Here is a 56195-nt window from a genome sequence, read left to right on the forward strand (position 1 = left end):
AAATTGATTTCACTTGGTCTTCCTTACAAGTTTTTTAGTAAAGATTAATACTCGATTTTAAGAAATATCTTATTCAATTAAATCACATTCGTGATATCCATTCCTCCATGATAAATTTTAAATAATTCGGATGAAATATGCGGATTTGTTTATTTGCATTTATAAAAACCTCCAATCATATTATTACGACCACTTCATTTTTTATTATACAAAGCACAAGTTCTTATTTAGGGAGCGGGTGCCTGTATGAGTTGTGTAATGCTAAATATTCATATTTATTCAAGTTACGGAATCCTTTTGAACTGGGTTGTTCGTGGCTTTCGTTTTTATGAATCTATTTATGTTAGACATTTTAATTGGAAGTGGAATCTAAAATATATGGAGATAATAATGAAACTTAACGTAGTAATTCCAATATCCGCATTGGCGATGACTCCACTCATTGCTCTTGCAGCAAGTGAAACCGATGTGAATGCAGGTGTACCGACTATCGATACTCAGCAAACTCATATTATAGGAACAAATGATCTTGTTTCTTACGATGTTAAAGCGCTAGAAAACGGTAACACCGCTGTCTTCCAAGGCGATATCATACTGGGTAATGCCAAAGATGTTCAGAACTTGGGTGTTCAGCCCATGCGTTTTGCTGATGAAGGTGAAGTGACGGGATATGCATCGTGGAGTGGTCACGCTAAGTGGCCAAATGGTGTTGTTCCATACACCATCGCAAGCAACATTCCTGCCCATGATGTTACTTCTATTAAGGAAGGAATGCGTTGGATAGAAAATGTATCCAAAGTCCGTTTTGTTGAAAGAACCAATCAAGCAGGTTACGTACGCATTATTCGCGATAACGGTTGTTACTCACAGGTTGGTTATACAGGGAGATCTCAAAACTTATCTATTGGTCGAGGCTGCGGAACACCAGGCATTGCCGCTCACGAATTTTTGCATGCGTTGGGTTTTTGGCATGAACAATCGCGTGCCGACCGCGATCAGTATGTGAATATTCATTGGAATAATATTGAGCAAGGTAAAGAGCATAATTTCCAGAAGAAGGGAGCGGTGACAACATCGGTTGGTCCATATGATGTTCGCTCTATCATGCATTATTCTTCGGGTGCGTTTGGAAATGGTCGAGTCACTATATCGTCTAAGGATCCATCAGTACCCAATAGCCAACTTGGGCAACGTCAGCGCTTAACGGAGCATGATATCGCTGCGCTGCAAGAAGTTTATGGGGGAGGAGGTACGACACCACCGCCTACCGGCGGACCAGACCCAATCAATGAAACCCTTACAAACGTGAGCGTAGCGCAGGGCGGATGGCAGCACCACGTTCAGGAACTCGCCAGTGGTTATAAAACGCTGACCATCACCACATCTGGTGGGCAAGGGGATGTGGATTTGTATGTAAGAAAAGGCGCTCAACCTACTCTAAACTCATACAATTGCCGCCCATGGCGTAATGGTAATGCAGAAACTTGTGTGATCAATTCACCTGCAGCAGGAAAGTGGCATATAGGGGTAAATGGTTATCGCGCCAGCTCTGGCGTAACCGTGACGATTAAAGCGGAGTAACGATTCTCTCACTTAATCTGTCTATACAAAAAGCCAGCTTCGTTTTGATGAAGCTGGCTTTCTTTGTTCATGATACTTACTTTTGAGCTGACGACTGCTTTGAGCTGGCAAACTGTTTTGAGCCGGCAGACTGAATACACGAGTGCCGTTTAAATCTTAGATACGTTATATCCAGACTCGCGCAGCAAATCTCTTTCTTGTTTTATCAGTTGTGCTCTATCTTCGATGAGCTCATGAAGTGCTTGAGAAGGCTTGGAAGCCAGTTCTTTAAATTGATCAAAAGAAGAGGCTTGCTCAACGCTTTTAAGCATTTTGCTTACAGCGTTACGCGCTTCACATGGATCAGTTTCTGTTTTGAAATAGTCAACGCTGTGTACGGCTTCTTTCATTTCGGCAAGAAGCTCGGCTGGGCTATTGTCTAAAGCAATTAACATGTAGTTATCGAGAACACGTTTAGCAAACAACAGCTCTTTCAAGGGAATATCGCGCCCACTTACAATTAGGGACTGGCTCAGAATGGGACTAGAACTCATGGTTTTTCCTTAAACGAAAACAAAGGTTGGGCTAGGCAAAGGAAGCAAAAGTGAATAGATTTGTGCTTCATTTCAATATTTATACAGTGTTTGAGTCGATGTCAAAGGAAATGAACGGAAAAAGAAAATTTTTTCTGATTGAAGGGCGGGGGTATCCTTTCCCCCTAGAGACGTTACCTGACCGTTAAGTCGAGTTTAGGCATATAGACTAACGAGTTACCAACGATTACCAGCGGTAAGGGTAAGCAAAGATTTCGTTAATATTGTAACGTTCATCGACAGGTTTCACTTTTTGTTCCACGCTCCACTGCTCAACAATTTCCCCTTGATTATTGAAACGGAAAATATCGATGTAACCCGTACCTAGATCGTTTTCGATATCACGATCCACCTGCTTGGAATGGACAAGTACCATATCACCCATCGCAATGGTTTGAGCGGGTGTACGGACAAAACGCTTCCCATTTTGCGCCATACCTTGAAGGTGGTTGATAAAGGCTGCTTTACCATTTTGCGCTTCAGGTGTGTGCCCAACGAAGTTAGCACCGACAAAACGTCTCACATCTTTTAGATCGTTGAGGTTGTTGTAGGTATCGATAACTCGAAGCGCTTTTGTGCGATTGAGATCTTGGTTCTGTCTTGCGTACACATCAACCTCAGGACCCGAAAGCTCTGTGCTAGGCTCTACGCCTTGATAGTGATCCCAGTGCTCAACCAATTTACCATCTTCGACACGCCAGATATCAACATAAACATCTGTACTGCCGTTGTTCGTCCATGCCGAGTGAATGGCAACGTATTCTTTTTCTGCAATTGTTCGCAGAATGTCTACTTCAATGTTTGGGTTGTCGTCTAGATACTTCAAGAGCTCGACGCGTAGTGGTTCGGCACCATCTGGGTAATCAGGTGCATGCTGAACGTAAACTTCACCAATGTAGTCGTAGTAAGTGTTGTAATCTCTGTTGATCAACGTGTCTGTATAGAAACCTTCAGCAACATGTACCGACTCCATTGTTTGGAAGAAATCCTGACGAGCCTTAGATTGTTGATAGCGACCCTTATAAGATTGAACTGCATAAGAACGGCTCGGGAAAACGATGGCATTTTTTTGTGCTTGAGAATGTTGAGGAAATTGAATCGAACGTTGTTGTTCATTAAATTCACCTGGGAAAACGATCGCTTGTGAATTTTGAGCAACAGCAGCACCTGAAAGGGATGCCATAATTAGACTTGATAGTATGAGTTTTTTAGACATTTTGTCTTCCTTCTTATCTTCCTGGGAGAAAACACATCCTATTGACTGTCTGAATGGCGAACAATATGACCATATGAATAGGTAATATGCACAAAACCGATTATTTAGCGATAGATGGCAAGTTGCTGACGCAATTTCTCGCCATTTACGATTTTCAGTCTGTATCGCGGGCTGCCCAGCATTTGAACATTAATCAATCTTCAGCCAGCCATGCACTTGAGAGGCTCCGAAAAATTCTGGATGATCCACTGTTTGTTCGAAGTGGGAGAGGGCTTATCCCCACTGAAAGAGCAGATACAGTGGCGCTGGATGCAAGATTAGTCCTTGCCAAGTTAGAAGCCATGTCGACAGATATGACTTACGATCCTTCTACTGATAAGGGGGAATTTACGATCATGGCGAATGATTACGAAATCGAACATATCTTAAAGCCCGTCTTTCCTCTTTTTCAGCAGCAAGCACCTGAACTGACGATTCGAATTATTCACGCGATTTCTGGTTTGGATATTCCAACCGCACTGAGGGAAGGAGTGGCGGATCTTGCAATAAACCCAGACATTGATATCGACGCCACTGATATACGTCAAAAGCGTTTGATTTCAGATTTTGATGTTGTTTATTACGATCCAAGCCATCGCAGTGCGCCAAGCAGTGTAGGGGAATATTGCAATGCAAGACACGGCATCATTGTGTTGGGAGACATAAAAAAGACTGAGGCCGACAACCAGCTAGTGGCTCGCGGTAAGGAACGGAAAATCGCGATTAAAACCAGTTCTTTTAATGTACTGGCTAGTCTAATTCGTGGCACTGACATCATTACTACCATGCCTTCTCGACTTTCAGAATCCATCTTTAACGGTTTGGCTCAATGCCCTCCACCTGTTGATCTTGCCCCGTATTCCATTGTGCAGCTATGGCACCAGCAAAACAGCCACTCCGCTCGACATAAATGGGTGCGCGAAACCATACAATCTCCCTTTTAGCCAGCACCTTTGAGTGCGCTTTGTGAAAGGAAAAAGTACTGAATGTGAGCATCACGATGTTCATTTCTTTAGATAGATGACATCAGTTTCATACCATGTACACTTTGCCGTTTACCGACAAATCAAAGGATTGTTTAATGAAAGTTGCCATTGCAGGTGTCTCTATTCTTATGCTGGCTGGGTGTGTGAACCAGCAAAACGTTGAAAAAGCACCACTCACTCCAGCTACATGTGAAGGAAGCGTAGAGCTGCCTGCACATCTCGCTGATCACTTTGAAGCAGTGGAAGATACAGCTTTACTAGAAAGCGCGTTAGGAGCACCTGAAGAAGGTAAGTTGTGCCAAGGTAAAGTGTACATGAGCAAGGAAGTCTCAAACGTTACGCTCTTCCGAGCATGGAATAGTACGAATCCATACAGCCAATTTGGCCAATGGTGGGCACATGAAGTTCCTGCGGGAAATGTCGCCAAATACCGCGAAAACTATGAGATTTGTTATCAATGGTCGCCATTGGATAAGCTGGTGACGTGTAATTTAAAGCCGGGAACAAAAGTAGTCATAGGTACAGGTCAGAGCGCGAAGTGCTCAGAATATCTCACCTACGATGTTTCCGCCTCTCAGCAGGTTTACATTGAAAACAGTGCCGATGTGGTTGCAAACTGCAGTGTGAAAGACGGCGTATTTGAATGGAAATGAGCCCTGTTCCTGCGCTTTAGCGGAGTCACTGACAGAACCTGACACAGCGATGTGGTATACCTTCTCGATTCTAGTGACCACCAAAAGTAAAATAGCAAGCAGGAACATATACATGGAAAGGTTGAGAGATCTAAAAGGGTTCGGGCCAAAGAGTGAAGAAATCCTTGCGCAAGTCGATGTTCATTCAGTCGAAGACTTTCTTAATACCGACAGCTACGAGCTTTACGCGCGACTTAAAACCAAAGTGAAAGGAACGGGCTTAAACTCCATTTATGCCATTATGGGCGCTAAAGAAAACGTTGATTGGCGCGTTATCGCTAAATCCAGAAAAACGGAAATTTTAATGCGGCTAGATGAAATGGGATTGGCACCCAAATAAAGGTAACAAGACACAAAAAAAGCACTTGAACGGTGCTTTTTTTGTGTTTGGTCACAATGTATTTCTTTTCCCGGAGTTTCATTTTGTTCTGATGTCTCGACTCAGGCAAAGTTGGAAGATAAATTGAATTTTCAATGCGGTAAAGTAGTGAAACAAACCATCTTAGGGCTCTTACTGGCAACCTTCGCTTTTCCTTCAATGAGCAAACCGAGCACGTGTTATGGAACCACGTCGAATGGGTATTTGGAGAACGGGGTAAAATTGCCATTGTATGGCGACAATTTCGAATCCTATAGCCTACTCGCAAGCGCAGCAGGGAGAACGTATGTGCATTCCTCAGTCAGTGAAATCATGCTCTCTGCGTATCAAAACTTAGTGCAATCCCACCCCGATAAAATCTTCAAATATGCCGAAACGGGATTTGAAGAAGGCGGGAAATTTAGCCCTCATAAGACCCATCGTAATGGGTTATCAGTCGATTTCATGACTCCCATGATCAATCAAGATGGAGAGTCCGTGCATTTACCAACGAACCCACTGAATAGGCTGGGGTACGACATCGAGTTGGACGCGAAAGGACGATACGACGACTTAGAGATAGACTACACTGCTCTAGCTGCCCATCTAGTCGAGCTCCATAAAGAGTCGAAAAAACGAGGTCATGATTTATGGCGCGTTATTTTCGATCCCAAACTGCAATCAGGGTTATTCAAAACCACCTACGGCCCATACATCAAGGAAAACATTCGGCTTTCCAAAAGACGTTCATGGGTAAGGCACGACGAACACTATCACGTCGATTTTATCATTCCATGTGAAAAGTAATGGGCTGTTTCTGTATAGCTGGTTGAGCTATATCAAAATAAGGAATAAACAACTTAACAGTTTGTTGTCCTATTAATTTATATGAAAACTTATGAATGATTATTATAGAAAATTACATTGTATGATTTTTTTGCTTTGTTTCAATCCCCTAAATATTTATACCAAGTTAATTTGGAATTTCTTATTATTTGAAAACGTTCACCAATGCCTAACCTAGACATTATTTGATCTTTGTTCATATTCTTATTTTTAAGACGGAGGATGATGTTCTAATTTAGGGTCGTTTGTGTTTTATGTCTTAGGTGTGGATTGTTCCCCTATAATATTGTACGCATATAATACTAAAGAGTGGTTATTATGTTGGGTCTCTAACGACTTTCTCACCTTTAAACTCAGGATTTTCAACTATGTTAAAAACGGTTTCTACTTTTGCTCTTTCTATGTTCTCTATATTCAGTTATGCCGCGTCGTGGACGAATGGGGATCAAACCGTTAAAGATATTGTCTGGGCACCTGACCAGCATGGCTTTTACGTTGAAAACGAACAGTTTCATGATCCTGAACGATGCCGTTGGTCGTCGAAAGAGAGCTTGTATTTGTTTTCCTCTAACTTTGAAGTGACACAACCTCAGGCTGTAGAACGCCTTTTCTCACTGATTTTAGAGTCTCAATCCTCTGGAAAATCACTCGCTGTGTTAGTCGATGGTTGCGTTGGTCAGCATCCTAAAATTGTTGGATTGAAACTAAGCGCTGTTTAAAAAACGCTAGCGTATCAGTAGGGGGAGAGCAGCAATGTCTCCCTCAGATTAACTGTTTCACAGTGAGTGGAACATTCCATGAATAGAATGAGCAGTCATACAACTACAGAACTTTTTACCTGATAGTAATTAAGTATTTACCTTGAATTATATAAGCGACTAATTATTGTTGTAAAATTCTTGTATTATCTAACTATTTATTTTATACAGTGTATTATTGCTTGGGCTTTGCTTTCAAAAACATTTGAAAATAGCGAGTTATTCAAATTTATTTTTATTGAATTCTACTTTGATAAAATACAATGAGACTAAATGAATATTGAATTATAACTCGAATTTCTAAGGTTTTTATTCATATCAAACGTTATTTCCTCATGTCTTGAGGATTTATTTCCCACTTGGGAACTTATTCATCCGATTTTCGGTCGGATGAGTGTATTTTTTTGTAAAATTTTCGGAAGTCATAAACAGTGAAGTATTGGATCTTATTCATCAGTGTGATTGCCCTTTTAGGGTACGGGGTACACTCATATCTCAATTCAAATCAAGATACACCAACCCTGCCCATTCTGATCGTAGAGAAAGGAACAATCAAAAAAAATGCAGTTGCTGTGGGAAACATCGTCCCAGCGCACTCCGTTTCAATTAAATCTCAGATCAACGGCATTGTCGGTGAACTGTATGTTCAGGTAGGTGACCGTGTCTCTGAAGGTCAGCCTTTGCTTAAAGTAAGGCCTAACCCTACACCTCAGGACCTGACTGAAGCATCAACGACATTTATGCAAGCAGAAGCTGAAATGGAATCAGCCAAGCAGGAGTACGCCAACTTGCAGAGTCTTGTCGAGCAGAAGGTGATCCCAACTAATTACAGCGACTATGTGAAAGCGCGTTCTGCTTTGAAATCCGCAGAAGCGAAAGTGCTCCAGACTAAACAAAACCTTGCGTTGATTCGCAGTGGTGAAGCATCGGTTGGTAGCGCTCAGCTGACTTCTATAATTTATTCCCCAATTAATGGCACCATATTGAATAAAAAGGTAGAGGTAGGAGCGCCAATAATCTCTACCGAATCCAATCAGACAGCGACGGAAATGATGTCGATTGCAGACTTACAGCAGATGGTATTCAAAGGCAGTGTGAGTGAGCATGATGCAGCAAAGCTTCTTCCTGGTATGCCTGTTACGCTTACCATTGCTCCATTCCCTGATACTGAAATTCACGGCGTGCTTTCTAACGTAGCAATACAGTCTGAAAAGCTGAATTCCCACTCAGGCTCAGATAACAAATCCAAGAGCTTTAACAACGGATTTGAGGTTGAAGTCGACGAGTTAGTCATTCCTGATACAGTCAGGCTTCGTTCAGGCTTTTCTTCCACTGCAACCATTACGCTGAAAACAGCAGAGAATGTGTTGGTGGTGCCTGAGCGAACACTACAGTTTGAAGGAGAAGTTCCCCATGTACTGATACAAGATGAATCCGAGTCAGGATACCGAACTCAAACGATTGAGTTAGGTATGTCTGATGGCATTTTGGTTGAAGTATTGAGCGGGGTCAGTGAGTCCGATGAGATCATTGACGCGAGTATGATGGGAGTACCACATGGCTAACAAAAGACTATGGGTCTTGAGCTGTATCGTGGTATTTGGTCCAGTACATGCTCTTTCGATTGAGGAAGCTTGGCAGGCGGCGAAAGCGAATAATCCGGAGTTTGAGAAAGCTACGCTCGCCATTGCAAAGAAGGAGAATGCTCTTGCGTTAAGCCGCAGCGATAGATTGCCTTCACTCAATGTCTCGGCTGACGCGAGTTGGCGTGAAGGTAGTTCGACTAGTTATAGTTTAAACACAGCCCTCAACTGGACAATTTGGGATAGCAGTCTTTGGGCAAAATTAGACCGTGACGAAGTGGAGGTTATTATCTCCCAACTTGAGTTGGTGAAAATCCAAAATAAGCTTGCTAAACAACTGGTTGAGGCTTATCTCAATGTGGCAAGTGCGCAGGGAGATTTGCAACTGGTTGAAAGCAAATTGAAGGAAACACGCAAGCAATTGATCATTATCCAGCAGCGATACAAAGCTGGGAGAGTAAAGTCTATCGATGTGGAACAAATGTTTGCCAGTGAAATTTCGGACAAAAATAATATTCTGATTAACCAGTCTAAACTTGCTCAAATGCGATTAGAGCTGGATGCCTTGATTCTTCGTCAGGTGGATGAAGTAGATCAAATACGCAACGATTCATTGAACGAACCTGAAAGGCTTGTGCAGTTTGAGTCGGACTGGATTGAGCTGGCAAAAGATAGCAGCCCGGCACTCTTGATTGCAGCTCAAATCGTACAAGCTCGGAAACATGATAAAGAGGCTGCAATAGGTGGCTATTATCCTAAGTTGACTGGCAACTTTGGTGCTAGTCAGAGTACTTCAGATTTATCTGATAATGACGTTAATGCTGGGTTGAGCTTAAGCATTCCAATTGATCTTAACGGAACCATACAAAACAAAGTTGATGCCACGTCTCTCAGCGTCCGAGATGCTGAGTTGGATATGCGAAAGCTAGAAATCGACATTCGAAAAAAGGTGCAACTCGCGCACTCTCAGGTCGAGATCAAATGGCAGCAGGTGTTGGCGTCCAAAACTCTGATTGGCTCTCGAGAAAAGGTACTGAAAATGCAGCAGACACTGTATGACGCGGGGATGAGCGACACATCAAAACTCATCGATGCACACAATGAGCTGTATGACGCTAGGCATAAACTAAAAAACAATCTATATCAGTACTGGCGTCAGAGAGTTGCGCTACTCGCCATTGCTGGTCAGTTGGACGACGATACTATGATGTTGATTTCTCAAGCTCTAGAATCATGAATTCTCTACTTAGCCAAACTTGGCAGACTCTGATAGCTCATAAAATTAAAAGCCTGTTAGCTATTCTTGCCATCGCCTGGGGTGTGATCGCTGTGGTGGTGTTAATTGCACTGGGTGAAGGCTTTTATCGCCAACAAAGCCAGATGTTTTCACAACTGGCTGGTGATACCCAGGTAGTCTGGCCATCGCAAACCGGTAAGCCTTGGAATGGATTGCCCTCTGGTCGCGAAGTGCACTTTCAGGAAAGCACATTAGAGCAGCTCTCAAAGGCTGTCTACATTGATCGCCTTGCCGTGGTATATGAGCAATGGGATGCAAGTATCTCCAATTTGCAAGGGCATCAACTGACCAGTTTTCTTGTTGGGGTAGATGAGAATTATTTTCCATTGTCCTATCTGAAGTTTCAGCCGGGCTCACGTAATTTTTCACCACTAGACCAGGTTAATCACCGAAGGGTGGTCATTATTGGTGAGGCTATTGCCATGATGGGCGGTATCCAGGTGGGTGAGTTTATAAAAATCTCTGGTATTCCGTTTAAAGTGATTGGAGTCCTAAATCGAGAAGATGCAACCCAATCTTTTGGTGAGCACCGTAAGGTAATGATTCCGAGATCTACATACTTGGATATCTGGTCGGGCAATCCTAGCCGTTTATTAGTAAAGCCAACAGCTGAGGTGAGTGCAGGTCAACTTCGTCAACAACTTCTGAATTTTTTTGCACTTAAAATGCAGTTTGACCCGTCGGACCATCAGACGCTCGGCATGCCGGATTACAGCGGAAGCGTTGCAACTTTCAACAGCATTCTGAGAGCCATTCAAGCTTTTTTGGGAATAAGCGGTGCGATGACTCTGGCTGTAGGGGCATTAGGGGTTGCAAATATTATGTTCTTGTCGGTGACTGAACGCACCAATGAAATAGGTGTACGATTAGCCATCGGGGCTACTCAAAGAGCCATTCTGATTCAGTTTTTAACAGAAGGTCTGGTACTCGTACTCACTGGTGCGGTTGTTGGTCTGCTTGTCTCCTATGGTGTCGTGATGCTATTTGAAACAAACCACTTCCTATTACCTGAGTGGATTGGCATTCCAACCATCACTGCAAGTTCAGTGGCTTTATCGTCTAGCGTCGTAATTTCAATGGCGCTACTGGCGTCGTTTTTTCCTGCGAGAAAAGCGGCCCGTTTAACTCCCGTTATCGCGCTAAGTTCGAGGGGGTAAACATGCAATTACCAATGAGACAGATCTTTCAGGAAATGGCAGCACAAAAGTTGAGGCTTGGGCTGACGATTCTCGCGGTGGCTTGGTCGACACTATGCATTGGTGTGATGTTGTCTGTAGGGGAGGGCATTCGACAAGGGGTGATCAGTACGGCTGAACGGGGAAACGGTCAGCTTATTTACGTTACCGGAGGGATTGCAACCGTCAACAACAACCAGTTTTTTCAAGGCAAAGCACTGGATCTGGAATTAGAGGACGCTGACATAATTGCTGCGCTGCCAACTGTTGAACGTGCTCTACCTACAGCTCGATGGGATGAAAATCTACAGACTGAAAAACGCACGATATGGTCCCAGCCCCTTGCAGTTCGACCGGAGTATGCAAACCAAGTGGGGTTCGAACTATTAGCAGGAGGTCGTTGGATAAATCCTAATGATGAAGATGAACTGCGTAACGTCATTGTATTGGGGTATTTGGCAGCAGCTGAATTATTTAATGACAGCGTAGAAATGGACTGGTTTGCCTCGGTGGAGCTAAATACCGATCCCGTTGGTAAAACCGTTAAAGTTGGTTCTCAGACATTTACCGTTGTGGGGGTACTGGCAAAAAACAGTGCTCGTATTGAACAGGGCAACTCTATTGATTACGCCAGTTTTGTTCCTTTGGCTAGTTGGAAGCGCTTTCATCCACACGAACCCGTACGTGCGATCAATGTGCAACCGAAAAAGTCAGTCGACAGAGTTCAGCTTGCAAGCGTGATTCGTCAAATACTTATACGCAAACACGGTGCGTCCTTACAGGATGAGCAAGTTATCCAAGTAGACGACATGTATCTGAATCAAAAGACAATGCGCCAGTTTTTAGTTGGTTTACAAAGCTTTTTAGGGCTTGTGGGGCTGCTGACTTTGGTTGTGGCGGGTATTGGTATTGCCAACATTATGTATGCCATGGTCAAAGGGGCGACACGCAACATTGGCGTCAGGATGGCAGTTGGGGCAACCCCAATGGCGATTCGAATGCACTACCTTACACAATCCATCATGACCATGTTGATTGGTGGCGGATTGGGGCTGTTACTGACTTTTGCGGTGGTGTCACTATTCAGTGCGCTGAATCTGGAGGGAAATATGGTGTACGAAGACTTAGGTAAACCCGTACCAGAATTGTCCTTCATTGTGGTGAGTGTTGTAGTCAGTTCTTTGATGGTGATTGGTGTGTTGGCGGCTTGGCTACCAGCAAATCGTGCCGCTAGCGTATCGCCTTTGGAGGCTCTTCACAGTGAATAATAACGAAAGTTTTGGAAATAAAATGTCTGATAGTCCTTTGGTAAAACTGAAGAAAATCTGTAAATACTATGCTAGTGGAGAAACCGAAGTCAGGGCGTTGGATGGTGTGGATCTTCGTATAGAAAAAGGTGAGTACTTGTCTATTCTGGGTCCATCTGGTTCAGGAAAATCTACATTAATGAACGTGTTGGGGTGTTTAGATATACCGACAAGCGGAGAATATAATTTGGATTCTGATGACGTGTCGTCATTAACCCCCAATGCATTGGCTGCTATTCGTAACCAGAAAATTGGCTTTGTATTTCAGAGCTTTAATTTACTTGAATATGCTACTGCTCTGGATAATGTAGCACTGCCCTTAGTGTATTCGGGGATAAGTGCCAAAGAGCGGAAGAAAAAAGCCGCGCACTTACTTGAACAGGTGGGGTTAGGTGAGCGTTTGCATCATAAGCCAAGCCAGCTTTCTGGTGGGCAAAAGCAGCGAGTCGCCATTGCACGTGCGCTGGTCAACGATCCTCAGATCTTGCTCGCGGATGAACCTACCGGTGCTTTGGATTCAAACTCGGGGACGGAAATAGAAAAGCTGTTCAAACAATTGCATTCACAAGGGCGTACCATTGTTGTGGTGACTCACGATCAGGCGCTAGCCTACCGAACCGATAGGATCATCACGATAAAAGATGGGCTGATAGTTTCAGATCAGATCCCCCATTCCACAAGCCTTTAGTGCAACGCAATGATGCCGACTTCATCATTCCATGTAATCGCAAAAAGTAACATCATATTTATCTGAATGGGGTCCAATATTTCATTTGCATTCATTGGCTTGATGAATCGGTATGTTAGTGTTTTCTACTTCATAAATTCTAAAAACTAGGTTCACAAAGATGATAAAGGCAAAATGTACTCTGTGGTTGCTAATGGCGATGCTGCCGTTCAGCACTTGGGCTGCGCAAGATCGAGTTCATGTTCCAGGCACTTCCGCCAGTATGGAGCAACCAAATGGGTTTAAATTATCGGATTCTTTCGCAGGCTTTATTAACGCAAAAAACAATTCCAGTGTTGTGGTTATGGAGTTACCGCTAGAAGCATTTGACCAACTATCAGCGTTATTTAGCGACCTCGACATGGCTAAACAAGGCTTCGGGAAACAAGGCCTTGCTGTGCTTGAACTGAGCTCTGTGGAATTAGATGGATACAAAGCGCCAATTGTCATCGGTACACAAGCGATATCTGGAGTGAGTGTGGGCAAATACATCGCCCTATTCAAAGGTCAGAAAACGGTGATGGTCACTTATAATATTATGGGTAAAGATGCGCTGAATAAAGCGGCGGTATTGAACTCAATCAAGAATATTCAAATCGGAAATGCCGCTAGCGTTCCTGAAAAAATAGCGTTGCTTCCTTTCACTTTTGAACCAGAAAGCCCCTTCAAAGTAGCGGACGTAATGGGGAATTCCACCGTCTCACTCACCACATTTGATGGTATGGATAAATCGGGTGAGAAACCATTATTGATCATCGCAAGTTCAATATCTCAAAGCCAAATTCCAGATCAATCCAAACACGCCAAAACACTTTTAAAGTCAATCAAAGGGTTTGAAGGACACAAAATCATATCTGAAGACAAGGTCAGTTTTGCTGGCAAAAATGGTTACCGAACGGTAGCAAAAACAAACAACCAAACCGTTATTCAATACATAGGTACGCTAGATAATGGCTATTACATTCGTCTGGTCTCCATGGGAAGCCCTGAAGAAATCGAGAAAGTGACGAAAACGGTCGATACCATTGCGAAATCGGTGACGCCGAAAAAGTGATCATCAAGTATCGGAGTTCAATAACTTGTTTAGCTAAAGAATCTTCATTATTTTTAATGTATTAAAAATGAACCATAAAATATAATTTATTTGCTTTATGTGTTATTTTTAAACTATTATTTTTTAGTTTGTACTGTTATCTCTTTATCATCTCATTTCAATAAGAAAAGGTCGATTTATGTGTTGATAGTGCAACATAAAGCTCAAGATATGGTTACTATGTTACACAAATGGCACGTTAAGGTTTTGATGTGAAGTATTCAAATATGTCTGCCTCTGCTCTAGCTGAATTGATTGGCGAGCGCATCAGGCAATATAGGCTAAACAATAACGTCAGTCAGGAAGAGTTGGCGGACATCACGGGTGTATCGCGTCAAAAAATAGCGCGAGCCGAAAATGGCAAAGGTACTCTTGAAACTATCTTGTCATTGATGTTGGCGCTTGAAGTGGTGGATCATCTCGATCAATTTCTTCCTCCTACCCCAATTTCACCAATACAATTGGCGAAATTGCAAGGGAAGAAAAGGCAAAGAGCCTCAAGCCCAAGAACTCAAAAAGACACCGATTCTAACGAGGACGATCTGGGATGGTAAAGCAGTTCATTGAAGTTGAATACAATGGTGCATTTGTTGGGGCAGCTAGCTACGACACTGAAAACCAGCAAAGTGCGTTTGAATACGATAAAAGCTTTATCGATTCAGGAATCGAGCTTTCACCACTAATGATGCCGCTTCAAAAAAAAATCTACACGTTTCCGAACCTAGACCATGCCACCTTTAAGGGGCTTTCTGGCTTATTAGCGGATTCATTACCGGATGACTTTGGTAATAGCGTTCTAAATGCATGGGTTGCTCGCAATGGTCGTTCACCAAATAGTATTACTCCGCTAGAGCGGCTCCAATATACGGGTAAACGAGGTATGGGGGCGCTCTCCTATTCCCCTCCAACTAAAACGACAGGGTTTGATAAATCGAACGAGATAGAGATCAGCTCGCTCGTTTCTGTCGCTCAAGAAATATTGAATGAGCGCCAAGATTTTGGAGTAGGGATCGATAGAAAAGGCTGTGAAGACAAAGATGCCATGTTAGCACTTATGTCTGTGGGGATGAGCGCAGGCGGAGCACGCCCTAAAGCCGTTTTAGCTTTCAACGACAACTTCAGTCAAGCGCGTTCTGGGCAGGTTGAAGTGCCAGATGGCTTTTCTCATTACTTGATGAAATTCGATGGTGTTAGCGAGCACAATAAAAATGAAGAAACATTTGGCGATCCTCTTGGTTACGGTGCAATGGAGTACACCTATTACCAATTGGCGCATAAGTTTTGCGGCATTAACATGATGCCAACGTTGCTTTTAAATGAAGGAAATCGAAGGCACTTTGTGACTAAGCGTTTTGATCGCATAGGAAACAAGCGAGTACATACGCAGACTCTTAATGCAATGGCGCATGTAAGCTACAAAAAAGCCGGAGAGTATTCATACGAAGAGCTGTTTAGTATCGCTCGGCAGCTGAGATTAAAAGCAACGGATGCAGAAGAACTGTTTAAACGCATGGTGTTCAACATAGTCGCACGCAATCACGATGATCACTCCAAAAACTTTGGATTTACAATGAGTGATAAAGGGGAGTGGTCTTTAGCACCAGCTTACGATATTGCTTATTCTTACAAACCTGGCAGTAAATGGGTTGCGCAGCATTGGATGACGCTGAACGGTAAACGGGATAACTTTACTCGCGACGACTTTTATAGTTTGCGCCGGTTGAGTCCGAAGTTTAGTAAACAGATGGTTGATACTATCATTGAAGAAACTATCGAGCATGTATCCAAGTGGCGAATGCTGGCGACTGAAGAAGAGGTTCCGATGAGCTTGATTGATGAAGTAGAAGCCAATCTTCGTTTGAATATTTAACTTATCCAACCTCTAGTTAACCACAGCTCGTATCACACCTTTGCGTACAAAAGAAAAAAGCCAGTCGCAATATAGAGTGCGGCTGGCTATACAATTGTGAACAAATCTATTCACTAACAACGTCAGTTGGCTAGGTGACCCCGGCTTAAAAGGGTCACACTTACTAATACAATTCGCATGCCAATTTTAAACCCTTGAAAATACGCTGACGAAAACGTTTGCTAACCACTTTGTTGCATATTTGCATTTTCAAATCGCAAAGTAATTGCAAAATGCAGTAAGCGCGTTGGTTTCTTGTTCGAACAACCCGTCCATCAAACTCGATAAACCATATTCAGTACCATAGGTTGGTTTCTGAGTTGCCTCGCAAAATACTAGAAAAATTAAGAGCCTGTACAATCTATACCTAGTGCAATGGTTATAGGTGCGTATTATGTCCGCCCCAATTTTAAAGCTCACATATCGCAGGTGAACTGCGTAAGCAAAAAAAAGGATTTGAAGATGAAAGAGCGTTACCCAGTTATTGAGCCATTTAATTCAGGAATGATCGAAGTCGGTGATGGGCATCGCTTATATTGGGAAGAAGTCGGAACCCCTGTTGGAATACCCGCGCTTTATCTTCATGGTGGTCCGGGAGGCGGTTGTGGAGCAGGCTCAAGGCGCAGTTTTGATCCAAAAGCCTATCGAGCAGTATTATTTGACCAACGTGGCTGTGGGCGCAGCCGCCCGTTGGCATCGGAGCCAAATACTGACTTAAGCACAAACACCACGGATCACCTCATTGCCGATATAGAAGCCTTACGTGAATACCTTAATATCGATCGCTGGGTTGTAGTGGGCAGCTCTTGGGGTGTTACGTTGGGTTTGGTGTACGCCCAGCGTTATCCAAACCGCGTACAAGCCATGGTATTGGGGGCTGTGACATCGGGCACTCGACAAGAAATAGAGTGGATAACTCGAGATATTGGGAGGGTGTTTCCCCATGAATGGGAACGTTTTTGTTCGCATGTACCCGAAGAAGAAAGAGGCGGCGACTTGTCTGCCGCGTATGCTCGCTTATTGTCAAACCCAGATCCTGCCATTCACAGCAGAGCAGCGATAGAATGGTGCTTGTGGGAAGATACCCACGTTTCCTTAACACCGGGTTGGGCACCTTCACCCCGTTATCTAGAACCCGAATTCAGCCTAATTTTTGCTCGCCTTGTGACCCACTACTGGAGTCACGGTTGCTTTCTAATAGATGGCGAAATCATGGCTGGAATGCACCGCATAGCAGACATACCTGCGACCTTAATTCATGGTAGGTGGGATATTTCTGGTCCATTGGATACCGCCTTAACCTTGCACCGTGCTTGGCCAAATAGCGAGCTGATTGCTTTAGAAGAAGCAGGTCACGGCGGTGTTGGCTTCCCTGAAGCAATGACGGCTGCGTTAAATAAATATCGAGATTAGAAATGTGGGCGACCAATCCAGTGGACGCCCAAAGGCTGAATGATTATCTAACTGGCAACTAAAGCGTGCTTTTCACGTTCATCAAATAAACGAAACGTGAAGAATACTATTAAGCCAGTGGGACCATACAAAAATGTCAGTGGTAAGCAGGGAATTAATCGCCATTTGGGTAGGTTAGCGCGTGTAACCTCATCAATCATCCAGCGACCAACAAACAAGTCAAAAATAAGGAAGTGAAGCCAACCTGCGGCTAAATTTCCTTCTGATTCAAACAGCTTACTCACCCCGATTAGGCTAGAAAAATTCCCCTCTGGTGAACTGCCCCAAAACCGAAATACTAAAAACAAGTAAAGGCCCGATAAGACAAGAGGAATAATTCGCCCGCCGAAAAGTAGTACCCCATAACGAATCCGAGTTGATGAAATGAAGATCCCCAACACTAAAAATAGCCAACCTAACAACGCAATACCGCTACCTATTTCAAAGGTTAAATGTGCCATCATTGAACCTCTCCGTGAGCGTTTCTTGGTATCACTACTGCTTGTTCGCCATATTTCAACACTTCACCGCCATGTTGATCGGCATAAGACTGAGCTTCTTGTTCCGATGAAAACCAGAGATTCAAAGTCGAAAGAACTTTCCTACCAAAGTCAGGCGTGTGAGAGGTGCCATCCTTTTGTGCCATCAGTACAGGTTTATACGCTTCCCAGCTTTGATAGCCCGCTTCAATGGCTAACAACCGTAAAAAGTGTTTACGCTGCAAGGTGCGACGTTCGTTATATAAAGAAGAAATGGATTGACCAAAACACACGCCCGCTTTTTCGATTCTGCGGATAATGGGCATGGCTTCTGAAACACTGCCAGATTTAGCGACACGGTGTAACCTTCGAGCCTCACGCAGCAAGGATTCGACAGCAGGAATGGTTTTCGGAGATTTCAGTGATTTGGCATCACTAGGGGATTTTTGATTACGCATACAAACTCCATCGAGTGGCTGGTCTGTCTCGTTTAGGACCATAGATAAGAGTCAGTAATTAAATTGTCTTATTACACAGGTGAGTGAACTTTCACGAGCTGGGCGTCCTGCAAACCCGCGAGAAGAATAGCAACACATGGCATGAGTTGTAAATGGGTTTTTATTATTAGACTGTTGCGTTTTACATGTTGGTGTTCGCTCAGGAGGATGAAATATTAATCTGGGAGCTGATGCCTTGACTCCCAGATTGATGTTTGTCGAGTAAAGCTAATTACTCTAATTCAGCAGAAGGCTTACCTTTTTGCTATCGATGTGTTCAAATTTGTTTAACGTCCAAGTGACTGCCTTTAGGTATTCTTCAATGAGTACTTCGTTATCAGTGTTAGGGCGTATTTTATAGATGAGCTCAAAGGGGGTAGGTGCAAACTCAATATCTTTCCACATACTTCTTTTGATACTCGCTTCCAGTTTAGAGTCCAATTCTCCTGAGTTGATAAGAGATTCGATAACTGAAAAATTGCTAACAGCCCACAATTGTCTGTAGCTTACTTCCAGAGTATGCAGATTCGAAAGTAAATGACCTTCACTTGATGCGAAATATGCCTTTAATATTTTAGATGTACTGTCTATCCATAATGCTTCAGGCAGCTTAGTTTTTAACTCTGCGAGCTGCTGTGGAATGAAGAATGTGAATTCATGCTCCCTAACTGCAGCTAACAAGCTGGGTATATTGCCTAAGTATTGTTCAACCGTATTTGTATCTAAGTTCTCTTTTGAAGAGTTTTGAATCATTCCACGCACGAAACCAAAATAGCCTAGCGCACAGTAAGAGATGTCTCGGAAATTACTACTTATGGTTTCAGTCACTTCTTCCATCAGCTTTTCCTGTCCTTTTAAATCGGTCTGAAAAATTAACTGTGACAGGCTGAAGTACCCATAAAAGAGAGAGTAGGGGGAGTTAACTTGCATGGCTTGTAATAGCGCGAAATACAAATCTTGAGATACGGACTTTTTCGAATTGATAAGGTACGCAAGTATACTTTGTATGGGCTGTACTCCATTTTGAAGTCCGTTCGGGCGATACTTTCCGTTATTCACTGATGGAAGAAGGTCGGTTGCAAAATCAATGTCATCAAGAAGCAGAGCGACTTCGATCAAATCACATCTTTGGATGATGTTTTTTTGGAATTTCTTCAAAGACATCGACTTTTGAATTGATGCTCTTAAGCCTTCGTTTTCGGGGTGCTTCTTAAGCAGTTGATAAAGGTCTTGTGCTGTTTTGCAACTTTTAACCAAAAGATCTGAATCAATATCTTCTATGTTTTGCGATTTGCACGGGTCAATTGGCAGAGATGGTTTTTCACATACGGTGAATATTGGTCTTTTCGCGTTATTGCCACGTTTGTAAAAGGGAACCCAATCATCACAAGACGTAGGGTTTCCTAGATCATTAGCAAGGTTAGCTACCTTAGACAGTTCGTTTTTCTCAAAGTGATGAAATATTAAAGAAATCAAAGCCGAATTGTTTCCCATCTTTGAGTGGAATTGTTGTGCTTGGTCAATTAAATTCGGGGTTAAAATAGGAAGAAGCTGCTCTGTGAATGATCCTCTGTCGTCCCCTTCAGGGTAGGCACCAAGCAAGTAACTTATTGCACGATGGGGTTGAGCTGAGAAGCCATAGGCGGCTCCCTCAACCAATGCAGATTTCTTATCTTTCTCTGGTACTTGCTCGAGCAATTGCGCTAAGTGATTATCTGGTAAGCAAAGTTTACACCCCATAACAAAGACTCTTAGCTCTTTTCTATAGACATTTTGAGGCAATTCTTTAAGTAGAAGGCGCTCTTCGACTTTATCTTTTACATCTTCTCCCTTGATGACGGAACGCGCCAACATATATTCGTCGTAACAAGCTTTTTCTCGTTCATCTACGAGGTGTTTATATAGCTGAGAAATATCTGGGGATTTGTCTTCCCACTCTATACCGATGAACTTTGCGTGTTTTTTCAAATTTGAAAGGTCTTCGTCACCTCTCGAATACTTGGAGAGTTTTAAGGCAAAATCAGCAGAGTTTTTTAGGTGAGGTTCCACCAAACTAGCGAATAAAGATTCAGCAATTGCGAACCAGCCATCGTGGTTAGTTTCTCCCGCTCGCCATGCAGAAGAGACGATCGCTAAAAATACACCATAAGAGCTCTCTAAGTTGTACTTTTTACTGTAGGAAATGAACGTGAGATTTTTAAAGCTTTTTTGCACACAAGGGTGGTCGCTATCCAACCCCATGGAGCAAAAGGTTTTTATCGCAACACCATGCGCATAAGCTTCTTGATGACCTTCAGCCACCATTGGTCTTGCCAATCCGATTGACGCGAGTTCGTCAATATAGTCATATGCAAATGGGTCATACATCATTCCATTGACAATCTTTGCCCAAGAATCTGCACGAGTATCAGGGAAATTATGATTGAGGCGATACGCCAGAGGAATAGCTTCACTGTAGGTTCCCGTTTTACAGTGCTCTTCAATCACTTCTGAAATCAGAGAATCCCCGATGAAGTAATCGTTAAGGGAGACAATATCGTCTGTGTCTAAGTGGATACCAACGATGGAAACCCATGATTTCAATATTGGAGTACTGCATGACCCTCGTACGGAATTAACTGGGACTTTCTCTCGCAGTGGTATTATGAAATCTCTAAGCTCTTCTTTTCCACCTTCATTTTCTATCCACTTTATCGATAATAAAAGTATGATGAAGAAGTATTGGATCTCGTTGAATTCCTCTATTTCAGAGAGTGCTTTATTGATATTCAGATTTTCGATATGTTCAAAAGCTCGAAGAATCTTCTGGTTGTTTTTTCCACTGTCATTTTCAATAACCTCTTTGACAACCTCATACCAATCAACACTAGAATACTGCATCACCAAGTCCTATAACCATGAAGGATAAATTGCAAGTTACCCGCATATTAACTTATGCACCTCAGTAAGTTATAGAAAAATAAATGTATTAATATCGGTTATATGAACTGTCTGGATTTGACAGTCAACAAGCCTGCTTTACCGCATCAATCAATACGTCCAGCTCTTCTTTTACCTCTTTGGTGAGTTCAAAGCCAAAGTTAATCCTTAAACAGTTGTTGTAGAGGGACAAGGTACTGAATAGGTGACCTAAACGGATATCAATTTTTTTTTCTTCCACAAGTTCAGCGAACTTGGAGGCATTAAGGGTAGGGACTTGTAACCAGAGCACCATTCCCCCTTGAGGGTGGCTGATGTTAACGTTTTCTGGAAGGCGTTCAGTCAAATAGCTGAGATACGTCTGCCTCAAATTAAGTAGAGTATTGCGTCGACGTTTGAGTTGTTTTGTGTAATGACCTGACTCAATGAAATCTGCCATAGCAAGCTGCATAGGAAGGGATATACCAAAGCAGGATGCTGCATGCTTTTGGCGATAACGATCCGTGTAACGCCCAGGCATACACCAACCTAAGCGGTAGCTCGGCGACAAACTTTTGGAGACAGAACCACACCAAAGAATATAGCCACCTTGATCATAATATTTAGCGGGTAAGGGCGTGTGGTCGGAATAAGAGAGTTCTAGATAAACATCATCTTCAATGATGGGAACCTGGAAAACGTTAGCCAGTTCAGCCAATCTTTGTTTTTGCTCTACAGACATGGTTATCCCTTGTGGGTTCATGTGCGAGGTACAAAATACCCCCGCTTTAACCACGCCTTTCTGCAAATGTGTTTCAAGCTGAGACAAATCGATCCCATCATCTAAAGAAGGGATCTCGACAATCTTTCTTCCCATCTGCCCAAGCAAATCCAAAATGCCACTAAAACAAGGCGAGCTGATAGCAATGGCATCGCCCACCTGAGTACAAGACTCCAGCGCAGCTTTAATGGCGGGCATACAACCCGATGTAATCACCAGTTCATTGGGGTTTATATGCAGCCCAAGTTTCGAGAAATGATCGCTCAATGCATTACGCAGTAGGGGGTCGCCTTGTGTATTCGGGTATTGATTGAGGCGGTTACCTATCCGTTTGCTTGCTCGTCGAAAACTGCGTTCCAGTTCGTTCAGAGATACCACGTCTATATTGGTACTGGAAACGCCTAGCGGACCATTATGTAGAGAATGAATGGCGAAGTTTTGAGTCACCGAAGACACCTTGCTCTCAAAGCGCGCCCACTCTGGAGCGTTATGCTTGCTCAGTTGTGGAGAAACGTAATACCCAGCTTGGGGGCGAGCATGTATCCAACCCTGTGATTCCAGTTCTTGGTAACAGCTTACCGCCGTCGACATGCTCACCGATTGCTGCTTTGAGAGCTGCCTAAGTGATGGCATTCGGCTGCCTTCAGGGAGCTTACCTACCTCAATTTCTCGTATAAACCGACTGGCTAATGTTCTGTACATACTCATAGACATAACTGTACTGCTTTTTGTGAGAATAATTGTATCTGTACCGATAACTGTACTCGAGTAATACTCTTTTTCAAGAGAAAAGGAGGACAGTTATGAAAAGAAACGATCTATTGTTGGCAGTCTTTGTCATGGCGATATGGGGCTTTAACTTCTCAATGATAAAGATGGGCATTACCGATGTTCACCCATTACTGGCAACCGCTGCCCGTTTTACTTTGGCAGTGATACCGGCCATATTTTTTATTCGTAGACCAAACGTAGCATGGGGTTACTTGACTGGTTACGGCGTCGTATTCGGTGTAGGGGTATGGGGAATGGCATCTTGGTCTATCACGGCGGGGCTCTCTTCCGGTATGTCTTCGGTACTGCTTTCATCGAACGCGCTAATCAGCATGGCAGTTGGCGTGTTTATCCAAAAAGATACCGTTTCAAAACGCAAAGTCATTGGTGCTGTCGTTGCATTGGTCGCCTTGTTGGTATTGATCTCGGCAACCAATGGTAACCTTACGGCGGAAGGTGTGTTTCTTATTATGATCGCCGCTGCCAGCTGGACAGTGATGGGCTTGATCGTGAAAGCATCGAAAACCACTCAGGCATTTGCCTTTAACGTATGGGGGATGTTCTTTGCACCGATTCCACTGGTGTTGTTCGCGGTGAGCATTTATGGTCCCAATATAGTGGCACACGCCTTTGAAGTATGGGATATGAACACCACCATAGCGGTTGCATTCCAAGCTTACCCAACCACATTATTTGGTTACTGGGTTTGGAGCAATCTGTTAATTCGCTATCCGCTTAGCACTACCGCACCTTTAACCTTGTTAGTCCCAGTATTTGCGCTCATTTCTGGTTATTTTATGTATAACGAGATGCTCAGTACCGCACAAATGATTGCCTGTGTATTGTTCCTAGTCGGTATTGGTTTAATAGTGAAACCTGCGACAAGCAAAAGCGTGTTAGAACCTAAGCCAGTAGTGAACTGAGATATCCGCAACGTGACGAGTTGAGGGATGACTTAACCTTTATAAATCCGAGCCTAAAAAGGGAAGGGGACTCACGAAATGTAGTCCCTTTTTTAATCATTACTTCGCGAGTAGCGCCTTGATTTGTGGCATTACTTCTTTTGCGGCAAGGTAACCTGCCTCAATGGATTTCGCTCTATCATTAAACGACACGTCGCTGCTTGGTTCGTAGTTCGGTGTGATGAGCACATCTGCGCTAGCCATCTCTTGTTGCGACAGCCTACAGCTCTGCATTCTGAACGTCGCCAGCAACACTTTACTTACAGTCAATTCCGGTGCGGGTTGATTGTGGCAAAAAATATCGACCGCGATGACCTTTTTAGCACCGAGATCTTTTGCGGTATAAACCGGCACAACACTGAATACGCTGCCATCAATTAAGATATCACCTTGGTTTTCAACGGGAACAAAAGTACCTGGCACAGTGGAAGAGGTTTGTACTGCATGCCCAGGGTTGCCAGAACGGATAACCACAGTCTTACGCGTCGTCATATTGGTGGCAGTCACCGCTACAGGGATGGGCATGTCTGCCAGATCGTTATACCCGACATGCGCGTTGATCCAGTCGGATAAGCGTTTACCATTTACGAACCCTTTGGACGAAAGCACAATGTCCGCTACGTCAGATACTCCGAGCTTTTCAATGGCGGCTTCCATGTCTTTAAAACTCATTCCAGAGGCATAAAGCGTCGCCGCAATCGAACCTGCAGACGCTCCACTGACCACATCCGGCTGTATTCCTTCTTCTTCCAACGCTTTCAACACGCCTAAGTGCATAAAGCCCCGAACACCGCCACCTCCAAAAGCGACCCCCAATTTATGTTCCCCTGCGACAATGGGCTCAGAAACATTCAAATCGTTGTAGACATTTGGCGATGAGCAAGCCATCAGCAATAGCGATAAAGAGGCAGGAATCAGTGTTTTCAACATGGGAGGCTCGGTTTATTTGAACAGATCAAAGCGATACAGAATCCAGTTTCGGCGCGTATTTTCAAGTGATTTATCCCAAAGCATGATGGATATCGCGATATCACACGCACTTTAAACTTGTAATTGGGAGGAGGGATTTTCTTGAGCTGAAAAAAGAAACTGTGAACAAGGTGCTCCAAAACATTCCGGTTAGATTGACAAATATAACCTTGATAAATATATTCAACCGATTGATAGGTCATTCGTCGTTTAGAGTTGGCTCTAACCATTAGAACTGCAAGATAAAAACGACATGCTTAGCCTTTAAATTTTTTGAAAGCCCACAAGATTACAATTAACGCGGAGATAGATAATGAGTCATTGGACAGATTTTTTCCCTTATGTAGCTATGGCGATTAAGGTCATCGCGTTAGCCGTGGCTGGATACTTCGCTATCAAATGGCATTTCGACCAAGATAGGAAGTTGAAAAAAGAAGCCGAGGAAAAATAAAACTTTGGGCGATAAGCTAACCCGATTCTTAACGAATTCGTTAAGAATCAATAAACACCGCTTATCGCTTGTATTCAAAAGAAAGCGGGTGTCGAGCTTCTGATTACTCGATTCTCAAAAAGCGTTCTTTTCTTGAGCTCTCTTCATTAACTCCCATTTTCAGTAAGTTTTTAATTCTCCGCCCACTTAACAAATAAGAACACTTTTAAAAAGCTACTCTTACAAATCCTTAATTCTTCGTTCTTATATTCGGTTACTCTATTCTTGATGAGACGCTTATAACCGCATAATAGATCGCTTGTGCATTGCTCTTTATTTGTAGTGAACTAACCGAAAAACTCGCGACGATATAGTTAATAGAATGAGTTACGTGATACGCACTTTGATGTCCATCTCAAATACATCGGTGATCGTGACTTTAGTAGTACGTTAAATTGACTAATAATCAGAGAAATTCGAAAATAAATGAAGAAGAAATAATATTATTGTCAATATATTCAGTTTGTTAGGTTTACATATGTCAACAGCCACATCAATTAGAACGTTAGAGAAACTTGAAAAGCCACTAGACTACAAAGTTCAGATAAGTAAGTTTGTTTAAGAATCTCCAAAGTCAGTGTTTACCAATCTAGGGTTGAATCCAAATAAGTTCGTGTTGGAACTTAGGGATAGAATTGAAGCTCCTTGGAAAATCAATCAGGGAGCTGCTTCACTATGCAGTCCAAATGCTTTCATGACTTGTGTTGCGGCAAGACATCCCAATGCATACGCAAGTTATCTTATACAGCTTTGGAAACATGGAGAAGCGTACTTAGGTGGTCTTAAAGTTACGCCGTCAGCAAAATGTTTGTCAGCATCAGTTTTATCCTCTTCTGGTGGAAAAGGTGAAGCAATTAGAGCAATAGACTGGATGGCACTCGCCAGCTTACGAGACTCTTCCAATAAATTTTTCAATTACGATCATTTTAGTGATCAGATGGGAGGGATCACGTTACCAGAATCTTTAGCCGGGTGGTTCAAGTCCACTTTGTTTGGGAGTGCCGTTAACAAGACAAGTATTTCATCTCCCAGAAGTATTGAAAACCTTCAAAGTGCCCAACGTGAATTCACAGCAAATAAGAGTGTATGTCTATTTATAAGTACAAAAGTGACTAAGGGTTCATTTAAAATTCAAGCAACACCCAATCACTGGGTAGTTCTGTCTCAACCTATCAAGCTTGATGGAAAACCTCTACATTCTTATACGCTTAGCCAGCTTGAAGAGAATATCGACAAGCCTATCGAGGTGTATGTCATGACTTGGGGTTACCCTAATGGGCGTTATCCTCTACATGGAAGAAATTCTCAAAAGAAACTGTCTCTCAAAGATTTCCTAAATTTCTACTACGGGTTTGTAGCAGCATGATAAAGAAAACTATTTACACTCTTATATTTCTCGCCTTTTCTTCGGCTTGTTCTGGCGAGCTAAAAAAGGTAGAAAAAATCAGTGTACTTGAACATGATTTTCAGAATTATGGTCAAACCATACTTCAGCTTTCACAGCCCTCAAATGTCTCGGTCTTTTTGGCTAAGTACTCTAATAAGGTCTTACTGATTGATGACAAGGAAACAAAAGTCTTAGAGTTGGAGCATGAGGTTTCCAGTTATGCTTCCAACAAGAGCAAAGTATTTGTTGTGGATATTAAAGGGCAGCTACTCGAAATAACACCGGAAGGCGATGTCACAACACTTCTTCAACACGAAGATATACGCGGAAGAGACTTTCGTATTTCTTCTGATGGAGAGCTCCTTTACTCAAGAGGGCTTGTTATTCATTCCCCATTTAAAAGTGTTGAAGATATTGTAAAGTTTGATGATCTCTATCCCCAGTTCTTAGGATCATCTTTTGGAAAGAAAATCGGTGTAACTAGTGGTGCAATGAAGCTCTTTGCCGATCAAGATACATGGTTGGATATATGGGATTCTAAAACAGGGCGGAAGATAACAAGCTTCGATACTTTAAATAGCTATGTGTATGCCCCAGTGATTGTTGATGATTCAGAAGGGATTGTAATGTTCCAATGGGTTGAAAGGCTCACTCTATGGAATTATAAATCTGATGAAATTCTCTCCAAGCAAAGTATGGAGTATGGTCTTTCAGAGACTAATAAAGTCGGCGATATTTATCGTGCATACGGTCCAGACAACATCCAACACTTGAAAGTTGTAGATAACAAAATTGTTAGAACGCTGCTTTGCGAGTTTAAGGGAACCTCCATTCAATCATCTCCCCAATACACTATGGATGGAAACCATGTACTTATAGAACAGCTGTCTGGCGAGCACTCAAGGTTCGTTATTTACGAGATTTCAGATAAAGGTTGTTCAAAAATATTGGAGCTCCCAGAAAAACATCATAACTACACACTTCACCCTTCAAATCGCCAATTGCTCACCTTCAACAGCAAAGTGATTAGCATTTATTCATGGTAAATATGTAGCTAAGAGCGGCCTCAGAGAGTTACTGAGGCCCGTTATGCATTTGGAACCATCCAGTATCAAACCAAGAAAAAGCCGATGAACTTACAAAACATTCTATTTCTGGCTGTCACCGCTGCTTTTGGCAGTGGTTTTTTGAATGCGAATGAAGCAGCTAAGAAAGAGTTTCATATTTCAGGAACAAAACAAGTGCTTTCAGGAAAAGTGGTATCAGAAAAAAACACCGATATTGTTTACGCGGATATCACGAAGGTAGATCTTAAAGAAGAAAGCCTAAAGGCTTATAGCCCGTGGGATGAGCTTTATCAATGCACGGAAACAGGCAGTTTAAAAAATGAAGCTATTTTTGTGCCCGTCGGAGATAAATTTCATGTGATGCAGGCATGCGATGCGTTAGGTTTTGACCTGGATCTAGAGCTGTCGGTTGTAGATGCAGCCATATTGAATGGCGAAGCGTCAGATTTAGCGAAATCGGCTAGCCAAATAATACTTGTCCCGACTCCTTCTTCAGACGAAACCTACCTTTATTGGAATGGAAACAAATTCAAACTGTTCGTTCCAATGCCTTTCTAAAACGCCTAAATATGAAAATCAAAGCCCCAAGCGTGGACTTTAGAGTTTTTGATAGGTATTAAAGAAGATTGAAAATGTTTATTCGGGTAAGGGTTATAAAGTTTAGTTCATGCTTATTAACATAGTTCTCACTTGCCTTACTGGTATTCCTACTAGATGATTGCGTCTCAGTTATTATAAATTGATAAGAAAATCACTATCCAAGGGGGATAAGTGTTATTTTCAGATTTAGGAAATGTTAGAGTTTAGGCAATATCATTTGTACAGGATTAAAAATGAAGAATTTGAGCTTTAAAGGTCTAATTATAGCCTTTGTTGTTAGTACTATATTAGCGGCAATATTTGGACTTCTTAGTGTTGTTTTGTTTCTTGAAAACTTTAACGATGCAACAGTTGAGGCATTTGAAAAACAAACTAGTTTCTTAGTATTTATGACTATAGTTGGATTATTGCTCTCTGTATTAGGCGGGTACATCTCGGCTAGGTATGGGAAAGAGGAACCTTACAAAAATGCCATTGCATATGGAGTAATAACAATCATTTTAGGTATTTTTGTAGCAGAGTATGACCCGTTGTGGGTTGATGTTGTGGCGTATGTGACTGCAATTCCATTGGCACTGCTTGGAGGTCATTTATTTAAAATAAGCAATGATAATAAAATTAATATCGAGAATTCCATAGCGAAAGAGAAAGCTCAATAATAGTCTTTTCGCATCGCTGTAATGGTACATTATTTGTTAGTCAATTTCACTTTCCCTTCACGAAAGTGAAATTTTCCTGTTTAGTTTAATAAACCGAATTTATATGAAATTTAATACTCTGCTTTTATTAACTTTTTTATTGTTGACGAGTAGTTGCACTACTGAAGGAGAGTTACTCACTTTTGATGATATTCAAGGGGGGTGGCTACTAGAAAGAAGTGATGGTAAGGCTTTTTCTTCACATTTCACAGTGGTGGGAAACGGGATATATCAAGCTGGGTTTAATGGGGATGTAACGATTCGTGAAGGGACTATGTTTAGTACTATAGTCGATAGCACAACTAGTGAAAACCAAGATACATATGAGTTTAAAAAATCATCTAAGAACACTCTGATAGGTAATCAGAGAAGATTGTTTTTTGGTTCTCGGTTCGATCGAGAAATTATTGCTTATGGAGGACTTGGTGAAAAAATTACTCAAGAGACTATAAGCAAGAATTGGATAGCTTGGTATGAAAACTACTCATTATCTCTCAATATTTACGGGGAGTTTGAAGATATAAAGGTGAATGAGATTGGCTGCTATCTCCATGGAAAAATCACTCACAAATTTAAAAATGTATTTGATCTTGAAATCCATATGCATAGTTGTTCGAAAGATGCCTATAATGGCTCTCTTAAGGGGTATGCCTCTTACTTTTCAAAAAGCGACTTGCTAACTATACCTTCAACCAAAGACAAGAGAGAACGTTTGATATTCTCTGTCTATGAACATTCAAACCAAGATCTTGCAAATATCGATTTCATAAATATTGCTTCGAGAATTGTTTTTTACTTTTCACCTGAAAACGTACATTAAAATATCGAAGACATAAATTATTTGTAAAGACTTTATGCCAAAATCGCCCTCAACAACGTTGAGGGCGATTTCAATTTATCTGTATTTTAAATAACCTAAATTAACGGTTTAGCATTCCACAATCACTTCGCGTGAAAAATCTGCTCGGTTTCCAAATCGGTCATTGCACGGATTTGGCGCCATACGTAGTAGAAAATACCAAACATCATCAGCATGCTTGGCACTGCAATGGCAGGGTAGCTGTAAAGCGTTAGCTTACCCAACTCTTCATTAAATTCCGCGGTGCCAGCTGGGCTTGTCACAATCCAAGTCGCTAGGAAATAGTTCATGGCGGAAGAAAAGGCAAAGGTGCTGGCGAACAGGTAATTCGACGATACCAGGCAGCGCTCGAATGCTTCTGACTTGCCTTTCTCTTTTAAACGTTCATGAATCAAAGAAAGGTTAAACAAGCTGTCGTTCAAAATCATCTTCTGCATGAATGGGTAACGCGTAAAGGTGGAGCCCAAAACGCCTAAGCCAATCAAGCCCGGAATCAAGGCTTCTTTAAAAGCTAACCAGCGCGTATCGAGCTCTAATAAGCCAATACCGCCCGTCAACAAAATACTGACAAAGCCAAGTGCCGATATGAAGTTGAACTTCTTGTTGCGGATAAGATCCATACCACCATAACCGATGGGGAACATCAACGCGACGACAAGTGCCATGGCTGTTCCTAGGTGCTCATCGCCACTAAACTTCATCAAAATGAAGGAAGGAATGATAACGTTAAAGAGGATCTCGAATAGGGGGTTCGACTTTTTCGGTGCCGTGTTACTCATAATCTCTTACTGACTCTACTGTATCGGGTACTATTAACTTCGAAGGGCAGTGTTCTACGCTTGGCATCAGATGTAAAGGGTTAAATCGCGAGTTCTGTAACGACTTATGAAATAGATCGACCTCTTTTGAGTTTTTGAACAAAATTTAGTCTTAAAAGATAACTAGCGTGAGCACTATTAGTTAGTACGCCAAATCACACTTAGTAACATCAAACCCAACATATCTGAACTTCAATAGTCTGCCCTTGAATCCTATTCTGTTATCATCGGCTCGGTCTCAATTCAGTTAGAAGTATCAAAAGGAACAACAGAATGGATCTGAAAGGTCTTGAAAAATATCTGGCGCTAAACCATATCGATTTTAAACCTCTAGACAAAGAGAGCGTGCTGATCAATCTGGGTTTCTTAGTTGGAAGAGTGCAAGTGAAGTACGTACCCGAGACCCAGCAGTTTGATTTTAATGATAAGCCTCGTTGGGTTATTCAGGTTCTATTGATGGCGATGATGCTGTATTTTTTGGCGACAAACTTTCATGTGTATTCGCCACTTCAACTGAACATGTGTGTGGGTGTCACCGTCGTGATGTTAGGCATTTTTGGCTATAAAGAAACACGTATTAAACGGTTGAAGCAGGACATACAGAAAGAAACTCAAGCCACCCAGTAAGGGTTAGGTATTGGGTTATTTCTTCTTAATCACTTCTGAAAACACCACATGCAAATCATTCGATTTTACTTGTCCGTCTAGGTTCAGCTTCGAGCGAATGTGGTGAAGATGTTCTTTCATTAACTTCAGTGCTTGTTTTTGGTTTTGGCTTTCTATGGCATCCAACAGGCACATGTGTTCGTCTTGAGAGCAATTAGAATGGTTATTGCTCTCGAATTGGGCAATCAGCAGTGATGATTGCGAAACCAAGCTTCGTTGAAACGCTAGCATGGGTGAGTTGTCTGCCATTTCCGCTAGCTTGATGTGAAACTCGCCAGAAAGGCGTAAACCTCGACCGTAATCCCCATTTTTAAACGCTTCGTTTTCTTGCTCAACCAGCGCTCGGCATTCTTCTATTTGCGCTTTGGTTGCATTGTCTACCGCTAATTCAGTAATGGCGATTTCTAATACTTCTCGCGCTTTTATGATTTGCTTGGCTTCTTCTTTACTTGGCGCGGCTACCATAGCACCACGGTTAGGGCGAATATCCACGACTTGTTCTATCGATAAGCGGTGGAGCGCTCGGCGTATGATGGTGCGGCTGACGCCAAAAATGTCGGCTAGCGCTTCTTCGCTTAATTTGGTGGAAGGGGGTAATCTTTGCTCTAGGATGGCATCAAAAATATGACCGTATACCACGTCGTCCTGAGTCAGACCGGGTACTTTGGTTTTAATTGGATCGGAATTGCTGTTTTTCAAACTCGCCATGATGTCCTATCGGAGTGTAACAACTCTTTGTATTTTTTATTGTATACCCAAATTGGCTTAGGGTGCTATACCCAAGTCATCTCAGAATTCTGCATCTTGAGGTCACTTGGGTATAGGTGTTTCGGATAGGACAGCGAGTAAGAAGGTGCTGTGAGCTTCACAGCACCGTTGCATTGCACAGGTTACAGCAAATGGTAGCTCGGTAAGGTTAAGAATGTAGCAAACTGCTTATCAGTCGAGAGCCGATAAAAAAGCTCTGTGGTTTCTGGGAAGCGGCGTTGCTGGTAGGTGTCGCTGCCAATTTCACTTTCGATAGTCGTAAGTTCTTGCTGTAGCCAATCTTTAAAAATGGCGGCGGTAAATACGCTGCCATCATCAAGTGTAATGCCATGATGAATCCACTGCCAAATACTGGCACGGGAGATTTCTGCTGTCGCGGCATCTTCCATCAAACCGTAAATGGGTACGCAGCCTTCACCACGGGTCCACGCTTCCATGTAGTACAGCGCAATACGAATGTTTTTGCGCACCCCTTCTTCGTTTCTAGGGCCTTCACAAGGTTCAAGTAATGCCGCTTCGCTAATGTGGCTAACGTCAGGCATATAATCGAGCTGGTTCGTCGCCCCTTTTAAATGTTCGTTAAACACATTGAGGGCGATATCCACTAAAGCGGGGTGGGCGACCCAAGTACCGTCGTGCCCGTTTTGGGCTTCACGGGATTTATCTGCGATAACTTTGCTCGCCACTTGTTCCATTTCAGCTGGGTCTTTACTCGGAATAAATGCCGACATTCCTCCCATGGCAAGTGCGCCGCGTTGGTGGCAAGTGTGTATGAGTTGCTTGCTGTAAGCTTCAAGAAACGGTTTATCCATGCCCACGCAGTGCCTGTCGGGTAAAATACGGTCTTGGTGATTTTTTAAGGTTTTAATGTAGCTGAAAATGTAATCCCATCTTCCGCAGTTCATTGCCACAATATGGTCACGCATGGCGTAAAGGATTTCATCCATTTGGAAAACTGCAGGCAATGTCTCCACAAGAATCGTCGCTTTAATAGTGCCCGTTGGTACCCCTAAATACTGCTCGGTTTCGCTGAATACATCATCCCACCACTGGGCTTCTTCCATGCTTTCAAGTTTGGGTATGTAATAGTAAACGCCTTCACCATTTGCGCGTCGCGATTCAAGGTTATGGAAACAGTACAAGGCAAAGTCCATTAAGCACCCACCAATGGGTTCACCATTGAGCTGAATGTTTCCCTCTGGTAAATGAATGCCTCGTGGTCTGGCGATGAGCAACGCGGGATCGCTATTTAATGTGTAATGTTTATTTTTACGAAGATCTTCAAACGCAATGCTGCCATTGTTGGCGTCTCTCAAGTTGATTTGCCCCTGAACCATGTTGTCCCAAGTGGGGGACGAAGCATCTTCAAAGCAGCACATGAATACCTTTGCCCCAGAATTCAGCGCGTTGATCACCATTTTTCGGTCAATAGGACCCGTAATTTCAACACGTCTGTCTTGAAGGGAAGGAGGAATGGGCGCTACTCGCCAGCTTATATCTTCCCTGATTTGGCGAGTATCGTCGCGATACCCTGGGAGTTGGCCTGCATCGAATAGGGTTTGTTTTTGAGCTCGCTCATCCAGCAGTTGCTTGCGTCGGGTTTCAAACTTAGCGGCAAGGTTTTCTAACAAATCCAAAGCCTCTTTTGAAAATATCTCCTGATACCCTGATTTTTTTAAATCACCAGTGACGGTGAGCTTCGGTTGCGAATTCCTTTCCATGACAAACTCCCTAATGTTTTATTGATTGTATACAATAATGTATTTTTTATATGGCATTTTTAATCAGGAAGCAAAGCGTTTTTGCACAAAATTACCGCAATTATGCGGTTGCGCGACCGCGAATTGGGCTGTGATTCGCTTATTTGTGGTCAAATTGCTGTGGTACAATCAAGCACTTACTTTTCTTTTTACTTAGCTTTTTCATGTCTAGAATTCGTAAAAAAAATCACGATCTTATTATCTCGGTTGCGGGTGCTTGCTTTGCTCAAAAAGGGTATGAAGCCACCAAAATTATCGATATTGCAAAAGCGGCAGAGGTGCCAAAAGCGAACGTGTTTTACTATTTTAGTAATAAAGAAAAGCTGTACGACGCCGTGCTGAACACCATTACCAAGCCTTTGTTGGAAGCGTCTAAGCCGTTAGAAGAACTGGATGACCCAGTTGAAGCGCTCACGCAATACATTCATACCAAGCTCAGTATTTCACGGGATCACCCGAACGCTTCTAAAGTGTTTGCAAATGAAGTGATGAGTGGTGGAAGAATGCTGCCAAAAGAAGTTTCTGAGAAGTTATTGCAACAATCGCGAGATATGGTTGAGAAGTTTTCTTCATGGAGCGAAAACGGGCTGATGGATGAAGTATCGCCTCAACACTTGATGTTCATGTTGTGGGCGTCCACCCAAACATATGCCGATTTCAGTTGGCAGATTTGTACTGTGATGGACAAGCCTGAATTAGAGGAAAAAGACTTCGAGCAGGCAGCTGCGTTTATCGCCCAAATGGTGATTAAAGGGTGTGGAATCCGTTCATCGTCATCCTAAAAACATCACCAAGAACAATTAACTTCCGCGATACGTAGAGTAGCCAAATGGCGACACCAATAGCGGTACGTGGTAGTGGCTGTCTTCATCGTCTAACCCAAATCGAATGACCACATCATCTAAAAAAGGGGTATTACCGAGATCGATACCTTGATCTTGATAATACTGAGCAACTTGAAAAACCAATTCGTATTTTCCGCTTTGAAAGGCTTCTCCATCTAACATGGGTAAGTCGGTTCTTCCATCACTATTGGTTTGGACAGATTTGATTAACTCAGACCCATTTTCCACTCTTCGGTATAGATCTATCTGAACGTGTTTTGCGGGCGTCCCGTGTGTGGTGTCCAGAATATGTGTTGTTAATTTACCCATCTCCAATTTCCTTTTTGTACACAATGTAGCGCCTATTAAAGGCGAATTGGTGCCAATCTTCAGCGAGGATTTTGTCATTTCGTGAACTCACGCAGATTGAGAAAGCTCAAAATTGCGGATAAATCCATCTAACCTCTTCAAATATAGCTGCTATTCTCAAAATAAGTGATGAAGAAATGTACTCTTTACTTTTTTATCAGTGAATTGTATACAATTATATAGCGATGATATAGAAATCGAGAAATGTGGTAGGAGGCGAATCGCCAGTGAATGATGATGCTTACCCAAGGGATTTGATTGGCTATGGTGCGTGCCCTCCCGATCCGAAATGGCCCAACGGGGCGAAACTGGCTTTGTCCTTTGTCCTCAATTATGAAGAAGGGGGCGAACGTTGTGTGCTGCATGGGGATGGTGAATCGGAAGCGTTTCTTTCCGAAATCCCTGCTGCGCAGCCCATCGAAGGGCAACGTCACATCAGCATGGAATCCATTTACGAATACGGGAGCCGTGCTGGGGTTTGGCGTGTATTAAGGTTGTTTGAACAGCACCAGATCCCACTCACGGTATTTGCGGTTGCGATGGCGCTAGAGCGGCACCCTGATGTCGCAAGAGCGTTTGTGGATGCAGGGCATGAAGTATGCAGCCATGGCTATCGTTGGATCGATTACCAAAATATGGCACCCGAATTAGAACAAGCAGATATGCTCAAAGCCATATCGATCATTAAAAACTTAACAGGCGAAAGACCACTGGGGTGGTACACGGGACGAACAAGCCCAAATACGCGAAGGTTAGTGGCAGAAGAGGGTGGGTTCTTATACGACTCCGATGCCTACGACGACGATTTGCCCTATTGGCACACCGAAGGGGAAAAGCCGCAATTGGTGATTCCGTACACGTTAGATGTCAACGACATGCGGTTCGCCACCCCACAAGGGTTCAATAGCGGTGAGCAGTTCTTCCAATATTTGAAGGACGCGTTCGATACCTTGTATGAAGAAGGGGAAACGACCCCCAAAATGATGTCGGTAGGGTTGCATTGCCGCCTTATTGGCAAACCCGCACGCATTGCTTCGCTGAAGCGTTTTCTTGAGTACGTTCAGCAACATTCGGATGTTTGGCTTTGCCGGCGAGTCGATATCGCCAAGCATTGGCATCAACAGCATCCTTTTGTGGAATCGCATAAATAAGAGGACGTCCCATGGCGCTTTTTAAAACCTGTAAACCTTCTTTGCTTTCAAAAGACGGTTTCATACACGCTTTTGCCGATATTTATGAACATAGCCCTTGGGTGGCAGAGGAAACCTATAAGCAAGGCATTACCCCTGCGGATGATCACGTAGAAAGCTTACATAAGAAAATGGCAGCGGTTCTATTAAGGGCTGATAAAGCCTCTCAGCTAGCACTGATTTTGGCTCACCCAGATTTGGCAGGCAAAGCGGCAATCAATGGCGAACTGACGCAAGCTTCTACATCAGAACAAGCTGGTGCAGGTATCGACCAATGTACTGCCGAAGAATTTGAAATGTTTAACGACTTCAATCAACGATACAAAGAGAAATTTGAATTTCCTTTCATCATGGCGGTTAAAGGAGCGAACCGCTTTCAGATTTTAGATGCGTTTGAACATCGACTAGACAACGCTGCGGAGACTGAGTTTTCAACAGCATTGAATGAAATCAACAAAATAGCGCTATTCAGATTATTAGAGATGTAGTATTTACCAAAGGAGGGATAGGGATATGCCCTTAAATATCAATAATTTTGTCAACTTAGCGGATGAGAAGTTAGGGGCGAAAGCGATTTACGCTACCGATGATTTCTTCGCAGATAAGAGCCGGCTAATCCAGCGACAAGAGCCTGTTTGGAAAGAAGGGCTGTACGACGACAACGGAAAGTGGATGGATGGCTGGGAGAGCCGTCGAAAAAGAGAAGAAGGGCACGATTACTGCGTGATCCGGCTTGCAATGGCGGGCGAGATTTCAGCGGTAGACATCGATACGCGTTTCTTTACGGGAAACTATCCGCCTTCCGCATCCATTGAAGCATGCTATTGCCCGATTGGCGATCCAGACGAGCATACCTATTGGGCTGAGATTCTGACTTCTGTTGGGCTGCAAGGCGATCAGCAACATCTGTTTCCTATCGAAGCTGGCAGCAATTTTACCCATGTCCGTTTGAACATTTTCCCAGATGGTGGCATCGCACGTCTCAGAGTGTACGGTTTGCCTGCGGTGGACTGGAACCAGATAGACGTACTACAAAGTATTGATTTGGCTTCGGTTGCCTACGGAGCAAGGGCGCTATCTTGCAGCGATGAGCATTACGGTAATAAAAGCAATTTATTGGGTCCTGGTCGTGGCGAGAATATGGGAGACGGTTGGGAAACCGCCAGACGAAGAACGCCAGGTAATGATTGGGTGATTGTGGCGTTAGGTCATGCGGGAAATGTTGAAAAAATTGTTGTGGATACCGCACACTTTAAAGGTAACTACCCCGATACGTGTTCTATTCAAGCGGCCTTCGTTAAAGGGGGAACTGACGAGCAAATAGAAACGCAAAGCCTTTTTTGGCGCGAGTTGTTACCTTCACAAAAACTCAGTGCGGATGCCATTCATGAGTTTGAGTCGCAGGTTAACCCAATTGGACCCGTCACGCATATCCGCCTTAATATTTTTCCGGATGGAGGGGTGAGCAGGTTGAGAGTGATTGGGACAAAAGCGGGAACATCATGCCAGCTTGCAACGGGGCAAAGCTCGGCTGGCTTGTCTCATGCGGTTGAAAGTGATTGATATGCTGAGCACAACAAAGGCAACGAATGAACTCAAAATCGAGGTGCTTTCAAAAGAAGCCTTTGCCCCTTTTGGTGATGTGATTGAAGCCGATAATCGTGAGTTTTTCTTTATCAATAATGGCTCTACCAAGCGGTTTCACCAGTTAGCAAAGGCAGACACAGAAACCTTTGGTGGAAATACGATCATCAGTATTTTTGAAGCCACCCCACTCGATTACCCTTTGCAGATCAGAATGCTAGAACGGCACCCTCTGGGGTCGCAAGCGTTTATGCCTTTGCTTAGACACCCGTTTTTAATCGTTGTCGCCCCTTTCGCTGAGACACCCGATCCAACAGCTATCAGAGCATTTATCAGCAATGGCAAACAAGGGGTGAACTATCATAAAGGTATATGGCATCACCCAGTCTTAGCGCTGAACTCAGATGATCAATTTTTGGTGGTCGACCGAAGTGGGGAAGGGGATAACTGCGATGAGTACTTTTTCCCTGAATCCAACATTCGAACGTTATCGCTTTCTTCCGGAATATTACCGAAGTAACTCGCGACTAAATGACTACTGACCACAAAGGAGTGTGAGATGGATCCACATGTAACAGAGTGGCTGAACTTAGTGATTCGCTGGGTTCACATGATTGTAGGCATCGCATGGATTGGTGCTTCTTTCTATTTTGTTTGGCTTGAAAACAACCTCAACAGAATCAACCCGAAAACGGGGTTAGCTGGAGATTTATGGGCGATCCACGGCGGCGGGATTTATCATCTAGAAAAATATAAATTAGCGCCTCCACAAATGCCGGAAAAACTGCATTGGTTTAAATGGGAAGCGTATTTTACGTGGATAACGGGCGTACTTCTCCTCGCGATTGTGTACTACCTAAACGCCGAAATTTATTTGATTGCGCCCGGTTCTGGGCTCAGTTCCATGCAAGCCATTGGCATCGGTGTGGGCGCACTTGTGGCTGGTTGGTTTGTTTACGACGTTTTGTGTGATTCACCCTTGGGGCAAAAACCGTTGTTGCTCGGCATCATCATCTTCGTTTTGTTGGTGGCATCAGCTTACGGTTTAACACAGGTGTTCAGTGGACGAGGTGCTTACATTCATGTTGGGGCGATAATCGGCACCATCATGGTGGGTAACGTATTTCGAATCATCATGCCTGCCCAACGTAACTTAGTAAGCGCGATAGAGAAAGGCGAAACTCCCGACCCTAGCTTACCTGCGAAAGGGCTGCTTCGATCTCGTCACAATAACTACCTAACGCTGCCGGTGCTGTTCATCATGATCAGTAATCATTTTCCTAGTACGTACGGTTCTAGCTGGAATTGGCTGATTTTAGCTGGGCTTGCGGCATTCAGTATCTTGGTTCGCCATTACTTTAACACTCGCCATGGAAGTCAAAAGTTTGCGTGGACTCTGCCTGTTGCGGCAGTTGGGATGATCACCTTGGCGTTTGTTACATCACCAATCAGTAAGCCAGTCTCTACGCCATCTGTTTCGCTAGAGCCGTCCGCTACGAAAGAGCAGTCCGCTACGGCAGAGCAATCGGCTGCTAATCCCTTGAAAGTAAAAGAGACAATGTTCACCAAGGTACATTCCGTGATACGCGAGCGCTGTACGGTGTGTCATTCGGCTAACCCAACACACGTGGCGTTTCAAACGGCACCCGCAGGGGTGATATTGGATACACCGAAAGAGATCCAAAATAACGTTGACCGTATTGTGGCGCAAACTGTCACGACACAAGTGATGCCGATAGGGAATTTGACTCAAATGACGGATGAAGAACGCACCTTGATTGGCGATTGGGCTTCAAAGGGGGCTCAAATTCACTAGGGTTTACTGAGTTTTCACGGCTAAATTTACTTCACTTCAGTGATATAGCAGGGTTAGGCAGTAGCCAAGCGTCGGCAAGATGCTATATTACTTGAATATATTCATATTTATTCAAGTGAGGGAGTGGAATGATTTCTAAATGGGCGCAGCGTTTTTTCCAAATGGCGGAGCTGGTGGGGTCTTGGAGTAAAGATCCGTCAACGCAAGTCGGCGCTGTGATAACAAAGCATAACCGAATTGTTTCAGTTGGCTTTAATGGTTACCCACATGGTATTTCAGACAGTGCAGGAACCGATGAGCGCGACATGAAGTATTTGAAAACACTTCACGCCGAAGAAAACGCGATTCTATTTGCAAAACGAGATTTGGACAATTGTGAAATTTGGGTGACACATTTTCCGTGCCCTAACTGCGCCGCCAAGATCATTCAAACGGGCATTAAAGCAGTACATTGCCCTGAACAAACAGAAGATTTTCTTTCGCGTTGGGGGGATAAAATCCAAGTCAGCCAAGGCATGTTTGAAGAAGCCGGGGTCGAAGTGGATTGGCTACCGCTTAATGACCTGAATTTAAAAGACTAGGGTCTGTTGATCTTTCGAGATGATTTTTGCAGCAATTTGTGGGTTATTTATACAAGGCAGAGCTTATTCGGTGTAGTCGCTCTACATCAATAGGCGATAACGCAGTAGAAATAGGCCACAAATGCTGCCCGAAGGGTTCGCTTCTATGCACTTTACTCTTTGTTGCAAGGTATTTGCTTAGAATGACTAGGCTACACACCTTGCGCCGCGATTAAAATGCATAGAAGTCGAACAAAATTTAACCGCGAAAGTTCAACAGACCCTAAAAGATTCTTAACAGGTTAAAATATTCTCAACAGAAAAAATGCGGCTATGAAGCCGCATTTTTTGTATCGTGATTTTTACGGAGACTCTTTCTGAACATAGTCAAACAGTTGTTCTGCTAAACGAGTCAGCGTACCTTTTGGTGGATTGGTGTGGGAAAAGGTACGAATGCCGTAAATGCCCATCACCAAAAACTCCGCTATTTCGTTGCAGTCTCGTTTATCAGCAATCTCACCGTGCTTTTGAGCCTGTTCGAGTTTCAACTTAATAGCGCTTTGCCATTTACCCATTAAACCTGAGATAACGCTTTCTACTTCTTCATCTTGCTGAGAAAGTTCGCTGAGCGATTTTTGTAGTAAGCAATCTTTAATTTCTTCGCGTTCACATTCATCAACGACCGAAGCCAAATATCCTTTCAACGCGTTTAGTGTCGAGCTTTGCCCTTCAAAGTGTGCTTCAAAAGATGCTTGGCTCTCGACACCGTATTGATCCAGTGCGGCCAGCAGCAATCCACGCTTATTAGTAAATGCGCAATAAATAGACCCTGGGTGCAGCCCCGTTGCACTTTTTAAGTCTTGCATACTGGTTTTGGCGTAGCCCTTAGAAATAAAGACTTCCATTGCCGATCGTAATACTTCCTCACGATCGAATTCTGCACTGCGCATCTTGGTACTCATAAAAAACGTAATAGGCGCATTCTAATTGACTTTGAACAATCATTCAAAAAAATACTTGAACAATTGTTCAAGAAAGTACTTGAATGAATGTTCAAGAAAGTACTTGAATGAATGTTCAAGAAAGGCTAACTTGAACGCGTATTCAAGAAAGGACAGAGCAATGACCGAGAAATTATTCGAATCGTTTCAACTAAATAGCACGATTACCTTACAAAACCATATCTTGATGGCACCGCTAACTCGTTGTATGGCAGACGACGAATTAGTCCCAACCGACGCCATGGTGGAATACTACGCAAGGCGCGCTAAGTCGGGTTTGATCATTTCAGAGGCAACAATCATTCGACCGGATGGTCAGGGCTATCCAAACACGCCTGGAATTTACACGCCGGAACAAATTCAAGGTTGGCGCAAAGTAACAGATGCGGTGCATGCAAAGGGTGGCAAAATTTTTGTTCAGTTGTGGCACACCGGCAGAGTGGCGCATCCGTATTTTTGGGGTGGTGAACATGTCCTCGCCCCTTCAGCAATTGCTGTAGAAGGCACAGTGCCTAGAATGCGCGAGCTTTCGTATGTCGTTCCTAAGCCAGCCAGTAAAGATGAGATCAGCCAGCTTGTAGAGGATTTTGCTCAAGCTGCATCCAATGCGATTGATGCGGGATTTGATGGAGTGGAGATTCATGGCGCAAATGGCTATTTGATTGACCAATTCCTACATTATTCCAGCAACACCCGAGAAGATGAATTTGGCGGTAACGCTGAAAACATGGCACGTTTCCCACTGGCTGTGTTAGATGCGATTTCAGCAAGAATTGGTGAAGACAGAACGGCGCTTCGCGTTTCCCCAGCGGCATATTTCAACATGGATAGTGATCCACGAGATCGCGCTGTGTTCGATTATTACCTTGCAGAGCTAGATAAGCGTGATATTGCTTACCTGCATATTGGGATTTTTGATGACAGCACAGAGTTTGATTATTTGGATGGAACGCCAACAGCTTATTTAAGAAAACACTACGGCAAAACGTTGGTAGGAAATGGTAGCTACAGTGCGGAATCGGGCAGTGCTGCTATTAAAGCTGGGAAATTTGATCTAGTAGCAATTGGTCGCCCATTCATTGCTAACCCAGATTATGTGGAGCGTGTGGAAAGTGGAGAAACGCTGAAGGAGTATTCAGAAGAAATGCTGAGTACTCTTTATTAAAGTTATCTATTAGCGCTAACTGTAAAAGCTTTCTATTAGAGTCATTTTCTAATGATTCCAAGAACCGTTTGCTTTCCTGCAAACGGTTCTTTTTTATCTGCTCTTTGAAGCATTATGAGAAAAAAAGCGATGAACATTTTTTTGATGCTTTCAAGTCGTCCCATTTTTAGGATCTAGAATCCAAACCTCAGAATTTTCCGCAACTTGGAGATATATTGACTATCTTGAAAATGGTAGATAACCGTTAGTAAGTTAGGAAGAGCAACCAATGGAAGCATTAAAACTTTCGTGTCAATGTGGCAAAGTGACAGGGAAAATAAATCATATTACCCCAAGGCTAGGTAACCGCTTGATTTGCTATTGTGCAGATTGTCGGCAATTTGCTTTAGAGATGGATAGCGAAGAAGAATTGACCTTAACAGGCGGTGTGAAATTAATTCAAGTGCCTTTAAACCACTTTGAATTTGAGTCTGGGCAGGAGCATGTTGCTTGCTTACGTTTGTCTCGTAAAGGCTTGTATCGATGGTATACCACTTGCTGTAACACAATGATGGGTAGCACACTCAAACCAGAAACCATTCCGTTCATCGGTATTCTTGAAACATTCGTTGATGACAGCGAGGATATGAATCAAAAAGCTGGACCAATGTTGGGCGGTGTAAACATTAAAAGTGCATTGGGCGACCCTTCATCCGAGCTTGTGGGAATGAAAGGGGAGTCGAGAATTTTGATTCGCTGTATCCGAAAAATGCTGGGATGGAAATTAACCAAGAAAGGGCACCCCAACGTGCTGTTTGATGATGAATCGAAAGCGATTGTGAAGCCTAAGATATTGTGAAGCCTGAGATATTGTGAAACCTAAGGTATTAAGCTAGTTCAGCTTTTCGCTCCGCGAGATTTAGTGCACTGGAACGCTTCTACCCAAGGCAAGTAAAAGGCTTGCCATTCATCTTCACCGCCAAACTGTTCTCTAAACTCGGAATAAGACCAAACCCATAGTTCGGTCGGTGTCATGCTTTCCATATTGAATGGTGAGGGTTGATTGCGCAACGATTCGGTAACGGGCCACAAAAAATCCTCATCAGAAAAAAAGGCAATGTTGTGTTCGTCTTTGTTCTCGTCTCTAGTGAATAGCCGCAATGTTCCACTTCTAACCCAAATCACAGTTAGCCAGCGATTTCCAGATGCCAACAAAAGCTCACCAGTAGTCAAACGCCGATGCTGGGCTAGGGCATAAATCTTGGATTGTGTTGGTTGAGGTAAGCCACAAAAGTGTGGGCAGTGCAGCAAGAATGTGTCACCCATAGTCGCTCCATGCTTGTGTAAGGGCTAACCTAAGTGTGACACATAAGGTTGAAATTTCCTGTGATATTGATGTTTTTGTAATTTTTGAGAGGTCTAAGCCTTAGTCATTATATCTGATAGCGACAAACAAACATTTCAGCGGATTCTTCAGCGATGATTCGCATTTCTTCTTCAGATAGCACGCTTTTCATACCCATCAACTGAGGCCAAAATCCACTGCCTTTAATGAGGCTATGAAGCTGACTATTCGCGAATTCGACATCCAGAGGCATTAGGCGTTTGTCTTCTACAGCGGATTTTATCCAGCGATGTATCGCCGTTTCCTGAGCGGAAATCTTTTCGATTTCTTTTTGGAGTTCTTCGGAGTTGTAGAATAGGTGCCCAAAGGCAACACGAGACAAATCTAAATATTCTCGTGATCCAATGAATTCTAGCTCCATATTAAGCAGCGCGACCAATTGCTCTTTCAAAGGCTTATCTGATTGGTATTGAACTTGGATATCAACCATGGCTCTTTGCCAAAGATCCGACACCAAATGCATCACCAATGCTTCTTTAGATGCAAAGTGGTTATAAACAGTGCGTTTCGATACTCCTGCAATCTGGGCGAGTTTGTCCATGCTGGTGGATTGAACACCAAATTCTTTGAATGCGCTTGTGGCGGCTTCTAATATCGCTGCCCGTTTTATCTCGCTGCGAGTCTTCTTTTTTTCAGCCATGTCTTTTCTTCTCGATCATGCTTTTGTCGTACGAAAGTGGGAATTGAAATTATTTTACACTGATCAGTTTACTTTTTAAATCTTCATTAGTAAACTGCACCGTGTAGTTTACTTTTGTTTGAGTATGTTTGGTATTCCAATATGAAACGTAGAATCTTATTAGTTATAGGGGTAATAGTTATGGCAACTGCTGGCATTACAATCATGTCGTCGAGTAATGAAGATGGGAAATTTGTGAATACGGATACTCGCTATGAAACGGATTCTTCGAACATTTGGCAAATCACCAAAGCGTATGTAAAAGCGAATCGAATTACGCCTACGCCGTCCACAGAAATTCCGGTATTACCAGTAACGCCAGAACAGCTAAGTGCATCGCATGACGCTATGTACAGGCTGGGTCATTCGACTATTTTGATGAGGTTAAATGGCAAGTTGATTTTAACCGACCCAGTGTTAAGCGAACGCGCTTCACCAGTGCAATGGGCGGGTCCAAAGCGTTTCCATGAAAGCCCGATTAGTGGTGAAGACTTACCTGAAATTGAGGTCGTTGTGATAAGCCATGACCATTACGATCACTTAGACAAAGATGCAATCAAACTGTTAGACAGCAAGGTAAAACGTTTTCTGACACCACTTAAAGTCGGTCAGCGAATGATTGAATGGGGTGTTAACCCAGATAAAGTGATCGAAATGGACTGGTGGGATGAATACACCTTTGAAGGCATTAAGTTTGTGGCGACACCGTCGCAACATTTTTCAGGAAGAGGATTGTTTGACCGCGATAAAACATTGTGGGCAAGCTGGGTGATTCAGAGTGAAAAACGCAATCTGTTCTTTAGTGGAGACAGCGGGTACTTCAACGGCTTTAAACAGATCGGTGAGAAGTACGGACCGTTTGATGTCACCATGGTCGAGACTGGTGCGTATAACGAACTTTGGAGCGACATCCATATGATGCCAGAAGGGAGCATGCAAGCTCACCTAGATTTGAAAGGTCGCTATATGATGCCAATACATAATGGCACCTTTGATCTGTCACTCCATGATTGGTACGAACCGTTTGAACGTGTATTAGACTTGGCAACACAAAATGATGTGACGCTTCTAACACCAAAATTCGGACAAGAGATTGCGCTAGATGACGTACCGACCACGCCGCATTGGTGGCGAGAAGTAGAAGCAGAAAAACACTGGGATGAAGGTGAAGTCGCGAAAAATACATTAAGTTTCAATTAATTTTGGTTTATTGATTCTATTCAATCGGTAATTCAGACAGGCACTTTCTACATAGGCAAGTGCCTGTTTTCGTTAACGCACTGGTGTCTCTTTTTTCTAATTCGAAACACCAGCAATGTGAACCACCTGCACTGATTTCACAAAATGTTGAGCTGCCACATTGGGCACACTCGTGTGTGGTTTGCTGACCCGACAGTTTATCCATCACATCGGATCGTTGTTTCTCTGATTTATCTTTCCAACCAATAATTTCATCGATTGTTCTTAAACAGCCGCTGCAAATTCCAGCATTATTTTTGCAGGCTGCGACACATGGTGACTTCATTTTTATTTTCTTTTTGTATGCTCAGGGCGATCGATTGTTTGCTCAAGGCTATCGGTTAAAATGCTAAGAGCTATTGATTATTTACTCACGTCGCGATTATATACCGAGCGTTGGCTTGGTGCGAGGTCGATTCGGTTGTTTAACTTGTGCAAGTATGACAATACTTAGTCTGGCTCAAGCACAGGCTCAGGCTAAATAGATAGGAAAGGGCTATTTATCGTCGTGTATTCTTTCCAGTGCCTCCACACGTCGAATTTCTGTTTCGGAGAACGTTTGGCTTCTAAGCAAGGCTATCGATTGTTGTTTTTCCGCTTCGTTGCTGGGGTTGCTATTAATGGCGTCGCGCTTGGCAAGATAATCCTTCATTCTGTTGTCGAACTGAGCTCTTTGAGAGTCTAATTTTGCTAATCGGTTAGCGGCTTCTTCCCCAACCAGTTCTACTCTCGCTAAGTGTTTTTTTTGATCGGAATAGCCATCGAGTGCATTTAATCGTTGAACCAAGGCGGCATTTTTTTCGCTTCGTTGGATATAATCGGGTTGGTTGGCTAGGTATTGCTCCCATTGACGGTGAAAGTCGGCTTCACTTGAGGCTTGTTTTTGCAGTTTTAATTTCTCTAGCGCCATTTCGCGAATGAGGTTTTCGTCGGCAAAGTAATCTTGCTGTTCCTCTTCACTAAACAAGCTGTTTTGAACTTCTAAAACCTGCTGATGAATCGCAAGTAATGCATCGTAATTTAGCTGATCAAACTCTAAAGGTTCTAACTGGCTGAGAGCCTCTTTGTAAGCAATGAATTGATCAAATGAATCACCGTTCACTTGAATACTTGGGTCTAACGTCGAAAATTCAGTGCTGCTTTGTTTTATATCCTCTAATGGTTGTTCTCCCATTGTTGCCAAGAAGTAATCTATGACTTTACGGGACGATTCTTGGTCAACTTCAGTACCTTGAAGTGAGCCAAATTTCTTGTTTACTGCATCGTTACCCTCTCCTATATCTTGAGAAAGAAAAAAGACCGCCGCCAGACTCCCCGAGGCGATTATTATTGCGATGAATAAGGCGATCTTTTTCATAATTAGGTACCTTTTTGCATTAGCGTTTACTTTCTTCTTATCGAGAGCACGAGTTACAGCCCTTGATTCTTCAACCTGTTCGCTTGTTGCCGATATACAGTAACAGGGTCGGTTTCAAAGAGGTGATGAACACCCAGCAAACCGTTAACTTCATCTAGGTGGTTCATTCTGTAGTTGTCTCTGATAACTTTGCCCAAGCGGCTGCTGCATCGTCCTACTAGCCCATCATTAGGTTCACTAAACGCTAACCCCAATACACCTAAAACCGCATCGGATGGATCCAACACATTGGTTACCGTTGAGGTCCCACTCCATGAATAGTAATAAACACCATTCCTCGCGCGTTTTGTACCTTCACCACAGCGAGATGTGGGTACGCCTTCAGGGTAATGCCTGTTGAATTTTAAAGAGCCTCTTGTGGTAAGCGATGCCAACGAACCCAATGGATCTTGTGGGAGTGATGTTCCACCAGACAACACACTAATTAGGCCAGAAAGCCCTCTAGCAATTTTCACTGCTAATGCTTCCGAAATAGAGCCTGATGGCACTGTACCTCTAACAATATCGGCAATCGTCGAACCCTTATTGACCCCACCAACGCTGGTGACGGAAGCCACCATGTCGGGGCGGACGGAGGCCACATAACGTGAAGTAGGGCTGCCGTGGCTATGTCCGATCAAATTCACTTTTTGTGCGCCAGTTACAGCCAGAATAGCTTCTACCTGCGACAAGAGTTGCTCGCCTCGCGCTTCTGAACTGTTGGTTGCTGAAACTTGTGCGACATAAACCTTTGCGCCACTTTTGGTCAACGCTTGAGGGACGCCGAAGAAGTAATCGCCCCCCGCCAGTCTGTCGAATCCAAACAAGCCATGTACAAGGACTATAGGGTAGTGAGTTTGTGTATAACCGGATTGGGTTGCCCCTCCGGCGCTAGCACCAGCCCAACTGAATGCGCTAGCGGAGAGCAATAGAGCGATTGTGAGTATCCTTTTCACTTCGTTTTCCTCTACAAGTTAGACCTCGGATGAGTTAATAAAATGTATATAAATTGTTAATGAAAGTTTGTTTTAAAAATGAGAACTGTGAACGAGACTAAATTTTTGGCGAGTAGAAGCCGGAATATTTCAATGAGAGTGACAATACAAAAATAAATTTATAACAGTGAGTTATCGACTTACTTAAACGTAATTGGGTAGATATTCGCCAATAATGCGTGTTCGAAGATAGGAAAAATTGAGCTAAAAAATAAAAACCTACTGGCAATGTCGTGTTTGAAACATCACCAGTAGGTAGAGAATGTGAACTCAGATTAGCGTTTATAGGTGGCTAGCAGCGTTATGCTCCTAGCAACAGCTTGATGTAGAAGACGTGCACTCAGCCTTTTTAATACTAAAAGAAGGTTGGGCTGGGCAGCAATCGCTGTCTTGCGTGCAACATTCTGCGCCTTGATCTTCACAACACGCTTCATTTGGATTACAACATACTTTTTTACCTAACTCCGTTTCATCAGATAGATAAAATTGAGTGAACTTGTTCAGGAAATCATCAGCGACAGACTTTTCTGCCAACCCCGTTTCCATAAGTGCTTTTTGCCATTTTTGTACGTGTGGCAGACCACTCAAAAAGTCAAAGCGCGTATGTTGTTTCACAATGTCGGCACGGTGCAACAGAGGCAACCATGCGATGTCTACGTTACTTAACTCTTTACCATTGAAGAATGCACCATCAGATAATGCTTTCTCAGCAGATAGAAACTTCTCGGCTTTTTCAAACACCGAAACGAGTTTTGAACCACGTTCTTGCAGTGTTGATTCGTCTTTGCTTCTCATTGTGCCGCATTGAGTCAGGTAGTGTTTTGTTGCTTGGTAGCTCCATGCGCGGTTAATGGCTTTTTGTTCTGGTGTTAATGTTGGTTGCAATGGTGCCTCGATATCGTCGATGTACTCTGCTATCGCATCAGACTCAAACAGCGCTTGGCCTGAATCTGTAACCAGCAAAGGGACTTGCCCATTAGGAGATAGTTCTAGAAACCAGTCTGGCTTGTCTTTTAAGCTGATGTATTCGATCTCATACGGTAATTTTTTCGCTTCTAAAAGCGCGGTAACACGTTGAACAAACGGGCAAATAGTGAAGCTAATAATTTTCATATAGTTGACTCTTTTCTGATTAGTGGGTCGAGAGACCCTAAACTTGTATATCTAAGACGAACAGGTTTCAGAAAAGACGAAAAAAAGACGATTTTTTAGAAAATTAAATTAGGTCAACAGACCCTAGCAACTCTTACAACCTTTTGATTTTGAATCACAATCGACTAGACCCCCTTGTTTGTTCAACGTGAGGTGACAGCAATCTTCAAATTGTTTCCTGAGTTCTTGGCGTGCTTTCGATACTCGTGACTTTAATGTGGAATAACTGAGGTTTTGCGAAAGAGCGACCGCTTTTTGAGATTCTTGCTCAATGTCCACCGCCCAAATTAATTGGGCACTTTGCTCGGGTAAATTTTGTATAAATGGTAACAAGCACTTAGAGAACTCTTTTTGCATTTGATCTGTATCTTGCTCATACCAAAGGTCTTTTTCTTCTATTGCTGACTGGCGCTTTGAGCGACGGTAGAAATCCATGATGGCATTATTGGCAATTTGAAATAACCAAGACTTTAAGCTGTCCCAGTTTTGGACTTTATCCAAATTCTCATGTGTTTTAATCAGCACATCCTGCAAGATGTCATCGACATCATCAGGGTTAGGTACTCTGGAATGCAAAAAGGCTTTTAACCCCTGCTGATATTCGTGCCAAATCGTTTCTATATTCTTCATTTCAGTATTCACATTTTGAGTGCTTAAGGCTAACGGCTTCTAGCTTTCTTGAACGGGCTCAAAGTCATTTTTTGTTCTGTTCGCAAATGCAACTAAAGAGAGCATAACGGGCACTTCGACCAATACACCCACGATAGTGGCTAATGCTGCCCCCGAATGAACGCCAAACAAGCTGATGGCGACGGCAACAGCCAACTCAAAAAAGTTTGATGCTCCAATCATTGCGCCTGGCGCTGCAACACAGTGTGGCTGACGTGTCTTCTTCATCCAATAATACGCGAGAGCAAAGATAAGATACGTTTGAATGAGTAACGGAACAGAAATGAATAGGATGTCTACTGGATTACTTAAAATGGTGTTCGCTTGAAAACCAAACAGCAAAACAACGGTGCCGACTAAACCTAAAATTGATAAAGGTTTAATGGCTTTGCCAAGCTTATCTACTTTGGTCGGGTTATTGAGCACTTTTCGAGTCATTGCCCCCGCGACCAATGGCACAATGACGAAGAGAGAAACAGAAAGCAGAAGTGTGTCCCAAGGCACCGTTATGTCTGTCATGCCCAGAAGAAGGGCTGCTATCGGTGCGAAAGCGACGACCATAATGATGTCATTAATCGCGACCTGGACAATGGTGTAATTCGCATCCCCCCTGGTTAGTTGGCTCCACACAAAAACCATGGCTGTGCAGGGGGCGACGCCAAGCAAAATCATACCTGCGATGTATTGTTCTGCTAAATCCGAAACAATCCAGCTCCCGAAGACATAGCGCATGAAAACAACGGCAAGCAACGCCATAGTAAAAGGTTTGATTAACCAGTTAATGACAATGGTGATCAACAACCCTTTTGGTCTTTTATGAACACTTTTGACTGATGTGAAATCGATTTGCATCATCATTGGGTAGATCATTAGCCAAATGAGAACAGCAATAACCATATTAATTTGTGCATACTGCATGGCGGCTAGATACGAGAAAAGCTCTGGGAATAGGTACCCACTCACTATGCCCAGAATCATTCCTAGACCAACCCAAACACTTAAAAATCTCTCGAAAATTCCCATGGTGAATCACTCTTCTTTAGATAAAACAGACGCGCATTTGCGTTTTACTACGCAGGCTTACGTTAGACGAACTAAATGACAATTTGATGGTGTCTGGGGACATCTCAACATGCATCAGTATGGCATCTACTCATTTGTTAAAATTGCATATATGTATATCCATATATTATGCTTATCATATTGCTTGTCAAACTTTAAATGATGACGTGATGATGTCGTATGCTACTTGACGATAAGTTTGTATTTTTCGGTATTTTGAAAGGAGATCTGCCTTGAAGGTGTATTTCTTCTCCCTTGTCATAAAAGATTAATAATTTTTAATAAGTTAGCGTGAGTCTATAAGCAATAAGGATTTTTGGGCAATAAAGGTCTGCTCATGCGGGTCTCATCGGCATGAGCACATTTGCAAAATAACGATATTGTAATTACATTGAAATCATCTTGTAATATTTAAATGGGTGGGAAAATGCAGCATCAAGAAATGATCCAACATTCACATTTTGGCGTGATCAGCCGAACCGTTCTGTTTTCACTCATATCAGTCATCGGTGTTTTGACGCTTATATGAGTCTAGAAGAAAAGTGAAATGAGATTAGAAGAGAAATAAACCCCAGACTTCGATATCGAGCTCTGGGGTTTTTTATTGCCTGTTACTTTGAATACCGCATACGCATTAAGCCCAGTAGTTATTTGCAGCGGCAACCGTTTGAAAGTTTATTGCAATAACTTGAGAGGCGGCGATTAAGTTCTCGGCATTGTCAGCGTAGACAGGTCGGATCTTTTCTCTTACTTCTTCGGACGGTTGCGTGTACTTAACCCCCATCCTCGACATTTTTATTGCAAGTTGGTAGCCATCTTCAGGCGTACTCGTTTTTAATGTCGCTAACCATTTATCACTCATCACTTCTTCCTTTTTGTATTCATTTTGCTCGCTTACTATATTGTTAGTGTGCGAACAGTTTGTCAACTAATAATAAGCTTGCGAATATTTTGTCTATGATAGTGTGCATGCGTATAATGATGGTTACGAATGAAAACTTGGAGAATCGGGTGGCAGTAGCAGAATTAGATAGACAACTGTGTTTTGCTCTATATTCAACATCCAATAAGCTGACATCAACGTATAGGGAGTTACTTGAACCTCATGGTTTAACCTATACGCAATTTGTGGTGCTGATGGCATTGTGGAAAGAAGATGAGATTTCAATTAGTCAGCTAGCGAAGACAACAGAACTCAGCAAGGCAACCATGACGCCGCTGTTGAAACGAATGGAAGATAAAAACCTTATTCGCCGGGAGCAGCTTGCGAACAATGAACGCCAAAAATCCATTGTACTAACGGATTTAGGGAGGGAGCTTTCTCAAAATAGCTCCGACATTACAGATAAGGTTTTTTGCTCAACCGGATTAACTCAGGAAGAGGCAAATTCTATGATCCAGCTGTGTAAGAAGGTCAGAATACAATCGAATGAATAGAATTTGCTAATCGATACAGGCGTATTCAATTGCTGCCCGTGCTAAAAGCCGAGTGGAATCTAATGTTGGGAGCGGGGAGTTTTCGTCGCTCAGTACAATGGGAAGCTCGGTGCAACCCAAAACAACGGCTTCACAACCCTGAGATTTAAATTCTTCAATCACCTTAAGCAAGTATTCGGTGACATGGCTTGGAGTATGACCAAGTACCAGTTCATCCATGATTAAACGGCCAATCTCTTTTCGCTGCAATGCATTGGGCAATACCACGTCTATATCTACGCTTCGCATGCTATTTGGGTAGACATCGCTTTCGGTTAGCCATTGCGTGCCTAAAACGCCGACTTTACGGTAGCTTTGATGTTTGGCGTATTGAGACACCACATCCGCAATATGTAACCAAGGAAGTGATGAGGATTGCTCTACCAAATCGAAAGCTTGGTGAATGGTATTGTCCGGACAAATAACAAAATCAGCGCCAGCGGCCTTGAGCTTTTCAACGGAAGTTAACATAAGGTCGGCAATGTGTTTCTTCGACCCTTGATTCAGAGCATCAACATATAAAGATAGAGAAGGGGTGTGCATCGCGATATCTGGATGTTGATAATGCCCCAATTTGGCAATGCTTTCGCTACAAATCGTTGTATAGCAGAGCGCAGCGCCTTCTGCTGAGCAACCAACAATTCCAATGCTCTTCATTTCCGATCTCCTTCATTGATGTGTCTTTTGCCTATAAACAGACATGGGGATGTGTCGTTTATTTTCAATACAAATGGGCTAACAAGGTATTAATCTAACGTTCTCAAACAAGCCTGAAGGAAAAGAAAATGAAATTTAAATATACGATTCTCTATGTAGAAAATGTGGCAAAAACACTGGCGTTTTATGAACGCGCCTTTGGGCTTTCACGTGCCATGCTTCATGAGGGGGGAGACTACGGCGAGTTGGATACGGGCACAACGACCTTATCATTTTCTTCGCTTGATCTGATGAATAAGCTTGGTAAAGGGGCAGTATTACCCAAGCGAGAACAACCAAGTTTCGAAATAGCATTTGAAACGGATAATGTCGCGGACTCACTGCAAAAAGCTTTGGACGCGGGTGCAGAACTTGTTCAGCCCGTAGAGCACATGCCATGGGGGCAAACTACGTCGTATGTACATGACATCAATGGCTTTTTAATTGAAATATGTTCACCTGTACAGGGGGCTCACTGAGAACTTCTGCTTTAAAAACAACAGTATAACAACCATCTATTCATGTCCCCCAGATGGTGGTAGGATTTATGTGACTATTTTATAAATTGGCTGTCGTGTGATATGAAGTTAAAGTTGTTTTTATTTTTTATCGGAATACTCGTGGTACTGGCTGCAATTGCTGATGAACACTATTGGACTGCCGTTATAATTTTTGGGAACATCGCTTATTATCTGATGAAGCAATTTCAAGAACGAAATGAGAGTTAATACCCATCATCAAAAAGCTGTGCTTTGATGTCTTCTCGATTAAAAAGCTGAGTTGGCGTAACACCTAACCAGCTTTTAATCTCACGGCACATATGGGCTTGGTCTGAATATTGATAATCGTAGGCGATGTCGGAATGATTTCCGGTCAATATTATGGCTTTGGCACACTGGCGAACTCTAGCCAATCGAAACCAAAAGAGCGGTGTTTGATCTGTGTGCTTTTTGATGGTTCTTTGTAGAGTTCTAACATTCACACCGAGCAGTGATGCTATTTGCTCAATGCTTCCCATTTCCTTACGAATACATTCAAGTGCTTCAGCAACGTTTGGGTTAACTGTGGTTGCTGATTCTATTCTATCAATAAGCTGATTCTTTGAATCCCAGCGTTGCATCAGCCTATCTGTCTCAATGTTGGAAACATTGCATCCTGGTTGAAGCCGAAACCCCACCATAGTAGTTCCGGCTGTTATATCGATTGGTGCTGTGTGCGTATAAAGAGGAGAGACATTGATTTGGGCTGGCGTATGATTCGCAAGGGTAATGATGACATCCTGACACCCATCAGGAATGATGAAAGCTCTTTTATTTTCAACGGCTTTTGATTGCCATGTGTCTATAATGTGAGAAGAATACATACGTTTTTTGGGGTGTCGACTGAACTATAGTAAGGTTAACACATCATTAAGCCTAACAAAGAGATAACGTAAGTGAGTGACGATATTGCAGTGATCCACGACATTCAAGCCAAAGAATTTCGAATTGAAGTAGCCCCAGAGAGTTGGGCGAAGATAACCTATCGCCAAGAAGGAGATGTCTTCTTTGTCGATCATTCCTCTGTTCCTGAATCGTTGAGAGGTCAGGGTAAAGGCTCGGTTATGATGGAGGCAGCATTACCGGAAATTGAAAAGTTAAATGTGAAAATAGTGCCGGAATGCAGTTACGTCAGGCACTATGTAAACAAGCATGAAAACTGGCATCATTTACTGGCTGAATAAACCGACCCTATTTTACTTTAAAGGGGCAGTTAATTGAAAAAGGATGGCAGTGCCATCCTTTTTTGTCTTTCAAATGTCTTGTTTTCCTAAGCTTCTTAATTTCCGAAGTTGTTTAACTTTCGAAATCACTACAATGTAAGCAGATAGTCCAATCCGCCCTTAATTGAGGCGACTTGCGCATCATTGCATTCTTCGTCGGTCACCTTTGGGCTGTCGGGGTATACTTCCGTTGTGGTGCCGTATTTACATCCAGTAAAACCGCTGCACAGCCCGAGTTTACTGGTTGGGTAATTGATCACACCATGTTGTACGACAGGAGAACCGATAATGTTTCCATTGCTGTCTGGTGGCGCAATATGAGTGACTTTTTCGACCGCTTGGATGATGGCTGTCTGGAAACCTTCGCTTGGATTTTCTGTATCGCCAACTAAGTAAAAACCATCTGGAACAAGGTCCTCGATGTAATCTAAGCCATCGCGCGCGGCAAGGGCGGGGCGGAACTCAGATTCGTCGGTGTCTGTGGTTTCATGCAAGTCGATGTGCGCATAGATTTCTACCCCGAGCGATTTTACCATCGATATAAGGTTTGCTGATTCTTCTGCGGGTGAGTTGTCATAAAATGAGCGGTTAGGATCCACTGCATTTGGATTCCAACGGTTTATAGTTTCGTAACCCCATGGGCTGACACAAGGGGCAACAACAATATTAAAGTGCTTTTCGTATTCATTGCCGAGCAGTGCTAGGAACTTAAGTGCACCATGAACGCCGCTTGTTTCATAGCCGTGCACACCACCAGTGACTAAAATGGTCTTGCGGTTGGCATCCCAAGTTTTACTTTTTACTGCGTATAGCGGGAATTGCTCTGGGTTATAGCTTAATGCGCCATATTCGAACACATCGTATTGATTACGTAACGCATCAATTTTAGTGACGACGTCACTTTTGTAACTACGCTTTATCGAAACTGAATCTAGCCATGCTTTTTTTTCTTCTTTTCCCCAAGCTGTTCCTTGAGTGCCAATAGGGTATTGGTAGCCACTTTTCATTGTTCACCTACACGTTTATCACGATTCATTTGTAAGCTAACAAGTATACTCAAGCCACCTCAAGATACTAGGTATATACCTCAGCTCCACTTTACAGAAACGCCCAAT

Annotated in this window: 60 protein-coding genes; 36 read left to right on the plus strand and 24 right to left on the minus strand. The window is 43.0% G+C overall.

Annotated features, from left to right (window positions below; genetic code table 11):
- Nucleotides 1–390: 390 nt before the first annotated feature.
- Nucleotides 391–1581, plus strand: coding sequence for a M12 family metallopeptidase (locus VPNCDNU1_RS05555; RefSeq protein WP_167404730.1), 1191 nt, complete (start codon nt 391–393; stop codon nt 1579–1581).
- Nucleotides 1582–1730: 149 nt separating this feature from the next.
- Here VPNCDNU1_RS05555 and VPNCDNU1_RS05560 read toward each other — a convergent pair whose 3' ends face one another.
- Both VPNCDNU1_RS05560 and VPNCDNU1_RS05565 read right to left on the minus strand, forming a co-directional pair.
- Nucleotides 1731–2114: a hypothetical protein gene (locus tag VPNCDNU1_RS05560; RefSeq protein ID WP_104399445.1), complete on the minus strand. Its 384-nt coding sequence runs from the start codon at nt 2112–2114 to the stop codon at nt 1731–1733.
- A gap of 226 nt (nt 2115–2340) precedes the next feature.
- Nucleotides 2341–3369: a nuclear transport factor 2 family protein gene (locus VPNCDNU1_RS05565; RefSeq protein WP_104399446.1), complete on the minus strand. Its 1029-nt coding sequence runs from the start codon at nt 3367–3369 to the stop codon at nt 2341–2343.
- Between the two features lie 86 nt (nt 3370–3455).
- Here VPNCDNU1_RS05565 and VPNCDNU1_RS05570 point away from each other — a divergent pair, with 86 nt between their 5' ends.
- From VPNCDNU1_RS05570 to pip, 14 genes are all read left to right on the plus strand, one after another.
- Complete coding sequence (locus tag VPNCDNU1_RS05570; RefSeq protein ID WP_104399447.1) at nt 3456–4352, plus strand: LysR family transcriptional regulator; 897 nt, start codon at nt 3456–3458, stop codon at nt 4350–4352.
- Between the two features lie 137 nt (nt 4353–4489).
- Entirely contained in the window at nt 4490–5047 is a 558-nt protein-coding gene (locus tag VPNCDNU1_RS29065; protein WP_104399448.1) for a hypothetical protein, read from the plus strand.
- 112 nt (nt 5048–5159) lie between these two features.
- Nucleotides 5160–5426, plus strand: coding sequence for a TfoX/Sxy family DNA transformation protein (locus VPNCDNU1_RS05580; RefSeq protein ID WP_104399449.1), 267 nt, complete (start codon nt 5160–5162; stop codon nt 5424–5426).
- A gap of 123 nt (nt 5427–5549) precedes the next feature.
- Nucleotides 5550–6251, plus strand: coding sequence for a penicillin-insensitive murein endopeptidase (locus tag VPNCDNU1_RS05585; RefSeq protein ID WP_237324092.1), 702 nt, complete (start codon nt 5550–5552; stop codon nt 6249–6251).
- 407 nt (nt 6252–6658) lie between these two features.
- Nucleotides 6659–7009: a hypothetical protein gene (locus tag VPNCDNU1_RS05590; RefSeq protein ID WP_104399450.1), complete on the plus strand. Its 351-nt coding sequence runs from the start codon at nt 6659–6661 to the stop codon at nt 7007–7009.
- A 470-nt stretch (nt 7010–7479) separates the two neighbouring features.
- Nucleotides 7480–8613, plus strand: coding sequence for an efflux RND transporter periplasmic adaptor subunit (locus VPNCDNU1_RS05595; RefSeq protein WP_104399451.1), 1134 nt, complete (start codon nt 7480–7482; stop codon nt 8611–8613).
- The gene (locus VPNCDNU1_RS05600; protein ID WP_104399452.1) at nt 8606–9868 is read left to right on the plus strand and encodes a TolC family protein; all 1263 of its coding nucleotides are present in this window, start codon (nt 8606–8608) and stop codon (nt 9866–9868) included. Before VPNCDNU1_RS05595 ends, VPNCDNU1_RS05600 begins: the two co-directional genes overlap by 8 nt.
- Complete coding sequence (locus tag VPNCDNU1_RS05605; protein WP_104399453.1) at nt 9865–11085, plus strand: ABC transporter permease; 1221 nt, start codon at nt 9865–9867, stop codon at nt 11083–11085. Before VPNCDNU1_RS05600 ends, VPNCDNU1_RS05605 begins: the two co-directional genes overlap by 4 nt.
- Nucleotides 11086–11087: 2 nt before the next feature.
- Nucleotides 11088–12371: an ABC transporter permease gene (locus VPNCDNU1_RS05610; protein WP_104399454.1), complete on the plus strand. Its 1284-nt coding sequence runs from the start codon at nt 11088–11090 to the stop codon at nt 12369–12371.
- A complete protein-coding gene (locus VPNCDNU1_RS05615; RefSeq protein ID WP_104399455.1) occupies nt 12364–13098 on the plus strand; it encodes an ABC transporter ATP-binding protein in 735 nt (244 codons plus the stop codon). Before VPNCDNU1_RS05610 ends, VPNCDNU1_RS05615 begins: the two co-directional genes overlap by 8 nt.
- 160 nt (nt 13099–13258) lie before the next feature.
- The gene (locus tag VPNCDNU1_RS05620; RefSeq protein WP_145959437.1) at nt 13259–14191 is read left to right on the plus strand and encodes a hypothetical protein; all 933 of its coding nucleotides are present in this window, start codon (nt 13259–13261) and stop codon (nt 14189–14191) included.
- 251 nt (nt 14192–14442) lie between these two features.
- Nucleotides 14443–14784 (plus strand): helix-turn-helix domain-containing protein, encoded by a 342-nt coding sequence (locus VPNCDNU1_RS05625; RefSeq protein ID WP_201797107.1) that lies wholly within the window; start codon nt 14443–14445, stop codon nt 14782–14784.
- A complete protein-coding gene (locus VPNCDNU1_RS05630) occupies nt 14778–16100 on the plus strand; it encodes a type II toxin-antitoxin system HipA family toxin (RefSeq protein WP_104399458.1) in 1323 nt (440 codons plus the stop codon). Before VPNCDNU1_RS05625 ends, VPNCDNU1_RS05630 begins: the two co-directional genes overlap by 7 nt.
- Nucleotides 16101–16601: 501 nt before the next feature.
- The gene (gene pip / locus VPNCDNU1_RS05635) at nt 16602–17552 is read left to right on the plus strand and encodes a prolyl aminopeptidase (RefSeq protein WP_104399459.1); all 951 of its coding nucleotides are present in this window, start codon (nt 16602–16604) and stop codon (nt 17550–17552) included.
- Nucleotides 17553–17599: 47 nt separating this feature from the next.
- On the opposite strand, the gene VPNCDNU1_RS05640 is transcribed toward pip, so the two are convergent.
- The 4 genes from VPNCDNU1_RS05640 to VPNCDNU1_RS05655 form a co-directional block, all read right to left on the minus strand.
- On the minus strand, nt 17600–18055 hold the full coding sequence (locus VPNCDNU1_RS05640) for an ABA4-like family protein (protein ID WP_104399460.1): 456 nt from the start codon (nt 18053–18055) through the stop codon (nt 17600–17602).
- The gene (locus tag VPNCDNU1_RS05645; RefSeq protein ID WP_104399461.1) at nt 18052–18528 is read right to left on the minus strand and encodes a hypothetical protein; all 477 of its coding nucleotides are present in this window, start codon (nt 18526–18528) and stop codon (nt 18052–18054) included. The genes VPNCDNU1_RS05640 and VPNCDNU1_RS05645 overlap by 4 nt, the downstream gene beginning before the upstream one ends.
- Before the next feature lie 276 nt (nt 18529–18804).
- Nucleotides 18805–21447: a hypothetical protein gene (locus tag VPNCDNU1_RS05650; RefSeq protein WP_104399462.1), complete on the minus strand. Its 2643-nt coding sequence runs from the start codon at nt 21445–21447 to the stop codon at nt 18805–18807.
- Nucleotides 21448–21571: 124 nt separating this feature from the next.
- Nucleotides 21572–22954 (minus strand): aminotransferase-like domain-containing protein, encoded by a 1383-nt coding sequence (locus VPNCDNU1_RS05655; RefSeq protein WP_104399641.1) that lies wholly within the window; start codon nt 22952–22954, stop codon nt 21572–21574.
- 95 nt (nt 22955–23049) lie between these two features.
- Here VPNCDNU1_RS05655 and VPNCDNU1_RS05660 point away from each other — a divergent pair, with 95 nt between their 5' ends.
- A complete protein-coding gene (locus tag VPNCDNU1_RS05660) occupies nt 23050–23940 on the plus strand; it encodes an EamA family transporter (protein WP_104399463.1) in 891 nt (296 codons plus the stop codon).
- Nucleotides 23941–24039: 99 nt separating this feature from the next.
- Here VPNCDNU1_RS05660 and VPNCDNU1_RS05665 read toward each other — a convergent pair whose 3' ends face one another.
- Nucleotides 24040–24909 (minus strand): patatin-like phospholipase family protein, encoded by an 870-nt coding sequence (locus VPNCDNU1_RS05665; RefSeq protein WP_201797108.1) that lies wholly within the window; start codon nt 24907–24909, stop codon nt 24040–24042.
- 352 nt (nt 24910–25261) lie between these two features.
- Here VPNCDNU1_RS05665 and VPNCDNU1_RS28790 point away from each other — a divergent pair, with 352 nt between their 5' ends.
- From VPNCDNU1_RS28790 to VPNCDNU1_RS05690, 6 genes are all read left to right on the plus strand, one after another.
- Entirely contained in the window at nt 25262–25399 is a 138-nt protein-coding gene (locus VPNCDNU1_RS28790) for a hypothetical protein (RefSeq protein ID WP_167404731.1), read from the plus strand.
- 616 nt (nt 25400–26015) lie between these two features.
- Entirely contained in the window at nt 26016–26804 is a 789-nt protein-coding gene (locus VPNCDNU1_RS05670; protein WP_145959438.1) for a hypothetical protein, read from the plus strand.
- Nucleotides 26801–27871: a hypothetical protein gene (locus tag VPNCDNU1_RS05675; protein ID WP_104399465.1), complete on the plus strand. Its 1071-nt coding sequence runs from the start codon at nt 26801–26803 to the stop codon at nt 27869–27871. The genes VPNCDNU1_RS05670 and VPNCDNU1_RS05675 overlap by 4 nt, the downstream gene beginning before the upstream one ends.
- Nucleotides 27872–27955: 84 nt before the next feature.
- On the plus strand, nt 27956–28450 hold the full coding sequence (locus tag VPNCDNU1_RS05680; protein WP_104399466.1) for a hypothetical protein: 495 nt from the start codon (nt 27956–27958) through the stop codon (nt 28448–28450).
- A gap of 275 nt (nt 28451–28725) precedes the next feature.
- Nucleotides 28726–29151 (plus strand): hypothetical protein, encoded by a 426-nt coding sequence (locus VPNCDNU1_RS05685; protein ID WP_104399467.1) that lies wholly within the window; start codon nt 28726–28728, stop codon nt 29149–29151.
- 103 nt (nt 29152–29254) lie between these two features.
- A complete protein-coding gene (locus VPNCDNU1_RS05690) occupies nt 29255–30010 on the plus strand; it encodes a hypothetical protein (protein WP_104399468.1) in 756 nt (251 codons plus the stop codon).
- Between the two features lie 122 nt (nt 30011–30132).
- Here the strand turns inward: VPNCDNU1_RS05690 and VPNCDNU1_RS05695 are convergent, their stop codons facing one another.
- Nucleotides 30133–30828, minus strand: coding sequence for a VC0807 family protein (locus VPNCDNU1_RS05695; protein WP_104399469.1), 696 nt, complete (start codon nt 30826–30828; stop codon nt 30133–30135).
- Nucleotides 30829–31140: 312 nt separating this feature from the next.
- Between VPNCDNU1_RS05695 and VPNCDNU1_RS05700 the strand changes: the two genes are divergently transcribed.
- Nucleotides 31141–31494, plus strand: coding sequence for a hypothetical protein (locus VPNCDNU1_RS05700; protein WP_104399470.1), 354 nt, complete (start codon nt 31141–31143; stop codon nt 31492–31494).
- 15 nt (nt 31495–31509) lie between these two features.
- Here VPNCDNU1_RS05700 and VPNCDNU1_RS05705 read toward each other — a convergent pair whose 3' ends face one another.
- Together VPNCDNU1_RS05705 and aceB are read right to left on the minus strand one after the other, a co-directional pair.
- Complete coding sequence (locus VPNCDNU1_RS05705) at nt 31510–32241, minus strand: GntR family transcriptional regulator (protein ID WP_104399471.1); 732 nt, start codon at nt 32239–32241, stop codon at nt 31510–31512.
- 182 nt (nt 32242–32423) lie between these two features.
- On the minus strand, nt 32424–34037 hold the full coding sequence (aceB, locus tag VPNCDNU1_RS05710) for a malate synthase A (RefSeq protein WP_371410777.1): 1614 nt from the start codon (nt 34035–34037) through the stop codon (nt 32424–32426).
- Between the two features lie 188 nt (nt 34038–34225).
- On the opposite strand from aceB, the gene VPNCDNU1_RS05715 reads away from it, so the two are divergent.
- Entirely contained in the window at nt 34226–34843 is a 618-nt protein-coding gene (locus tag VPNCDNU1_RS05715; protein WP_104399473.1) for a TetR/AcrR family transcriptional regulator, read from the plus strand.
- Nucleotides 34844–34861: 18 nt separating this feature from the next.
- On the opposite strand, the gene uraH is transcribed toward VPNCDNU1_RS05715, so the two are convergent.
- A complete protein-coding gene (gene uraH, locus VPNCDNU1_RS05720; protein ID WP_104399474.1) occupies nt 34862–35215 on the minus strand; it encodes a hydroxyisourate hydrolase in 354 nt (117 codons plus the stop codon).
- Between the two features lie 266 nt (nt 35216–35481).
- Here uraH and puuE point away from each other — a divergent pair, with 266 nt between their 5' ends.
- From puuE to VPNCDNU1_RS05750, 6 genes are all read left to right on the plus strand, one after another.
- Nucleotides 35482–36405, plus strand: coding sequence for an allantoinase PuuE (gene puuE, locus VPNCDNU1_RS05725; protein WP_104399475.1), 924 nt, complete (start codon nt 35482–35484; stop codon nt 36403–36405).
- A gap of 11 nt (nt 36406–36416) precedes the next feature.
- The gene (gene uraD / locus VPNCDNU1_RS05730) at nt 36417–36932 is read left to right on the plus strand and encodes a 2-oxo-4-hydroxy-4-carboxy-5-ureidoimidazoline decarboxylase (protein WP_104399476.1); all 516 of its coding nucleotides are present in this window, start codon (nt 36417–36419) and stop codon (nt 36930–36932) included.
- Between the two features lie 25 nt (nt 36933–36957).
- Nucleotides 36958–38007 carry an allantoicase gene (gene alc, locus VPNCDNU1_RS05735; protein WP_104399477.1) on the plus strand — a complete coding sequence of 350 codons (1050 nt, stop codon included), beginning with the start codon at nt 36958–36960 and terminating at the stop codon, nt 38005–38007.
- 1 nt (nt 38008) lies between these two features.
- Complete coding sequence (locus tag VPNCDNU1_RS05740; protein ID WP_104399478.1) at nt 38009–38548, plus strand: ureidoglycolate lyase; 540 nt, start codon at nt 38009–38011, stop codon at nt 38546–38548.
- 39 nt (nt 38549–38587) lie between these two features.
- Nucleotides 38588–39844 (plus strand): urate hydroxylase PuuD, encoded by a 1257-nt coding sequence (locus VPNCDNU1_RS05745; RefSeq protein WP_104399479.1) that lies wholly within the window; start codon nt 38588–38590, stop codon nt 39842–39844.
- 128 nt (nt 39845–39972) lie between these two features.
- Nucleotides 39973–40425, plus strand: a complete 453-nt coding sequence (locus VPNCDNU1_RS05750; protein ID WP_101109980.1) for a dCMP deaminase family protein — start codon at nt 39973–39975, stop codon at nt 40423–40425.
- A 341-nt stretch (nt 40426–40766) separates the two neighbouring features.
- Here VPNCDNU1_RS05750 and VPNCDNU1_RS05755 read toward each other — a convergent pair whose 3' ends face one another.
- Entirely contained in the window at nt 40767–41354 is a 588-nt protein-coding gene (locus VPNCDNU1_RS05755; RefSeq protein ID WP_104399480.1) for a TetR/AcrR family transcriptional regulator, read from the minus strand.
- A gap of 172 nt (nt 41355–41526) precedes the next feature.
- Here VPNCDNU1_RS05755 and VPNCDNU1_RS05760 point away from each other — a divergent pair, with 172 nt between their 5' ends.
- Nucleotides 41527–42570, plus strand: coding sequence for an alkene reductase (locus VPNCDNU1_RS05760; RefSeq protein WP_104399481.1), 1044 nt, complete (start codon nt 41527–41529; stop codon nt 42568–42570).
- Nucleotides 42571–42838: 268 nt separating this feature from the next.
- Entirely contained in the window at nt 42839–43408 is a 570-nt protein-coding gene (locus tag VPNCDNU1_RS05765) for a DUF6151 family protein (RefSeq protein ID WP_104399482.1), read from the plus strand.
- 38 nt (nt 43409–43446) lie between these two features.
- Here the strand turns inward: VPNCDNU1_RS05765 and VPNCDNU1_RS05770 are convergent, their stop codons facing one another.
- Together VPNCDNU1_RS05770 and VPNCDNU1_RS05775 are read right to left on the minus strand one after the other, a co-directional pair.
- Nucleotides 43447–43875, minus strand: coding sequence for a Crp/Fnr family transcriptional regulator (locus tag VPNCDNU1_RS05770; protein WP_104399483.1), 429 nt, complete (start codon nt 43873–43875; stop codon nt 43447–43449).
- A 107-nt stretch (nt 43876–43982) separates the two neighbouring features.
- Complete coding sequence (locus tag VPNCDNU1_RS05775) at nt 43983–44594, minus strand: TetR/AcrR family transcriptional regulator (RefSeq protein ID WP_104399484.1); 612 nt, start codon at nt 44592–44594, stop codon at nt 43983–43985.
- A 141-nt stretch (nt 44595–44735) separates the two neighbouring features.
- Here VPNCDNU1_RS05775 and VPNCDNU1_RS05780 point away from each other — a divergent pair, with 141 nt between their 5' ends.
- Complete coding sequence (locus VPNCDNU1_RS05780) at nt 44736–45833, plus strand: MBL fold metallo-hydrolase (RefSeq protein WP_104399485.1); 1098 nt, start codon at nt 44736–44738, stop codon at nt 45831–45833.
- Nucleotides 45834–45849: 16 nt separating this feature from the next.
- On the opposite strand, the gene VPNCDNU1_RS05785 is transcribed toward VPNCDNU1_RS05780, so the two are convergent.
- The 7 genes from VPNCDNU1_RS05785 to VPNCDNU1_RS05815 all read right to left on the minus strand — a co-directional run bounded on the left by VPNCDNU1_RS05785 (nt 45850) and on the right by VPNCDNU1_RS05815 (nt 52008).
- Complete coding sequence (locus VPNCDNU1_RS05785) at nt 45850–46158, minus strand: DUF1289 domain-containing protein (RefSeq protein WP_104399486.1); 309 nt, start codon at nt 46156–46158, stop codon at nt 45850–45852.
- 210 nt (nt 46159–46368) lie between these two features.
- Nucleotides 46369–47229 (minus strand): lipase secretion chaperone, encoded by an 861-nt coding sequence (locus VPNCDNU1_RS05790; RefSeq protein ID WP_104399487.1) that lies wholly within the window; start codon nt 47227–47229, stop codon nt 46369–46371.
- A gap of 53 nt (nt 47230–47282) precedes the next feature.
- On the minus strand, nt 47283–48197 hold the full coding sequence (locus tag VPNCDNU1_RS05795) for an esterase/lipase family protein (protein ID WP_237324098.1): 915 nt from the start codon (nt 48195–48197) through the stop codon (nt 47283–47285).
- A 375-nt stretch (nt 48198–48572) separates the two neighbouring features.
- Nucleotides 48573–49376 (minus strand): glutathione S-transferase family protein, encoded by an 804-nt coding sequence (locus VPNCDNU1_RS05800; RefSeq protein WP_104399488.1) that lies wholly within the window; start codon nt 49374–49376, stop codon nt 48573–48575.
- Between the two features lie 123 nt (nt 49377–49499).
- Nucleotides 49500–50045: an RNA polymerase sigma factor SigZ gene (gene sigZ, locus VPNCDNU1_RS05805; RefSeq protein ID WP_104399489.1), complete on the minus strand. Its 546-nt coding sequence runs from the start codon at nt 50043–50045 to the stop codon at nt 49500–49502.
- Nucleotides 50046–50084: 39 nt separating this feature from the next.
- Nucleotides 50085–51107 carry an ACR3 family arsenite efflux transporter gene (gene arsB, locus VPNCDNU1_RS05810; protein ID WP_104399490.1) on the minus strand — a complete coding sequence of 341 codons (1023 nt, stop codon included), beginning with the start codon at nt 51105–51107 and terminating at the stop codon, nt 50085–50087.
- A 673-nt stretch (nt 51108–51780) separates the two neighbouring features.
- Complete coding sequence (locus tag VPNCDNU1_RS05815) at nt 51781–52008, minus strand: hexameric tyrosine-coordinated heme protein (protein ID WP_104399491.1); 228 nt, start codon at nt 52006–52008, stop codon at nt 51781–51783.
- Nucleotides 52009–52157: 149 nt separating this feature from the next.
- Between VPNCDNU1_RS05815 and VPNCDNU1_RS05820 the strand changes: the two genes are divergently transcribed.
- Nucleotides 52158–52583, plus strand: a complete 426-nt coding sequence (locus VPNCDNU1_RS05820; protein ID WP_104399644.1) for a MarR family winged helix-turn-helix transcriptional regulator — start codon at nt 52158–52160, stop codon at nt 52581–52583.
- A gap of 6 nt (nt 52584–52589) precedes the next feature.
- Here VPNCDNU1_RS05820 and VPNCDNU1_RS05825 read toward each other — a convergent pair whose 3' ends face one another.
- Nucleotides 52590–53279, minus strand: a complete 690-nt coding sequence (locus tag VPNCDNU1_RS05825; protein WP_104399492.1) for an aspartate/glutamate racemase family protein — start codon at nt 53277–53279, stop codon at nt 52590–52592.
- 128 nt (nt 53280–53407) lie between these two features.
- On the opposite strand from VPNCDNU1_RS05825, the gene VPNCDNU1_RS05830 reads away from it, so the two are divergent.
- Entirely contained in the window at nt 53408–53797 is a 390-nt protein-coding gene (locus VPNCDNU1_RS05830; RefSeq protein WP_104399493.1) for a VOC family protein, read from the plus strand.
- Between the two features lie 245 nt (nt 53798–54042).
- Here VPNCDNU1_RS05830 and VPNCDNU1_RS05835 read toward each other — a convergent pair whose 3' ends face one another.
- Nucleotides 54043–54681 (minus strand): AraC family transcriptional regulator, encoded by a 639-nt coding sequence (locus tag VPNCDNU1_RS05835; RefSeq protein WP_104399494.1) that lies wholly within the window; start codon nt 54679–54681, stop codon nt 54043–54045.
- A gap of 72 nt (nt 54682–54753) precedes the next feature.
- On the opposite strand from VPNCDNU1_RS05835, the gene VPNCDNU1_RS05840 reads away from it, so the two are divergent.
- The gene (locus tag VPNCDNU1_RS05840; protein WP_104399495.1) at nt 54754–55041 is read left to right on the plus strand and encodes a GNAT family N-acetyltransferase; all 288 of its coding nucleotides are present in this window, start codon (nt 54754–54756) and stop codon (nt 55039–55041) included.
- Between the two features lie 128 nt (nt 55042–55169).
- Here the strand turns inward: VPNCDNU1_RS05840 and VPNCDNU1_RS05845 are convergent, their stop codons facing one another.
- Nucleotides 55170–56087, minus strand: a complete 918-nt coding sequence (locus VPNCDNU1_RS05845; RefSeq protein WP_104399496.1) for a M14 family metallopeptidase — start codon at nt 56085–56087, stop codon at nt 55170–55172.
- Between the last annotated feature and the right edge of the window lie 108 nt (nt 56088–56195).

Origin of the sequence: Vibrio penaeicida, assembly GCF_002933855.1 — a bacterium.
In the GTDB taxonomy this organism is placed as follows: Bacteria; Pseudomonadota; Gammaproteobacteria; order Enterobacterales; family Vibrionaceae; genus Vibrio; species Vibrio penaeicida_A.

Bases quoted from the DNA above. Each gene is read 5' to 3' on its own strand.
- VPNCDNU1_RS05555 (WP_167404730.1), top strand. From the start codon at position 391: ATGAAACTTAACGTAGTAATTCCAATATCCGCATTGGCGATGACTCCA.
- VPNCDNU1_RS05560 (WP_104399445.1), bottom strand. From the start codon at position 2,114: ATGAGTTCTAGTCCCATTCTGAGCCAGTCCCTAATTGTAAGTGGGCGC.
- VPNCDNU1_RS05565 (WP_104399446.1), bottom strand. From the start codon at position 3,369: ATGTCTAAAAAACTCATACTATCAAGTCTAATTATGGCATCCCTTTCA.
- VPNCDNU1_RS05570 (WP_104399447.1), top strand. From the start codon at position 3,456: ATGCACAAAACCGATTATTTAGCGATAGATGGCAAGTTGCTGACGCAA.
- VPNCDNU1_RS29065 (WP_104399448.1), top strand. From the start codon at position 4,490: ATGAAAGTTGCCATTGCAGGTGTCTCTATTCTTATGCTGGCTGGGTGT.
- VPNCDNU1_RS05580 (WP_104399449.1), top strand. From the start codon at position 5,160: ATGGAAAGGTTGAGAGATCTAAAAGGGTTCGGGCCAAAGAGTGAAGAA.
- VPNCDNU1_RS05590 (WP_104399450.1), top strand. From the start codon at position 6,659: ATGTTAAAAACGGTTTCTACTTTTGCTCTTTCTATGTTCTCTATATTC.
- VPNCDNU1_RS05600 (WP_104399452.1), top strand. From the start codon at position 8,606: ATGGCTAACAAAAGACTATGGGTCTTGAGCTGTATCGTGGTATTTGGT.
- VPNCDNU1_RS05605 (WP_104399453.1), top strand. From the start codon at position 9,865: ATGAATTCTCTACTTAGCCAAACTTGGCAGACTCTGATAGCTCATAAA.
- VPNCDNU1_RS05610 (WP_104399454.1), top strand. From the start codon at position 11,088: ATGCAATTACCAATGAGACAGATCTTTCAGGAAATGGCAGCACAAAAG.
- VPNCDNU1_RS05620 (WP_145959437.1), top strand. From the start codon at position 13,259: ATGATAAAGGCAAAATGTACTCTGTGGTTGCTAATGGCGATGCTGCCG.
- VPNCDNU1_RS05630 (WP_104399458.1), top strand. From the start codon at position 14,778: ATGGTAAAGCAGTTCATTGAAGTTGAATACAATGGTGCATTTGTTGGG.
- pip (WP_104399459.1), top strand. From the start codon at position 16,602: ATGAAAGAGCGTTACCCAGTTATTGAGCCATTTAATTCAGGAATGATC.
- VPNCDNU1_RS05640 (WP_104399460.1), bottom strand. From the start codon at position 18,055: ATGATGGCACATTTAACCTTTGAAATAGGTAGCGGTATTGCGTTGTTA.
- VPNCDNU1_RS05645 (WP_104399461.1), bottom strand. From the start codon at position 18,528: ATGCGTAATCAAAAATCCCCTAGTGATGCCAAATCACTGAAATCTCCG.
- VPNCDNU1_RS05650 (WP_104399462.1), bottom strand. From the start codon at position 21,447: ATGCAGTATTCTAGTGTTGATTGGTATGAGGTTGTCAAAGAGGTTATT.
- VPNCDNU1_RS05655 (WP_104399641.1), bottom strand. From the start codon at position 22,954: ATGAGTATGTACAGAACATTAGCCAGTCGGTTTATACGAGAAATTGAG.
- VPNCDNU1_RS05660 (WP_104399463.1), top strand. From the start codon at position 23,050: ATGAAAAGAAACGATCTATTGTTGGCAGTCTTTGTCATGGCGATATGG.
- VPNCDNU1_RS05665 (WP_201797108.1), bottom strand. From the start codon at position 24,909: ATGTTGAAAACACTGATTCCTGCCTCTTTATCGCTATTGCTGATGGCT.
- VPNCDNU1_RS28790 (WP_167404731.1), top strand. From the start codon at position 25,262: ATGAGTCATTGGACAGATTTTTTCCCTTATGTAGCTATGGCGATTAAG.
- VPNCDNU1_RS05675 (WP_104399465.1), top strand. From the start codon at position 26,801: ATGATAAAGAAAACTATTTACACTCTTATATTTCTCGCCTTTTCTTCG.
- VPNCDNU1_RS05680 (WP_104399466.1), top strand. From the start codon at position 27,956: ATGAACTTACAAAACATTCTATTTCTGGCTGTCACCGCTGCTTTTGGC.
- VPNCDNU1_RS05685 (WP_104399467.1), top strand. From the start codon at position 28,726: ATGAAGAATTTGAGCTTTAAAGGTCTAATTATAGCCTTTGTTGTTAGT.
- VPNCDNU1_RS05690 (WP_104399468.1), top strand. From the start codon at position 29,255: ATGAAATTTAATACTCTGCTTTTATTAACTTTTTTATTGTTGACGAGT.
- VPNCDNU1_RS05695 (WP_104399469.1), bottom strand. From the start codon at position 30,828: ATGAGTAACACGGCACCGAAAAAGTCGAACCCCCTATTCGAGATCCTC.
- VPNCDNU1_RS05700 (WP_104399470.1), top strand. From the start codon at position 31,141: ATGGATCTGAAAGGTCTTGAAAAATATCTGGCGCTAAACCATATCGAT.
- VPNCDNU1_RS05705 (WP_104399471.1), bottom strand. From the start codon at position 32,241: ATGGCGAGTTTGAAAAACAGCAATTCCGATCCAATTAAAACCAAAGTA.
- VPNCDNU1_RS05715 (WP_104399473.1), top strand. From the start codon at position 34,226: ATGTCTAGAATTCGTAAAAAAAATCACGATCTTATTATCTCGGTTGCG.
- uraH (WP_104399474.1), bottom strand. From the start codon at position 35,215: ATGGGTAAATTAACAACACATATTCTGGACACCACACACGGGACGCCC.
- uraD (WP_104399476.1), top strand. From the start codon at position 36,417: ATGGCGCTTTTTAAAACCTGTAAACCTTCTTTGCTTTCAAAAGACGGT.
- alc (WP_104399477.1), top strand. From the start codon at position 36,958: ATGCCCTTAAATATCAATAATTTTGTCAACTTAGCGGATGAGAAGTTA.
- VPNCDNU1_RS05740 (WP_104399478.1), top strand. From the start codon at position 38,009: ATGCTGAGCACAACAAAGGCAACGAATGAACTCAAAATCGAGGTGCTT.
- VPNCDNU1_RS05745 (WP_104399479.1), top strand. From the start codon at position 38,588: ATGGATCCACATGTAACAGAGTGGCTGAACTTAGTGATTCGCTGGGTT.
- VPNCDNU1_RS05750 (WP_101109980.1), top strand. From the start codon at position 39,973: ATGATTTCTAAATGGGCGCAGCGTTTTTTCCAAATGGCGGAGCTGGTG.
- VPNCDNU1_RS05755 (WP_104399480.1), bottom strand. From the start codon at position 41,354: ATGCGCAGTGCAGAATTCGATCGTGAGGAAGTATTACGATCGGCAATG.
- VPNCDNU1_RS05760 (WP_104399481.1), top strand. From the start codon at position 41,527: ATGACCGAGAAATTATTCGAATCGTTTCAACTAAATAGCACGATTACC.
- VPNCDNU1_RS05765 (WP_104399482.1), top strand. From the start codon at position 42,839: ATGGAAGCATTAAAACTTTCGTGTCAATGTGGCAAAGTGACAGGGAAA.
- VPNCDNU1_RS05770 (WP_104399483.1), bottom strand. From the start codon at position 43,875: ATGGGTGACACATTCTTGCTGCACTGCCCACACTTTTGTGGCTTACCT.
- VPNCDNU1_RS05775 (WP_104399484.1), bottom strand. From the start codon at position 44,594: ATGGCTGAAAAAAAGAAGACTCGCAGCGAGATAAAACGGGCAGCGATA.
- VPNCDNU1_RS05780 (WP_104399485.1), top strand. From the start codon at position 44,736: ATGAAACGTAGAATCTTATTAGTTATAGGGGTAATAGTTATGGCAACT.
- VPNCDNU1_RS05785 (WP_104399486.1), bottom strand. From the start codon at position 46,158: ATGAAGTCACCATGTGTCGCAGCCTGCAAAAATAATGCTGGAATTTGC.
- VPNCDNU1_RS05790 (WP_104399487.1), bottom strand. From the start codon at position 47,229: ATGAAAAAGATCGCCTTATTCATCGCAATAATAATCGCCTCGGGGAGT.
- VPNCDNU1_RS05800 (WP_104399488.1), bottom strand. From the start codon at position 49,376: ATGAAAATTATTAGCTTCACTATTTGCCCGTTTGTTCAACGTGTTACC.
- sigZ (WP_104399489.1), bottom strand. From the start codon at position 50,045: ATGAAGAATATAGAAACGATTTGGCACGAATATCAGCAGGGGTTAAAA.
- arsB (WP_104399490.1), bottom strand. From the start codon at position 51,107: ATGGGAATTTTCGAGAGATTTTTAAGTGTTTGGGTTGGTCTAGGAATG.
- VPNCDNU1_RS05815 (WP_104399491.1), bottom strand. From the start codon at position 52,008: ATGAGTGATAAATGGTTAGCGACATTAAAAACGAGTACGCCTGAAGAT.
- VPNCDNU1_RS05825 (WP_104399492.1), bottom strand. From the start codon at position 53,279: ATGAAGAGCATTGGAATTGTTGGTTGCTCAGCAGAAGGCGCTGCGCTC.
- VPNCDNU1_RS05830 (WP_104399493.1), top strand. From the start codon at position 53,408: ATGAAATTTAAATATACGATTCTCTATGTAGAAAATGTGGCAAAAACA.
- VPNCDNU1_RS05835 (WP_104399494.1), bottom strand. From the start codon at position 54,681: ATGTATTCTTCTCACATTATAGACACATGGCAATCAAAAGCCGTTGAA.
- VPNCDNU1_RS05845 (WP_104399496.1), bottom strand. From the start codon at position 56,087: ATGAAAAGTGGCTACCAATACCCTATTGGCACTCAAGGAACAGCTTGG.